At 71.3% G+C, this 54886-nt stretch carries 61 protein-coding genes (1 of these 61 cut by a window edge); 23 read left to right on the forward strand and 38 right to left on the reverse strand.

Annotation, left to right across the window (positions count from 1 at the left end):
• The 15 genes from BU204_RS22085 to BU204_RS22155 form a co-directional block, all read right to left on the reverse strand.
• Positions 1-623, reverse strand: a 623-nt coding sequence (locus BU204_RS22085; protein ID WP_075127637.1) for a hypothetical protein, incomplete at its 3' end; no start/stop codon positions are given.
• Between the two features lie 183 nt (positions 624-806).
• A complete protein-coding gene (locus BU204_RS22090; protein ID WP_075127638.1) occupies positions 807-1928 on the reverse strand; it encodes an amidohydrolase family protein in 1122 nt (373 codons plus the stop codon).
• A 13-nt stretch (positions 1929-1941) separates the two neighbouring features.
• Positions 1942-3246 (reverse strand): type I glutamate--ammonia ligase, encoded by a 1305-nt coding sequence (locus BU204_RS22095; protein ID WP_075127639.1) that lies wholly within the window; start codon positions 3244-3246, stop codon positions 1942-1944.
• Between the two features lie 21 nt (positions 3247-3267).
• The gene (locus BU204_RS22100) at positions 3268-3807 is read right to left on the reverse strand and encodes a hypothetical protein (RefSeq protein WP_143229648.1); all 540 of its coding nucleotides are present in this window, start codon (positions 3805-3807) and stop codon (positions 3268-3270) included.
• Positions 3804-4388: a DUF3558 family protein gene (locus BU204_RS22105; RefSeq protein ID WP_075127641.1), complete on the reverse strand. Its 585-nt coding sequence runs from the start codon at positions 4386-4388 to the stop codon at positions 3804-3806. The genes BU204_RS22100 and BU204_RS22105 overlap by 4 nt, the downstream gene beginning before the upstream one ends.
• Positions 4385-4777, reverse strand: coding sequence for an SRPBCC family protein (locus BU204_RS22110; protein ID WP_075127642.1), 393 nt, complete (start codon positions 4775-4777; stop codon positions 4385-4387). Before BU204_RS22110 ends, BU204_RS22105 begins: the two co-directional genes overlap by 4 nt.
• Positions 4778-4787: 10 nt before the next feature.
• Positions 4788-5915: a type VII secretion target gene (locus BU204_RS22115; protein ID WP_083661517.1), complete on the reverse strand. Its 1128-nt coding sequence runs from the start codon at positions 5913-5915 to the stop codon at positions 4788-4790.
• Positions 5916-6042: 127 nt separating this feature from the next.
• Positions 6043-6825, reverse strand: coding sequence for an ABC transporter ATP-binding protein (locus BU204_RS22120; RefSeq protein WP_075127644.1), 783 nt, complete (start codon positions 6823-6825; stop codon positions 6043-6045).
• Positions 6822-7847: a FecCD family ABC transporter permease gene (locus tag BU204_RS22125; protein WP_083661525.1), complete on the reverse strand. Its 1026-nt coding sequence runs from the start codon at positions 7845-7847 to the stop codon at positions 6822-6824. Before BU204_RS22125 ends, BU204_RS22120 begins: the two co-directional genes overlap by 4 nt.
• Positions 7848-7903: 56 nt before the next feature.
• Entirely contained in the window at positions 7904-8941 is a 1038-nt protein-coding gene (locus BU204_RS22130) for a FecCD family ABC transporter permease (protein ID WP_075127646.1), read from the reverse strand.
• Between the two features lie 6 nt (positions 8942-8947).
• Positions 8948-9934, reverse strand: coding sequence for an ABC transporter substrate-binding protein (locus BU204_RS22135; protein WP_143229650.1), 987 nt, complete (start codon positions 9932-9934; stop codon positions 8948-8950).
• 163 nt (positions 9935-10097) lie between these two features.
• On the reverse strand, positions 10098-10265 hold the full coding sequence (locus BU204_RS22140) for a DUF397 domain-containing protein (protein ID WP_075127648.1): 168 nt from the start codon (positions 10263-10265) through the stop codon (positions 10098-10100).
• Complete coding sequence (locus tag BU204_RS22145; RefSeq protein WP_075127649.1) at positions 10262-11068, reverse strand: helix-turn-helix domain-containing protein; 807 nt, start codon at positions 11066-11068, stop codon at positions 10262-10264. Before BU204_RS22145 ends, BU204_RS22140 begins: the two co-directional genes overlap by 4 nt.
• Before the next feature lie 326 nt (positions 11069-11394).
• Positions 11395-12171: an NAD-dependent epimerase/dehydratase family protein gene (locus tag BU204_RS22150; protein ID WP_075127650.1), complete on the reverse strand. Its 777-nt coding sequence runs from the start codon at positions 12169-12171 to the stop codon at positions 11395-11397.
• A gap of 10 nt (positions 12172-12181) precedes the next feature.
• Positions 12182-13348: a CynX/NimT family MFS transporter gene (locus tag BU204_RS22155; RefSeq protein WP_198942956.1), complete on the reverse strand. Its 1167-nt coding sequence runs from the start codon at positions 13346-13348 to the stop codon at positions 12182-12184.
• 121 nt (positions 13349-13469) lie between these two features.
• On the opposite strand from BU204_RS22155, the gene BU204_RS22160 reads away from it, so the two are divergent.
• A complete protein-coding gene (locus BU204_RS22160; RefSeq protein WP_075127652.1) occupies positions 13470-14243 on the forward strand; it encodes a tyrosine-protein phosphatase in 774 nt (257 codons plus the stop codon).
• A complete protein-coding gene (locus BU204_RS22165) occupies positions 14244-14933 on the forward strand; it encodes an SDR family NAD(P)-dependent oxidoreductase (RefSeq protein ID WP_075127653.1) in 690 nt (229 codons plus the stop codon).
• Between the two features lie 28 nt (positions 14934-14961).
• Here the strand turns inward: BU204_RS22165 and BU204_RS22170 are convergent, their stop codons facing one another.
• On the reverse strand, positions 14962-15828 hold the full coding sequence (locus BU204_RS22170) for an LLM class F420-dependent oxidoreductase (RefSeq protein WP_075127654.1): 867 nt from the start codon (positions 15826-15828) through the stop codon (positions 14962-14964).
• A 114-nt stretch (positions 15829-15942) separates the two neighbouring features.
• On the opposite strand from BU204_RS22170, the gene BU204_RS22175 reads away from it, so the two are divergent.
• Together BU204_RS22175 and BU204_RS22180 are read left to right on the forward strand one after the other, a co-directional pair.
• The gene (locus tag BU204_RS22175) at positions 15943-16566 is read left to right on the forward strand and encodes an acyl-CoA-like ligand-binding transcription factor (RefSeq protein WP_075127655.1); all 624 of its coding nucleotides are present in this window, start codon (positions 15943-15945) and stop codon (positions 16564-16566) included.
• 67 nt (positions 16567-16633) lie between these two features.
• Positions 16634-18154 (forward strand): FAD-dependent monooxygenase, encoded by a 1521-nt coding sequence (locus BU204_RS22180; protein WP_075127656.1) that lies wholly within the window; start codon positions 16634-16636, stop codon positions 18152-18154.
• Here BU204_RS22180 and BU204_RS22185 read toward each other — a convergent pair.
• Positions 18141-19013 carry a TIGR03560 family F420-dependent LLM class oxidoreductase gene (locus tag BU204_RS22185; RefSeq protein ID WP_075127657.1) on the reverse strand — a complete coding sequence of 291 codons (873 nt, stop codon included), beginning with the start codon at positions 19011-19013 and terminating at the stop codon, positions 18141-18143. The genes BU204_RS22180 and BU204_RS22185 overlap by 14 nt on opposite strands.
• Before the next feature lie 84 nt (positions 19014-19097).
• Here BU204_RS22185 and BU204_RS22190 point away from each other — a divergent pair, with 84 nt between their 5' ends.
• From BU204_RS22190 to BU204_RS22205, 4 genes are read left to right on the forward strand one after another with little or no spacing between them, the layout of a single operon-like run.
• A complete protein-coding gene (locus BU204_RS22190) occupies positions 19098-20027 on the forward strand; it encodes an ABC transporter ATP-binding protein (RefSeq protein WP_075127658.1) in 930 nt (309 codons plus the stop codon).
• A complete protein-coding gene (locus BU204_RS22195) occupies positions 20014-20880 on the forward strand; it encodes a hypothetical protein (RefSeq protein WP_075127659.1) in 867 nt (288 codons plus the stop codon). The genes BU204_RS22190 and BU204_RS22195 overlap by 14 nt, the downstream gene beginning before the upstream one ends.
• Complete coding sequence (locus BU204_RS22200) at positions 20877-21788, forward strand: ABC transporter ATP-binding protein (protein ID WP_075127660.1); 912 nt, start codon at positions 20877-20879, stop codon at positions 21786-21788. The genes BU204_RS22195 and BU204_RS22200 overlap by 4 nt, the downstream gene beginning before the upstream one ends.
• An 11-nt stretch (positions 21789-21799) precedes the next feature.
• Entirely contained in the window at positions 21800-22498 is a 699-nt protein-coding gene (locus BU204_RS22205; protein ID WP_198942958.1) for an ABC transporter permease, read from the forward strand.
• A 175-nt stretch (positions 22499-22673) separates the two neighbouring features.
• Here the strand turns inward: BU204_RS22205 and BU204_RS22210 are convergent, their stop codons facing one another.
• Positions 22674-23453 (reverse strand): hypothetical protein, encoded by a 780-nt coding sequence (locus BU204_RS22210; protein WP_143229651.1) that lies wholly within the window; start codon positions 23451-23453, stop codon positions 22674-22676.
• 314 nt (positions 23454-23767) lie between these two features.
• Positions 23768-24175, reverse strand: a complete 408-nt coding sequence (locus tag BU204_RS22215) for a DUF3626 domain-containing protein (protein ID WP_233160458.1) — start codon at positions 24173-24175, stop codon at positions 23768-23770.
• A gap of 240 nt (positions 24176-24415) precedes the next feature.
• On the opposite strand from BU204_RS22215, the gene BU204_RS22220 reads away from it, so the two are divergent.
• The 7 genes from BU204_RS22220 to BU204_RS22250 all read left to right on the forward strand — a co-directional run bounded on the left by BU204_RS22220 (position 24416) and on the right by BU204_RS22250 (position 30537).
• Positions 24416-24898, forward strand: coding sequence for a YbaB/EbfC family nucleoid-associated protein (locus BU204_RS22220; RefSeq protein WP_075127695.1), 483 nt, complete (start codon positions 24416-24418; stop codon positions 24896-24898).
• A 13-nt stretch (positions 24899-24911) separates the two neighbouring features.
• Entirely contained in the window at positions 24912-25244 is a 333-nt protein-coding gene (locus BU204_RS22225; RefSeq protein ID WP_075127663.1) for a hypothetical protein, read from the forward strand.
• Complete coding sequence (locus BU204_RS22230; RefSeq protein ID WP_075127664.1) at positions 25241-26377, forward strand: hypothetical protein; 1137 nt, start codon at positions 25241-25243, stop codon at positions 26375-26377. The genes BU204_RS22225 and BU204_RS22230 overlap by 4 nt, the downstream gene beginning before the upstream one ends.
• A gap of 86 nt (positions 26378-26463) precedes the next feature.
• On the forward strand, positions 26464-27069 hold the full coding sequence (locus BU204_RS22235; protein ID WP_143229653.1) for a hypothetical protein: 606 nt from the start codon (positions 26464-26466) through the stop codon (positions 27067-27069).
• A gap of 170 nt (positions 27070-27239) precedes the next feature.
• Positions 27240-27509 (forward strand): hypothetical protein, encoded by a 270-nt coding sequence (locus tag BU204_RS22240; RefSeq protein WP_075127665.1) that lies wholly within the window; start codon positions 27240-27242, stop codon positions 27507-27509.
• Entirely contained in the window at positions 27502-28122 is a 621-nt protein-coding gene (locus tag BU204_RS22245; RefSeq protein ID WP_075127666.1) for a DUF6879 family protein, read from the forward strand. The genes BU204_RS22240 and BU204_RS22245 overlap by 8 nt, the downstream gene beginning before the upstream one ends.
• A gap of 15 nt (positions 28123-28137) precedes the next feature.
• A complete protein-coding gene (locus tag BU204_RS22250) occupies positions 28138-30537 on the forward strand; it encodes an ATP-binding protein (protein WP_075127667.1) in 2400 nt (799 codons plus the stop codon).
• Between the two features lie 19 nt (positions 30538-30556).
• Here the strand turns inward: BU204_RS22250 and BU204_RS22255 are convergent, their stop codons facing one another.
• Positions 30557-32107, reverse strand: a complete 1551-nt coding sequence (locus BU204_RS22255; protein WP_075127668.1) for a tetratricopeptide repeat protein — start codon at positions 32105-32107, stop codon at positions 30557-30559.
• 102 nt (positions 32108-32209) lie between these two features.
• Between BU204_RS22255 and BU204_RS22260 the strand changes: the two genes are divergently transcribed.
• Together BU204_RS22260 and BU204_RS22265 are read left to right on the forward strand one after the other, a co-directional pair.
• Complete coding sequence (locus tag BU204_RS22260) at positions 32210-32974, forward strand: HpcH/HpaI aldolase family protein (protein ID WP_075127669.1); 765 nt, start codon at positions 32210-32212, stop codon at positions 32972-32974.
• The gene (locus tag BU204_RS22265; RefSeq protein ID WP_075127670.1) at positions 32971-33570 is read left to right on the forward strand and encodes a hypothetical protein; all 600 of its coding nucleotides are present in this window, start codon (positions 32971-32973) and stop codon (positions 33568-33570) included. The genes BU204_RS22260 and BU204_RS22265 overlap by 4 nt, the downstream gene beginning before the upstream one ends.
• Here BU204_RS22265 and BU204_RS22270 read toward each other — a convergent pair.
• From BU204_RS22270 to BU204_RS22285, 4 genes are all read right to left on the reverse strand, one after another.
• Complete coding sequence (locus BU204_RS22270) at positions 33537-34253, reverse strand: hypothetical protein (protein WP_075127671.1); 717 nt, start codon at positions 34251-34253, stop codon at positions 33537-33539. The genes BU204_RS22265 and BU204_RS22270 overlap by 34 nt on opposite strands.
• Complete coding sequence (locus BU204_RS22275; protein ID WP_233160459.1) at positions 34250-34591, reverse strand: PadR family transcriptional regulator; 342 nt, start codon at positions 34589-34591, stop codon at positions 34250-34252. Before BU204_RS22275 ends, BU204_RS22270 begins: the two co-directional genes overlap by 4 nt.
• A gap of 47 nt (positions 34592-34638) precedes the next feature.
• The gene (locus BU204_RS22280) at positions 34639-35769 is read right to left on the reverse strand and encodes an MBL fold metallo-hydrolase (protein ID WP_408608034.1); all 1131 of its coding nucleotides are present in this window, start codon (positions 35767-35769) and stop codon (positions 34639-34641) included.
• Between the two features lie 95 nt (positions 35770-35864).
• Positions 35865-36341, reverse strand: coding sequence for a DoxX family membrane protein (locus tag BU204_RS22285; RefSeq protein WP_075127673.1), 477 nt, complete (start codon positions 36339-36341; stop codon positions 35865-35867).
• A gap of 363 nt (positions 36342-36704) precedes the next feature.
• Here BU204_RS22285 and BU204_RS22290 point away from each other — a divergent pair, with 363 nt between their 5' ends.
• Complete coding sequence (locus BU204_RS22290; RefSeq protein ID WP_075127674.1) at positions 36705-38093, forward strand: hypothetical protein; 1389 nt, start codon at positions 36705-36707, stop codon at positions 38091-38093.
• A 14-nt stretch (positions 38094-38107) separates the two neighbouring features.
• Here the strand turns inward: BU204_RS22290 and BU204_RS22295 are convergent, their stop codons facing one another.
• Together BU204_RS22295 and BU204_RS22300 are read right to left on the reverse strand one after the other, a co-directional pair.
• The gene (locus BU204_RS22295) at positions 38108-39436 is read right to left on the reverse strand and encodes a carboxyl transferase domain-containing protein (RefSeq protein WP_075127675.1); all 1329 of its coding nucleotides are present in this window, start codon (positions 39434-39436) and stop codon (positions 38108-38110) included.
• Positions 39433-40860, reverse strand: a complete 1428-nt coding sequence (locus tag BU204_RS22300) for an acyl-CoA synthetase (protein ID WP_075127698.1) — start codon at positions 40858-40860, stop codon at positions 39433-39435. The genes BU204_RS22295 and BU204_RS22300 overlap by 4 nt, the downstream gene beginning before the upstream one ends.
• Before the next feature lie 119 nt (positions 40861-40979).
• Between BU204_RS22300 and BU204_RS22305 the strand changes: the two genes are divergently transcribed.
• From BU204_RS22305 to BU204_RS22315, 3 genes are read left to right on the forward strand one after another with little or no spacing between them, the layout of a single operon-like run.
• On the forward strand, positions 40980-41462 hold the full coding sequence (locus BU204_RS22305; protein ID WP_075127676.1) for a nuclear transport factor 2 family protein: 483 nt from the start codon (positions 40980-40982) through the stop codon (positions 41460-41462).
• A 37-nt stretch (positions 41463-41499) separates the two neighbouring features.
• Complete coding sequence (locus tag BU204_RS22310) at positions 41500-42000, forward strand: anthrone oxygenase family protein (RefSeq protein WP_075127677.1); 501 nt, start codon at positions 41500-41502, stop codon at positions 41998-42000.
• Positions 42001-42027: 27 nt separating this feature from the next.
• Positions 42028-43350, forward strand: a complete 1323-nt coding sequence (locus BU204_RS22315) for an ABC transporter substrate-binding protein (protein WP_233160460.1) — start codon at positions 42028-42030, stop codon at positions 43348-43350.
• A 160-nt stretch (positions 43351-43510) separates the two neighbouring features.
• On the opposite strand, the gene BU204_RS22320 is transcribed toward BU204_RS22315, so the two are convergent.
• Positions 43511-44134, reverse strand: a complete 624-nt coding sequence (locus BU204_RS22320) for a TetR/AcrR family transcriptional regulator (RefSeq protein WP_083661523.1) — start codon at positions 44132-44134, stop codon at positions 43511-43513.
• A 66-nt stretch (positions 44135-44200) separates the two neighbouring features.
• Here BU204_RS22320 and BU204_RS22325 point away from each other — a divergent pair, with 66 nt between their 5' ends.
• Positions 44201-44866, forward strand: a complete 666-nt coding sequence (locus tag BU204_RS22325) for a hypothetical protein (RefSeq protein WP_075127678.1) — start codon at positions 44201-44203, stop codon at positions 44864-44866.
• On the opposite strand, the gene BU204_RS22330 is transcribed toward BU204_RS22325, so the two are convergent.
• From BU204_RS22330 to BU204_RS22355, 6 genes are all read right to left on the reverse strand, one after another.
• Positions 44859-45653 carry a calcium-binding protein gene (locus BU204_RS22330; RefSeq protein WP_158073492.1) on the reverse strand — a complete coding sequence of 265 codons (795 nt, stop codon included), beginning with the start codon at positions 45651-45653 and terminating at the stop codon, positions 44859-44861. The two genes, BU204_RS22325 and BU204_RS22330, sit on opposite strands and share 8 nt — an antisense overlap.
• Positions 45654-45908: 255 nt before the next feature.
• Entirely contained in the window at positions 45909-46508 is a 600-nt protein-coding gene (locus BU204_RS22335; protein WP_075127680.1) for an ATP-binding protein, read from the reverse strand.
• Positions 46505-47587, reverse strand: coding sequence for a cytochrome P450 (locus tag BU204_RS22340; RefSeq protein WP_198942959.1), 1083 nt, complete (start codon positions 47585-47587; stop codon positions 46505-46507). The genes BU204_RS22335 and BU204_RS22340 overlap by 4 nt, the downstream gene beginning before the upstream one ends.
• Positions 47584-48426, reverse strand: coding sequence for an amidohydrolase family protein (locus BU204_RS22345; protein ID WP_198942961.1), 843 nt, complete (start codon positions 48424-48426; stop codon positions 47584-47586). The genes BU204_RS22340 and BU204_RS22345 overlap by 4 nt, the downstream gene beginning before the upstream one ends.
• Positions 48426-49391, reverse strand: coding sequence for an aldo/keto reductase (locus BU204_RS22350; protein ID WP_075127683.1), 966 nt, complete (start codon positions 49389-49391; stop codon positions 48426-48428). Before BU204_RS22350 ends, BU204_RS22345 begins: the two co-directional genes overlap by 1 nt.
• Positions 49388-49696: an L-rhamnose mutarotase gene (locus BU204_RS22355; protein ID WP_075127684.1), complete on the reverse strand. Its 309-nt coding sequence runs from the start codon at positions 49694-49696 to the stop codon at positions 49388-49390. Before BU204_RS22355 ends, BU204_RS22350 begins: the two co-directional genes overlap by 4 nt.
• Before the next feature lie 63 nt (positions 49697-49759).
• On the opposite strand from BU204_RS22355, the gene BU204_RS22360 reads away from it, so the two are divergent.
• On the forward strand, positions 49760-50470 hold the full coding sequence (locus BU204_RS22360) for a FadR/GntR family transcriptional regulator (protein WP_075127685.1): 711 nt from the start codon (positions 49760-49762) through the stop codon (positions 50468-50470).
• Positions 50471-50482: 12 nt separating this feature from the next.
• On the opposite strand, the gene BU204_RS22365 is transcribed toward BU204_RS22360, so the two are convergent.
• From BU204_RS22365 to BU204_RS22385, 5 genes are all read right to left on the reverse strand, one after another.
• On the reverse strand, positions 50483-51232 hold the full coding sequence (locus tag BU204_RS22365) for an SDR family NAD(P)-dependent oxidoreductase (protein WP_075127686.1): 750 nt from the start codon (positions 51230-51232) through the stop codon (positions 50483-50485).
• Complete coding sequence (locus BU204_RS22370) at positions 51229-52524, reverse strand: enolase C-terminal domain-like protein (protein WP_075127687.1); 1296 nt, start codon at positions 52522-52524, stop codon at positions 51229-51231. The genes BU204_RS22365 and BU204_RS22370 overlap by 4 nt, the downstream gene beginning before the upstream one ends.
• Positions 52525-52630: 106 nt before the next feature.
• Positions 52631-53251: a LutC/YkgG family protein gene (locus BU204_RS22375; protein ID WP_075127688.1), complete on the reverse strand. Its 621-nt coding sequence runs from the start codon at positions 53249-53251 to the stop codon at positions 52631-52633.
• Positions 53244-54686 carry a lactate utilization protein B gene (locus BU204_RS22380; RefSeq protein ID WP_075127689.1) on the reverse strand — a complete coding sequence of 481 codons (1443 nt, stop codon included), beginning with the start codon at positions 54684-54686 and terminating at the stop codon, positions 53244-53246. The genes BU204_RS22375 and BU204_RS22380 overlap by 8 nt, the downstream gene beginning before the upstream one ends.
• Positions 54668-54886, reverse strand: partial view of a (Fe-S)-binding protein gene (locus tag BU204_RS22385; RefSeq protein WP_075127701.1) — the 3' portion only. It continues 492 nt past the right edge of the window; 219 of the gene's 711 nt are visible here — the last part of the coding sequence; its start codon lies beyond the right edge, outside the window; the stop codon is at positions 54668-54670. Before BU204_RS22385 ends, BU204_RS22380 begins: the two co-directional genes overlap by 19 nt.

Here is a 54886-nt window from a genome sequence, read left to right on the forward strand (position 1 = left end):
CCGGCGGGCTTGGTGGTGAACCACTTGTGCACCTTGTTGTCGATCAGCACGTCGGAGGACAGCACGGTCTTGGAGCCGGTCCGGTAGTACACGCAGGTGTAGGCCAGGACACTGGCGGGCAGGGCGCCCCAGCTGGTGACGCTGACGTTGTCGTTGCCGGTGCAGGTGCCCTTCGGGGAGACCTGAGCCGCCTTCGTGCTGGTGCCGGCGTACACCCCGGTGGTCACCGTGGTGGTCGCCGTACCGCAGCGCGAACGGGCGGAGAACAGCGTGTTGGTCGCGGACTTGATCGCGGGCAGCGCGCTCGCCGCCACCGAGGCCGGCGCAGCCGCGGGGTTGTAGTACCAGGTGAAGGTGGCCGGCATCCGCCACGCGGCCAGGGCGTAGGGCTTGGCCTGGCAGCCCGGCGTGGCGGCCGCGGCGGTCCCCTCCGCGGCGGCGCCGATGGCGGCGGCCTGCTCGAACGGGGTGGAGGCCAGAATCGCCTCGGCAACCACGGTCACCCCGTCCTCGACCGGCGCGACATGGCGGTCGACGGCTCCGGTCGTGGCGACGGCGGAGACCGCCGCGGTCGCGGCGAGGACGAGAGCGGCGGTGAGGGTGGCGAGCCGGGGGCGAGTCATTGTCGGTGGGGTTCCTTCGGTGGTGCGAGCTGGACACCACTGACAATGCGGCCCCTGTGTTGTCAAACAGGCCCAGAAACGAGAGCCAAACGGGAGTAGCCCACGTATTCCCACACGCCAACCAACACGCTCCAACACAGCACCCGGATCGCACCCGTCCGGCGGCCCGGGAGGGAGCAGCCGTCAGCGGGCCGTCGGGCGGCCGAGCCGGGGGTGCAGGCGGGCCGCGTTCTCGGCGCCGACGCCGAAGGCGAGCCGTTCGGCGGTGTCGACGTCGAGAACGTCCTCGGCGAGCCAGGAGTCGAGCAGGCGGCCGAAGTGGTGTCGCCAGAGCACCGCACCCAGGTGGTGCAGCTCGGGCAGGACGTTGCCGTCGCTGGAGTAGAGCACCGAGTCGAACGGCGCCAGCTCGAGCGCCTCGCCGAGCACGTCGTCGGCGCGGACCCCGACGTACGGCAGAGTCAGTCCAATGTCGACCGAGACGTGGTCGAACACGTGGGCCAGGTAGGCGGCGTTGCGGTGGAACGGCCAGCAGTGCAGCAGCACCACGGCGGCGCCGCTGTCCCTGGTGCACCTGAGGAAGTCGGTCAGCAGCAGGGGGTCGACCTCGCGAAGATCGAGGTCGTCGTCGCCGAAGCCGGTGTGGAACTGCAGCGGCAGGCCGAGCTCGGCGCCGACCCTGATGGCCTCGTGGATGGTCCAGGCGTGCAGCACCGGGTCGGTCAGCCGGGTGCCGCCGGAGCGCAGCCAGGCCTGGGCGGCCTGCTCGGCGTCCCGGTCGGACGGGCACTCCCCCGGCACGTCGAGGCCGGACCGGTAGGCGACGACGGTCTTGAGCGCGACGGCGCCGGCCGCCCGGTCGCGCAGCTCGTCGCGGAAGGCGTCGAGCACGGCCGCGGGCGAGTCGGGCCGACCAGCGACGCCCTCCATCACCTGCTCGACCCGCACCACCTCGTGCCCGGCCCCGCACACCTCGCCCGGCTCGAGGCCGGGGCTCGGCGCGTACCCGGTGTCGACGAACCAGCGCTCGACACCGGTGGCCCGTAACAGGCGGTCGGTGACCTCGCGCCAGCCCAGCTCGGCCCGGCGGTCGAGGTAGTCCTCGGGTGCGGCGTGCGCCGGCAGGTCGAGCACCGGGGCGCACCACCGCCGTACGGCCAGCCCGAGCGACGAGTGCCAGCGGTCGCGGGTGCCGGCGGCCGCGGCCTCGGTGAGCCCGCCGGCGAACTCGTCACGGTCGGGGTCGCGGGCGAGCACCGCGTGGCAGTGCTGGTCGATCAGCGGCACCTCGTCGGTCACGGCCATGCGAGCCCCCTTGCTACCAGCGCCAGCGTACGGCCGCCGAAAGCTCCTTCGGGTGCAGTCCGGCGCAGCGGTCGGCCTCGGCGCGGCGGACGGTGACGATCGCGTCGTGCAGCTCCGGACCGAGGGCGTCGGCCAGCACCGTCGAGGCGGCCAGGGCGTCCGCGGCCTCGGACGCCGACGTGGGCAGCCGGCGGATGCCCGCCGCCTGGCGTCCCGCGTCGTCGAGCAGGGCGGGGTCACCGGTGACCGGCGGCGGCAGCCGGAGGTCGTCGGCCACCCCGGCGAGCCCCGCGGCGATCACGCAGCCGACCACGAGGTACGGGTTCGCGGTGGCGTCAAAGCACTTGAGCTCGACGTTGGCGGTCTGCTGGGAACCGGCGACCATCCGCAGAGCGGTCTCCCGGGTCTCGTGGCCCCAGCACTGCCAGATACCGGCCCAGCGGGAGGGCAGCAGCCGCAGGAAGCTCGCCGGGTGGCCGGCGCCGATCGCGAGCAACGCCGGCAGCTCCCGCAGCAGCCCGGCCAGGAACGCCTCGCCGGTCGGCCGCAGGTCGGCGAGGGTGTTGCCGGCGTCGTCGTGGACCGACAGGTGCAGGTGCCCGCCCGACCCGGCGCCGTCGGGGTCGACGCTGGGGGCGAACGAGGCCCGCCAGCCGTGGGCGAGGCTGCGTGAACGGACCGTGTGCCGCAACAGCACGGCGTCGTCCGCGGCGCCGACGGGGTCGTTCGGCGCGACCGACAGCTCGAGCTGGGCGAGGGCGTACTCCGGGTGGAACTGCTGGACGTCCAGCCCTTGCCGGGTCAGGTCCCCGACCAGCGCGGCCGCGTACGCGGCGACCTGCTCGAGCCGGACCTGCCCGTAGGCAGGCCCGTCGAACGCCGGTCGGAACTCCTCGGCGCCGGTGACACCCAACGCCCACTCGTGTTCGAAGGCCATCAGCAGGCTCAGCCCTCGCTCGGCCGCGGCGGCTGCCTGCCGCGCCGCGAACCCCCGCTGGCAGGCAAGGAAGGGCTGGCCGTCCTTGGTGAGCTTGTCGGCCGGTGCCCAGGCCCAGCCGGGCATCGCGGAGAGCGCGACGAGGCGGTCGAGGTCCGGGACCAGTCGGAGGTCCCCGTCCGGGCCACCGAGGTAGCGGCCGGCGACCATGACGTCGTCGGACCCGAACGCCTCGAAACAGGGCGAAGCGCCAACCCCGTCGAGCGCGGCGAGGCGGGACAACGGCACCGCCTTGACCCGCGTGATCCCCGCATTGTCCACGAACGACAGCTCGACCATGGTCACGCCGGCCGCGCGCAGCTCCTCCACCGTCGTCGGCATCGGCCCATCCTATTTGCGGCGTCAGTGCTCCCAGTACCGCCGGTCGCGCCCGGTCAGCTTGACGACGAGCCGCCCGAAGGGATGGGAAAGACTCGCGGCGAACGCGGTGAAGCGGGGGAAGAAGAAAAAGACACCCAGCCCTGCCACGAACAGCGGCACGGCGACCAGCGGGCCCCGGGTGATGCCCGCGGTGGTGAGGGCGCCGCCGGTGAGGACCTTGGCCCGGTACTCGCAGGTGATCGACGCCGGCCCGGTGAAGCGCGGCGAGATCCGCTCCCCCCACATGGCGTCGATCGTGTGCGGGTTCCCGTTCTCCGGGGTGACGGCGCAGGTCACGATGGTGGCCTCACCACCGGCCTGCTGCCGGCGCCCGAACTCTCGGCTGATCCCAATCTCCGTACCGGCGGGCCAGATCGCCTCCTGATCCGGACCGACGGACTGACCCGTCCCGACGGCGTAGGCGCCGATGCCCATCATGACCACCGCCACCCCCAGGCCGCCCAGCAGCATGCTCCACGCCGCGCGCCGAGCCGGCTTGCGTTTGCGGCCGGGCCGGTTCACCGGCCTTCCAAGGTGTTGATCACGAAGGCCGCTGTTCGGTCGGCGCGGTCGCAGCGCGGCCCGCCTTCGGTCTCCGTTCTCCCCGCGGTGGCGACGTCGCCGTCGGCTATCAAGATCGCCGTGTCGTCGGCTACTCCGAGGAACAGACGGCACAGTCCGTACGTCGACTCGAGGTCGCCGTTGGCACGGATCACCGGATACCCCTCGATCGTGTCGACACCCCAGAAGTCGCATTCGGCGCTGTTCGCACACTGCCGAGCGATACCGGCCAGGCCCGTGCTCGATTGGAACCTGATGGTCACGGTGTCGAGAGGGTCCTGGTCCGCGGGGCGCAGGACGCACGTGGGGCGGCCGGCGGAGCGTTCCTGGGCCGTCACAGGTAGGCCGAGTTCGCTCGCCTGCCGCGCGGAGAGGAGTTCGCAGGGTGCTTCTCGGAAGCGCTCCGCGTCGAGTGGCTCGGGCACGGGCGGAACGGACAACGAGGGTCCCGCGCCCGATTCGGGTCCTGGCGCGGGCTCATCCGAACAACCCGTGCTCATGGCCGCGGTCAGAACCATCGCGATGACGAGGAGCGGTCTCATCGCCGCTTGCGGCGTAGCCCTTGCCACAGATCCTCCCCGTCGTCATCCCGGCGGCTCTTGTTCTCACCCGACGGGCGTACGGGTTCTGGTTTGGTCGCCTCCAGGTCCTCGACGAGACCCCCGACGTCGAACTGGCGCACGGCGGCGAGGCTTCGATCGATGAAGTCAGCATAAGCGGAGGTCGTCGCGACGGTGGTCCAGGACATCCTGCCGCTTGCGAGACCTTCCCCGATCTCCCGGACCAGTGGGTCGTCGCTGTCCTTCATCGTGGCGAACAGCATCTTCCGCAGCGTGGTCTCGTCGCGGAGGGTGTCCGCGTGCGCGGAGCCCTCGACCAGTCTCAGGAACTCGCTCCGGTCGGCAGGGACCGGACGGGAACTGTGCGTCATGGTCTCGTCCTCACTTGGGCGGGTCGAGAGGTGCGGTCGGCAACGAAGGCAGACCGGTGCCGGCATGGTGCACGCTGCCGTAGTTCGTCTGCGCCGCCTCGACGACCTTGATAACCGTATCCATCTGTCCGATGAGTCCGAACATCTCCTTGATCCCGTCGACCACCCGGTAGACGTTGTACGCGCTGAGCGCCCCGGCGAAGACCGCGATGGGCGCCCCGACTCCCGTCGCTGCCGCTCCACCCGCCACCCAGGCGGACCCGGCGGCCTCGATCGCGGCGTCCCCCACCCCCTTGAGGATGTTGACGACGGCGTCGCGCATCCTGACCATCTCCTCGGACGCGAGCCGGTACTGGTCGACGATCTCGCGCAGCTGCTCGTGAGCTTGCTCGAACGGCGTGACGAGCCGCATCAGGTACACCGCCGCGCCGTCACCCGCATTGCCGCGCCAGACAGCCTGGCAGCCCTGGGACGCCCACTGGATGTTGATGCCGACGTCGTTGAGAGCCCACCGCACGTCGTTCAGCACGTCCGCCGCCGCGCGCAGGCCTGCCCAGTCCCCGACCCACGGCTTGACGATCTCGTCCCAGGGGTCGATCGGTCGGTCCAGTGCCTGCAGCCACACAGCCACATGACTGACGGCCTCGAGCGCCGCCCCTATCGCCGTCATCGGGCTGAAGGCATCCCACCAGTCGTAGTCGCCGTTCAGTTCCTCGCGGTAGTCCTTGATCTTGCTCAGGCGCCCCCGCGGCTCCTGGACGTCCTGGAACTCGGCCGGGGCTCCAGGTCCACTGATGTACCCGGTCTGCTTCCGCTGCTCGGCCGCGTCCGCCGCGGGGTACGCGGCGTCCAGTCGCTGGGCGGAGGTCTGGTCGGTGCGCTCGTAGTAGGCGGCGGAGTCACGGACCGCCTGCGCCACCGAACTCAACGTGGGGTGCGCGAGCTCACCGAGCCAGGAGTCGAGGGCATTGTAGACATCGCGGTGTCCGCCCGTGAGTCGACCGACAACTCCTTCACCACCCTGGAATTCCTGAATCTTCGCGAGGTGCGTCCTGGCCGCGACCACGTCCTCGCGGGCGCGGTCCACCTGGGCCGCGAGCTGCCGCAAAGCCCCTGGCTGCACGGAAAACGACGTCATCGACAACCCCCGAACCCACGCACCGAGCCTGCTTGCGGCGTAACGATACAGAGCCGACGGGGCGTCTCGGCGGGTTATGAGAAATCTCCCCAGCGCCCGGACGGCGCGAATTGTCGGGGAATTTCCCTCAGTTCTCGGCGGGGACGACCATCGGGGTGCCGGCCACCGGGTCCGGGACGACGACGCAGGGGAGGTTGAAGACCTTCTCGACCAGGGCGGGGGTCACGACCTCGGCGGGCGGGCCCTCGGTGACGACTCGGCCGTCGGCCATGGCTATGAGGTGGTGGACGTAGCGGCAGGCCAGGTTGAGGTCGTGCAGGACGACGACGATGGTCTTTCCGGTGTCGGCGTTGAGGTCGCGCAGCAGCCTGAGCAGGTCCACCTGGTGGGTGATGTCGAGGAACGTCGTCGGCTCGTCGAGGAGCAACAGCTCCGTGTCCTGCGCCAGCGCCATCGCCACCCAGACCCGTTGGCGTTGGCCGCCGGACAGCTGGTTGATGGGACGACCGACCAGGTCCTGGGTGCCGGTCGCGGTCAGGGCCTTGGCCACGGCTGCCTCGTCGGCGGCGTTCCAGCGGCGGAACCAGCCCTGGTGGGGGTGGCGGCCACGGGAGACGAGATCACCGACCGTGATGCCGTCTGGGGCGACGGGGGTCTGCGGGAGCATGCCGAGGACCTGCGCGACCTCGCGGGTGCCGACATCCTGCAGCGAGCGGTCGTCCAGCAGGACCCGGCCGGCTCTGGGCTTGAGCAGGCGGGCCAGACCGCGCAGCAAAGTGGACTTGCCGCAGGCGTTGGCGCCGACGATCGCGGTCAGCCTGCCGTCGAGGACGTCGAGGTCCAGGGCCTCGAGGACGTTCCTGTCGTCGTAGCCGAGGCTGAGCTGCTCCGCGCGCAGCCGACCGGTCATCCGCCGACTCCTTCCCGGTTGGCCGTGGCCAGCAGCCACAACAGGTAGGGCGCGCCGACCGCGCCGGTCACCACGCCGGTGGGCAGCTCGGTCGGCAGGACGTGCCGGGCCACCATGTCCGCCATCAGCAGCACGGCCGCACCGGTGAAGCCCGCGGCCAGCACCCCTCCCGGCGCGGGACGGAGCAGACGGGCGGCGACCGGACCGGCCACCAGCGCGACGAACTGGATCGGGCCGGCGACGGCGGTGGCGAGGCCGATCAGCACGACCGGCAGGGCGATCAGCGCGAACCGCGCCCACTCGACCCGCGTGCCCAACCCCCGCGCGAGGTCGTCGCCGAGCTCGAGGGCCCGCAGCTGGCGTTGCAGCAGCATGGCCACCGGGACGAGCGCCACCAGGACGACCATCAGCACCCGCAGCTCGGTCGGCCCCGCCTGGCCGACCGACCCGATCAGCCAGTGCATGGCCTGCCGCGCGTCGTGCAGATCCGCCCTGGTGAGCAGGTAGCCGACGACGCCGATCATGAACGCCGACACCCCGATGCCGACGAGGATGAACCGGTAGCCGCTCAGCCCGTCGCGGAAGGCGAGGACGTACATCAGCACGGCGGAGACCAGGGCGCCCACGACGGCCATCGCCGGGACCGCCAACCCACCCGCGCCGTACACCACGATGCCGGCCACCGCCGCGACGCTCGCCCCGGAGGAGACACCGACGAAGTCCGGCGCGGCAAGGGGGTTGCGCAGCAGCTGCTGGAACAGGGTCCCGGAGACGCCGAGCGCGAAGCCGACGGTGAGCGCGGAGGTCGCCTGCGGCAGCCGCAGGTCGAGCACGATGAAGTCGGTACCCCGGTCGACGGTCACCCGGAACAGCGAGCCGAGCACCTCACCGGCGCCGAGCCAGACGCTGCCCACCATCATGCTGAGCACGAACGCCGCGAAGGCCACGACGCCGAGCACCGCCGTGACCACCACCGACCGCCGAGCAAGTGCCGTCTTCCCGGATCTGACCGCGGTGGTCACCGTGGGCACGGAACGCTCAGCTCGGGCGCGAGTGGCGGTCGTGGAGGGGTCGTGTTTCACAGTTCTGCCATTCGGCCGTAGCGGACGAGGGCGACGAAACACGGGGCGCCCGCCACGCCCAGGACCACGCCGACCTGGAGTTCGCCGGGGCTGCCCAGAACGCGGCCGGCGATGTCGGCCAACAACAGTGCGATCGGGCTCAGCAGCAGTGAGTAGGGCAGGATCCAGCGGTAGTCCGGGCCGCACAGGACCCGGGCGATGTGCGGAACCACCAGGCCGACAAAGACGATCGGTCCACAGGCCGCGGTTGCCGCTCCACAGAGGACAGCCACAACGGCGAACAGCAGGAGCCGGGTCCGGGCCAGGTTGAGGCCCAGCGCCCGTGCGGTGTCCTCGCCCAGGGCGAGGCCGTTGAGCGAACGACCGCAGGCCAACGCGGCGACGAGGCCGAGCCCGAGGAACGGCGCCACGCCGAACAGGATCGGGGCGTACCGTCCGGCGAGCGAGCCGACCTGCCAGAACCGCAGCTCGTTGAGCGCGTCGACGTCGGTCATCACGATGCCGGTGGTGACCGAGGTCAGGCCCGCGGTCACCGCGACGCCGGCGAGTGCCAGCTTCACCGGCGTCGCTCCCTCCCGGCCCAGCGACGCCACGGCGTACACGAGCAGGGTCGCGACCGCCGCCCCCAGGAACGCGAACCAGATGTAGGCCGAGATCCCGCGCAGACCGAGCACGGTGATCGCGAGGACGACGAAGGCCGCCGCGCCCGCGTTGATGCCCATGATCCCAGGATCCGCCAGGGGGTTGCGGGTCACGCCCTGCAGGACCGCGCCGGACACCCCGAGCGCGGCACCGACCAGGATGCCCAACAGGGTCCGGGGAACCCGCATCTCGAGGGTGACGCTGCCGTCGGTGGAGGTCACGGTCATGTCCGACAACGCCCGCAGCACGTCGGCCAGCGAGATCGACCGGGAACCCAGGGACACGCTGAGGAACGCGACGGCGGCCAGTGCGACCAGCAGAACGGCGAGACCCGTGCCGAGGACCGGGGCTCGCCGTCGTACCGGGACCGAAACGGTGCCGGTCGTGCTCATCGGGGGTCAGTCGCCGATGTTCTCATCGGCCTTCTCGAGGTCGTCGGCGAGGATCTCCAGTGCTTGGGCGTAGTCGCCGTAGGTGTGCAGCCAGAACGCCGGCCACTGGATGATCGCGTCGGCCTTGGCCGCCCTGATGGTCTGCCAGGTCGGGTGCTTCTCGGCCTGCGCGAGCGTGCTGTCGAACTGCCGGCTGTCGATCATCAGCAGGTCCGGCTGGTACTTGTCGGCGTTCTCCCAGCTGAGGTTCTCCCAGTACGGGAAGCCCTTGTCGGGGCTGTCCGGGTTGATGACCTTCAGGCCCCACTCCTGGAAATCGAGCAGCTCCGGCGCGTACTCCGGGTTCGCGACGTACAGCAGGTCGTCCGACGGCGAGACCGCCAGCACGGTCAGCTCCGGCTTGCTCGCCACCACCTCCTTGAACCGGGACAGCGCCTCCTCGAAGGCGTTCTTGTCCGCCGCCAGCTCCGGGTCGTCCACATCGGCGCCGAGGCTCTCGGCCAGCTTCTCGTACCCCTGGGCGAGCGACAGGATCGACTCGCCCTGAGTGGCGCCGACCACCGGCGCGAGCTCGGCGAGCTTGAGGCTCTTCTCCTCGACACCCTCCTCGAACCCGCCGTGCGCCTTCTCCGCCGGCCACCAGTCCGCGACGATCAGGTCGGGGTCGAGCTCGGCCGCCTTCTCGACGTCGATGACGCCCCACTCCTCACCCAGGATCTCGATCCCGTCGAGATCGAGGTCCTTGAGGTTGGGGTCGGTCTTCACCGACTCGTCGCCGTAGATGCCGACCGGCCGGATCCCGAAGCTCATCAGCGCTGCCGCCTCGCCGGCGTGGGCGATGATGCGTTTCGGGATCTCGTCCAGCTTGACCGTCTCACCGGAACCGTCGACGAAGCTCCAGGGACCGGAGGAATCGCTACCGCTGTCCTCCGCGGCGGAACCGCAGGCGGACAGCACGAGCCCAGCACTCAGCATGATCAGTAGGCGACGCACAAACGGAGGTTAGCCTCGCCTAAGCACAGCGCGAAGGTGATTCACATCACTCGCGGAGGCCGAAGATGCTGGTGAGGGCTACAAGCAGATCCGCTTTGTCCTGTTTCGACATCGGCGACGCACGTGCGAACCGCGGATCGTCACGAGGCGCGGCAGTCCGAAGTCAACGATCGAACCTGCCGGACTTGACGGCACGCAGGAACGACCGCAACGAGCCGGCTGCCAGCGAGCCGCCGTCACGGTCCTTGCTGTCCCGCAGGGCTGCCAGGTCGTTCCGAACCTCCACGCAGTTTCCGGTGTTGGTTCTGGTCGACTTGCGCCAACTCGTCATGGTGCCTCCATCAGGTCGGAGATGAGTGTACGGCTTGCAGTCTGTGACAGCGCTATCTTATTCAGACGGTCGAGAGCCGTGGAGTAGGGCCGCACATCCTGGTCGTGCAGGAAGAACCCGCCCGCGGCCAGTTCGATATGCAGCACCGGACCTGTGTTGGGGAACCGCATCCACAACCACGAATGAAGCAGCAGGACCTGAGTCTGGTGGTCAGGAATAATCCGGACCGAAATTCCACGATCTTGTGCACATAGCAGATGTTCTAGTTGAACCTTCCGAGCTCGCTCTCCGCCATAGGGCAGCCGAAGGACATCCTGGGGAATGAAGGCCGTGTAGGACACCGACCCGAGGATCTGCTGGCGCCGGAGGCGGGCCATCCAGCGGGTCTCGATGTCCCGGCGAGCCGCACCGTCGGCCTGCATCACCCCCACCGCCGTCTCGTAGGTGTGCAGCAGCCCCGGGATGGCCGTGACCGAGACGTCCACGAGCGCCTCCGCATCCGCCTCGTAGCTGGCCAGGGCTCCCACCTCGGGCGGAACCCCCGGCAGAGCCCTGTCCCACCAGCCGGAGGAGGAACCGGCCCGCATCTCGGCCAGGATCTCCTCGCGGGCACTGACAGGTAGGCGGTAAGCCGTGAGCAGTACCGCCACCTCCTCCAGGGTTACCTGCCGTAGTCCGCGCTCGGTTCGGCTCAACCGTGAGGGTGACCACTGCGCCTCGGCAGCCGCCTGTTCGAGACTCAAAGTCGTTTTTTCATTCCTTATGGCTCGCAGACGTGCACCAATGATTCGATCTCGGGACACCGGCTTTGTGACCAACCCGAATCACTCCTTGCAATCGGAACCGCTCTGCCGCAAGAGACATTACTGTTCGACAGAGCCGAAAGCAGGAGGTGACCCCGTGAGTGCCGGATGGAACACAACACTGCTGATCATCGAGATCGGAATTCTGGGCGGCTGCCTTTTCGGACCGGTTGTCACCTGGCTGTTCGTGTGGACCGAGCACACGGTCAAACGGCACATCGCCCGGTGTCCGACCTGCCGTGACCGGCGGCATAACACCACCGAACTCTCAGCGGGCGCGACCTGTTCCCGACCTCCCGACACGGTCGCGCCCGCTGAGTCCCAGGTCAGCCAGCCGCGGCTGTGTTATCCCGCGGCTCCCATCCCAGCTCCCGCCGCGCCTTCGCCAGGCTCATCGTCCGCTCGTCCCCGTCCCCGCTGATCGCGTAGACGTCGAACCCGTGCCCCCGTCGCCGCAGCGCGGCGTCGATCGCCGCGGCGACGTCGCGGGCGGAGGTGGACATGGCGCGCTGCATCGCCGTGCCCACCCGCGGCCACTCGTCGTCGGCCGTCGGGAAGCACAGCCGCAGGCACACCGCGTCCATCCCCCACTCGGCCGTCGCGTTGCGACAGACCTCCTCGCCCAACCGCTTCGCCAGGCCGTAGAAGTCGCCCGCGTTCGGCGGCGTCGACTCGTCGGGGTAGCGACCGAGCTCGTCGCCCGCGTCCGGGTCCAGCTCGCCGGGTGCCGGGAAGTCGCCACCGAGCGGGTGGGGGTAGACCGACATGCTGCTGGTATAGACCATGTGCCGCACGCCGGCCAGGTGCACGCCGGTCAGCGCGGCGTACATGCCGACCACCGCCACCTCCAGGTGGGCCCGGGCGGTCTCGGGGGTGCCCCAGGGAGCGGCAGGTCCCATCGCCATGAACACCAGCGAGTCCACGCCCTCGGCGAGCCGCGCGACCAGCTCGACGTCGCGCAGGTCGCCCGTGTGGTAGTCCACGCCCGACACCGGCTCCCGCGGCGGGGCGAGGTCCAACACCCGAATCTCGTGCCCGGCGGCGAGGTGCGGCAGCACCATCGACCCAACCAGGCCACAACCACCCAGCACGAGCAGACGCATCACGGCCTCCTCAGACCCGCACGTGCGCGTCCCGGCCGGCGCGCAACCCGATCACAGTGTGCACAGCGGCCACGCCGACCAGCACAGCGAGCGGCACCCGCCAGCCGCCGGTCGCGTCGTGCAGCGCGCCGATCGCGACCGGCCCGACCGCGGCGAACAGGTACCCCAGCGACTGGCCCATCCCGGACAGCGAGGCCGAGGACCGCGGATCGGCCGCGCGCAGGCTGAAGAACGCGAGCGCGAGGAAGAACAGCACTCCCGCGCCGACACCGGTCACGACGGCCCACAGCATCGTCGGCCGGGGCGCCACCAGCAGCCCCAGGTAGCCCGCCAGGGCCAGCAGCGAGCCGGTCGCGGCGACCGCGCGCTGGTCGGGCAGGCGGGCGAGCACCGGCGGGACGGCGATGCTCATCACCACGCCGACGAGCTGGTACACGAACAGTGCCCAGCCGGCGTACTCCTCGCTCGCACCCGTGCTCTGCACGATCGACGGGAACCAGGCGAGCATCGTGTAGAAGCCGCAGGCCGACAGCGCCATGAACGCCGAGACCTCCCAGGCGAGCGGGGACCGCCACGGCGCCCGCGGCCGCAGCGCGGCCGGCTCCGGCTCCGGCCGTCGTCGGCCCAGCGGCGTCCACAGCGCGAAGGCCACCAGCGCGAACCCAGCCCAGCAGCCGAGCGAGGCCCGCCACCCGCCCGGCAGGACGCCGGCCAGCGGCACCGCGACGCCCGCCGCGATCGAGGCGACGACACCGATGACCGCGGTGTAGACACCGGTCACGGCGCCGATGTGGTCGGGGAAGTCGCGCTTGATCATGCTCGGCAGCAGGACGTTGCCGACCGAGATCGCCGCGCCGAGCAGCACGGTGCCCACCCAGAGCAACCCGGCCACCGGCAGCGACCGCAGGACGATCCCGATGACCAGCGTGAGCATCGCCACCCAGAGCATCGGGTCCACACCGAACCGGCGAGCGAGCCGAGGCACCTGCGGGGAGACCGCGGCGAAGGTCAGCAGCGGCACCGTCCCGATAAAACCGGCCTCGCCCGCGCTCAGCCCCACGTCGCGCCGGATCGTCTCCAGCAGCGGCCCGACGGAGGTCAGCGCGGCCCGCAGGTTGGCCGCGATCAGCAGGAACCCGACGACCAACAGGACGCGCCGGTCTTTAGCAGTCCTCACGGTCGTCACCCAGCCAAGGTGACACATGCGGGGCCCGCCCAGCAATTCGTACGAACAGGACGGCTGTGACGAAGCCCGGGGAGGCGTACCAGCCGCGGGCCCGATCTGGTGAGATGACCTCGTGGTGTGGATCGATCTCGAGAAGGCGGTAAACGTACGCGACGTCGGCGGCATGCCGACCGACAGCGGGGTACCGACCCGACCGGGACGACTCGTCCGCTCCGACAACCTCCAGGACCTCTCCCCCGCCGACGTCACGCGGCTGACCGAGGAGATCGGCGTCACCACGGTGATCGACCTGCGCAGCACGAGCGAGGTCCGGTCCGAGGGCCCCGGACCGCTCAGCCGGGTCCCCGCCGTGCGCCACGTCAACCTGTCGGTGCTCCCGGAGAGCCACGGCATGACCGACGTCGCCGCCGACGCCCTCGCGCTCAACCGGGAACGTGCCGCCGGACGTGGCCCCTCCGACCTGGCGCTCTCGTTCTACCTCGGCTACCTCGAGGACCGGCCGGACAACGTGGTGGCCGCGCTGCGCACGATCGCGGAGGCGCCGGGGGCCGCGCTCGTGCACTGCGCGGCCGGCAAGGACCGGACCGGGGTGGTCGTCGCGATGGCGCTGACCGTCGCCGGGGTTCCGCGCGAGGCGGTGGTCGCCGACTACACGGCCACCGCCGAGCGGATCGAGCGGGTCCTCGACCGGCTGCGGGCCTCGCCCACCTACGCCGAGGACATCGACAACCTGCCCGCCGAGGAGCACCGCCCCCGCGCGGCCTCGATGGAGCGCTTCCTCGCCCGGCTCGACGAGGACCACGGCGGCGTGCTCGGCTGGCTGGGCACGCACGGTTTCGACACGCAGGACGCGCGACGGCTGCGCGCCAAGCTCCTGGAGGTCTGAATGGCACGAACGGTGTTGGTCACCGGCGGCACCGGCGGGCTGGGTACCGCGGTGACCTCAGCGTTCCTCGACGCCGGCTGGCGGGTCGTCGTGCCGTGGGTGGTCGAGCGGGAGCTCGCGCGGATGCCCAAGCACCCCCGGCTCAAGCTGTTCCGCGCCGACCTGTTCGACGAGAAGTCCGCACTCGAGTGTGCCGGCACCGCGGCGTCTACTGTGGACGCTCCACTGCGGGCGGTGGTGAACCTGGTCGGCGGTTTCGCCTCCGGCGGGCTCGTGCACGAGACCCCGATCGACGAGTTCGAGAACCAGCTCCTGCTCAACCTGCGGGCCACCTACCTGACCTGCCACGCGACGCTGCCCTACCTGCTCAAGAGCGGCGGCGGCTCGATCGTGTGCATGTCCAGCCGGGCGGCCCGCCAGCCCTTCGCCGGCGCCGCCGGCTACGTCACGGCGAAGGCGGCCGTGCTCGCCCTGGTCGACGCGCTGCACGTCGAGTACGCCGACCAGGGGGTACGGGTGAACGCGGTGCTCCCGGGGGTGATCGACACGCCGGCCAACCGGAGCGCCATGCCGGACTCCGACCGCAAGGACTGGGTCGCCCCCGCCGACATCGCCCGGACGATCCTGTTCCTCTCCGGCTCCGACGCCTCCCCGATCAGCGGCGCGCACATCCCGGTCGACCGGGCTTAGGGCACGTCCGCGGGCGCGTCCGCGCCGCCTAACCGAGCTCGGCGAGGCGGGCCGCGACGGGCGTCCCGACGCGTTCGATCCACTCGGCCGGGGCGTCGCCGGGCGGGGCGACCATGACCGTGTCGAAGCCGAGCCGGGCGTAGTCCGCCATCTCCGTGGCGAAGGCGTCCACGTCGGTCGGGACCTCGGCCGCGGCGAGGGTCTTCTGGATGGTCGAGTAGTCCCGGCCGACGTCGTCGCAGTGCGCGCGCAGCACGTCGAGCTTGCGGCCGAGCTCGGCGGGTGTGGACGGGAACAGGTTGCACGCGTCGGCGTACTGGGCCACCAGCCGCAGCGTCCTGCGCTCCCCACCACCACCGATCAGCACCGGCGGTCCGCTGAGCGGCAGCGGCCGGCAGATCGTCTCGGCCAACTGGTAGTACCTGCCCTCGAACGGGCCCTCGTTGTCGGGGTCCCACATCTGCCGGCAGATCCGGAGGGTCTCCTCCAGCCGCTCGAAGCGCTCGACCACCGGCGGGAACGGCACGCCAAGGCCCCGGTGCTCGCGCTCGTACCAGGCAGCGCCGATACCGAGCTCCCCCCGGCCCTCGGACAGCACGTCCAGAGTGGACACGATCTTGGCGAGCAGGCCGGGGTGGCGGTAGCTGACACCGGTGACCAGCACGCCCAACCGGATCGTCGAGGTGTGTGCGGCGAGGAAGCCGAGGGTCGTGTAGGCCTCCAGCATGGGATCGGTCGCCGGATGCCACTGGTCCATCTGGAAGTAGTGGTCCATGACCGACAGGTGGGTCACCCCCGCGGCCTCGGCCGCCCGACCGATCTTGGCCAGCTCGGGAGCGATGGCGGGGGTGCCGCCGGGGACGGTGAAGGCCATGACGTGGATTCCCAGGCGCATTCTCGCAGCGTATGAGCTGGAGCGCGCTCCAGCTCAAGCCCTCACCGGATCGAGGCCAAAATTTGCGGGACGCGAATCTTTGCGTGATCCGCAACATTCGTCTACCGTGGTGTCATGGACGGCGAGGAGCGGCTCGGGCTGCGGGAGCGCAAGAAGCGGGAAACCCGCATCGCGTTGAGCTGGGCGGCGATCCGGCTCACCGTGGAGCGCGGTTTCCACAACGTCCGCGTCGAGGACATCGCGGCCGAGGCGGGGGTCTCACCCCGCACGTTCAACAACTACTTCTCCAGCAAAGGCGAGGCCATCGCCGCGCGGCACCTCGAGCGGGCCCGCGCCATCGCCGACGAGCTTCGGGCGCGGCCCGCGGACGAGCCGCTGTGGGAGGCCATCGAGAACGCCGCGATGGCGCGGTTCGCCCTGGGCGAGGACATCTCGGCCGGAGGTGAACGCGACCAGGAGTGGGCCGAGGGACTGAAGCTGATGATCGAGGAACCGGCGCTGCAGGCCGAGTTCATCCGCGCCAGGGCGATTGCCGAGGCCGAGCTCGCCGCCGCGGTCGCCGAGCGCACCGGTACCGACGCCACCCGCGACCTGTACCCGAAGCTGGTCGCCGGGGCCGTCGGCACCGCGATCAACGTCGCCACCGAACACTGGCTGCGGGGCGAGGAACCACGACCGATGGAGCGACTGCTGCGCGAGGCGCTGCACCAGCTCGCGGCGGGCCTGCCCACACCGTAACCCCGTCCTTTTCCGACAACCCGGCGCGTCGCCGGGTCGGTTCGTCATGCCTACGAGGAGGTTCCTCATGATCGACGTCGTGATAGCTGGCGCCGGCCCCAACGGGCTCATGCTGGCCTGCGAGCTCCGCCTGGCCGGGGTGACACCGGTGGTGCTCGAGCGCATGCCAGAGCGCGGTACCACGCAGCGGGCCAACGGCCTGGTCGGCCAGGTGGTGCGGATGCTCGACCGGCGCGGCCTGTACGAGACGCTGAGCGGCAGCGCCGATCCGCCGCAGCCGGCGCCGGGGTTCATGTTCGGCGCGCTGCCGCTCGAGCTGGGCGTCCTCGCCGATAACCCGCTGTACACGCTGGCGGTGCCGCAGCAGCGGATCGAGCAGGTGCTCGAGGAGCGCGCCGTCGAGCTCGGCGTCGAGATCCGTCGGGGTCACGCGCTGACCGGCCTGTCCCAGGACGCCGACGCGGTCACCGTCGAGGTCGACGGCCCGGACGGCCCCTACCGGCTGGCCGGCCGCTACCTCGTCGGTGCCGACGGCGGGCACAGCCCCACCCGCAAGCTGACCGGCATCGGCTTCCCCGGCGTCACGACGGACGACTCGGTCTCGCGAGTGGCCCATGTCAGCGTGCCGGCCGAACTCGTCGACCCGACGACCGGCGGGTTGAACGTGCCCGGCTACGGGGTCGTGCCGCCGTTCACGCACCACCGGACCGAGCACGGGTTGTTCGTGTGGGCGCCGTTCCCGTCCCGCCCGGCGCTGGTGTCCACCACCGAACGAGCGTCGGTCGACGACACCGCACCGATGACGCTCGAGGAGCTGGCGGCCAGCATCCGCCGAGTGCTCGGCGGCGACCTGCCGTTGGCCGCGCCCGAGGGCGCCGGACCGCACCTGCTGCGCCGGCTGGTCGGCGGCAACACCCGGATCGCCGAGCGGTTCCGTTCCGGACGGGTGCTGCTGGTCGGCGACGCGGCGCACGTGCACTCGGCGATGGGTGGGGCCGGGCTCAACCTCGGGCTACAGGACGCGGTCAACCTGGGGTGGAAGCTCGCCGCGACGGTGCGCGGCACGGCACCGGAAGGGCTGCTGGACACCTACGAGAGCGAGCGGCGGCCGGTCAGTCAGCGGGTCGTGATGCACACCCAGGCGCAGTCCGCGCTGGTCGCGCCGGGCGAAGAGGTCACCCAGCTGCGCGCGTTGTTCAGCGAACTGCTCCGCGACGAGGCGACCGTCCAGCGGATCGCCGACCTGCTCTCTGGCGCGGACATCCGCTACGACGTGGGGTTCCCGTCGGGCGGCCACTGGGCTCCCGACCTGGTACTCGACACCGGTCGGGGGCCGGTCCGGCTGGCCGAGCTGACCAGGGACGCGCACCCCCTGCTCATCGACCTCACCCCGAACGGCGCGCTCGCGGACCGCTTCGGCTCGCGCGTTCCCGTCGTGACCGGCCGCGCGGACTTCCCCACCACGGCGATGCTGCTGCGCCCCGACTGTTACGTGGCCTGGTCCTCGACCGATCCCAGCCCGGACACCGAAGGCCTCGACGCCGCCATCGGACGCTGGTTCGGCTCCCCGCGGCTCACCCCCGCCTGAGTCGCACCGCCTCGACAGCCGGACGGAGTGCCGACACCGACGCGGCGGTCCACGGACCGGTCGTGATCAGCACGACGTGGCCGATCCCCCAGTCCGCGTACGTCGCGCAGCGCGCGGTGAAGTCCTCGGTGCTCTCCTCGGGGACCCACCGCGTGCTCAACGTCTTCTCGATCTCCTCGTACGGCCGCCCGCGCTCGGCGCAGTGCCCCGCGAGCACCTCCAGCTTGCGGCGCACGGTCGCACCCCCGTCCGGGATGTCCGGCAGGTTGCAGGCATCCGCGAGCTCAGCGACCAGACGCAGCGTCCGCTTCTCCCCCATCCCGCCGACCAGCACCGGCGGATGCGGACGGGTCACCGGGGCCGGGTTGTTCACCGGGTGGCCCGCCCTGGTGTGCCGTCCCGCGAACGGGCTGTCGTCGCCAGCCCACATCCGTGACGCCAGGCGCAGGGTGTCCTCCAGCCGCTCGAACCGCTCGCGCCTCGCCACCGGCAGGTCCAGGCCGAAGTCCTCGGCCTCCTGCTCGTGGTACCCCGCGCCGATCCCGAGCCACGCGCGTCCGGCCGAGAGCACGTCGAGCGTGGTGACCGCCTTGACCAGCAACGCCGGCGCGCGGTAGGTCGCCGCGGTGACCATCGTGCCCAACCGCACGCGCGAGGTGCACGAGGCGAGGAAACCCAGAGTCGTGTACCCCTCGAGCATCTCCTGCTCCGGCGAGGCGGTCGGGTCGGCCTGCAGCAGGTGGTCGCCCACCCAGACGGTGTCGATTCCCGCCTCGTCCGCCGCCCGCGCGACCTCGGTGAGGTTCGCGCCGATCTCGCCCGGCCAGGAAAAGTTCGTGACGTTCAGGCTGATGCGCACCCCTCCACCCTGCCACCCCTAGGGGACGTTGTTCAGGGACCAGGCCGGATGCCGCTGTCGGGCCGTTCCCATAGTGTCTGCCGCGTGGCACTCATCGAGACGGACTCGCTCGAGAAGCGGTACGACACCGTCACCGCGCTCGCCGACCTCACCGTGACCATCGAACCCGGCGTCGTCGGTCTCGTCGGCGTGAACGGCGCCGGCAAAAGCACGCTGATCAAGCTGGCTCTCGGCCTGCTCGAACCCACCGGCGGGCGGATCACCGTGCTCGGCCTCGACCCGATCGCCGACGGGGAGACCGTCCGCGCCAGGGTCGGCTACATGCCCGAGCACGACTGCCTCCCACCGGACCAGATCGCGGCCGAGTTCGTCACCCACATGGCTCGAGTCAGCGGTCTGCCCGCGGCACGGGCCCGGGAGCGCGCCTCGGAGACGCTGCGCCACGTCGGGCTCTACGAGGAGCGGTACCGACGCATCGGCGGCTACTCGACCGGCATGAAGCAGCGGGTCAAGCTCGCCCAGGCGCTGGTGCACGACCCGGAGCTGCTGCTGCTGGACGAGCCGACGAACGGGCTGGACCCGGAGGGCCGGCGCGCCATGCTCGACCTGGTGCACCGGATCGGCTCCGAGTTCGGCATCTCGGTGGTGGTCTGCTCCCACCTGCTCGGCGAGATCGAGCGCATCTGCACCTCGCTGGTCGCGATCGACGCCGGCCGACTGCTGCGCTCGGCGACGCTGTCGGCCATGACCCAGCACAGCGACCTGCTGATGGTGGAGACCGACGAGGACCCGGCGGGCCTCGCCGAGCTGTTGACCGGCCAGGGGTTGCAGGTCCGCACCGAGAAGCGCGCGCTGATGGTGCGGATGGGCGAGAACCCCGACGAGACCTACGACCTGATCCGCGACGGCGTCGCCGACCTTGACCTGTCGCTGCACCGGCTGGAACGCCACCGCCACCAGGTCGCCGACCTGTTCCGGGACCTGCCGACGGAGGCCAGCCATGTCAACGCCTGAGCGGCCGACCGGTGTCATCCACGACATCGGCTACCAGCGCTACGAGGGACCCCGGCTGGGTCGCGGCTACGCGGCCCGCTCGCTGTTCGTGCACGGCGTCCGCAGCGCCTACGGCCTGGGCCGCAGCCCCTGGGCGAAGGTCCTGCCGATCGGGCTGCTCGGGGCGACCTCGATCGCCGCGCTGATCCTGGTCGTGCTGAACACCCAGCTCCCGGTGGAGGTGATCGACTACGTCGGCATCGCGACCACGTTCACCTACGCGGCGACGGTGTTCGTCGCGGTTGTCGCCCCGGAGCTGGTGTCGGTCGACCTGCGCAGCAACCTGCTCGCGCTCTACCTGGCCCGGCCGCTGCGTCGCGCCGACTACGCGCTGGCCAAGCTCGCCGCGCTGGCGTCGGCGACGTTCGTACTGCTCGGTGGGCCGATGCTGGTGCTCTTCCTCGGAATGGCGTTCAGCACCGACAACGGCGTCGCCGGGGTGTTCTCCGAGCTCGGCGGTCTGCTCCAGGGCCTGGCCGCCGCCGCGATCCACGCCGCCGTGCTGGCGGCGATCGCGCTGCCGTTCGCGTCGCTGACCGGCCGGCGGGTGTTCGCGACCGGCATGATCATCGGCGTGACGCTGCTGACCGCGCCGGTCAGCGGCGTGGTGCAGGCACTCGGCGACGGCGCGAGTCAACAGCTCGCCGGCCTGCTCGACCCGGTCAGCCTGCTCGGCGGCGTCGACCGCTGGCTGTTCGACGGCGGGCTCTTCGACATCGGTCCCTACGGCCCGGTCTACGGCCTGGCCGCGCTCCTGATCGTGGCCGCCGGCACGGCGTGCACGGTCTGGCGGTATCGGAAGGTGAACTCATGACGGCGGTCGAGCTGACCGAGGCGTCGCGTTGGTACGGCAACGTGGTCGCGGTCAACGACGTGACGCTGACGGTGGGTCCGGGCCTGACCGGCCTGCTCGGGCCCAACGGAGCGGGCAAGACGACAGTGCTGCACCTGATGGCCGGCCTGCTCTCGCCCTCGCAGGGCACGGTGACCATCGGCGGCAAGCCGGCCTGGCGCAACCCGGACGTGTACCGGACCCTCGGGCTGGTCACCGAGCGGGAGAGCGTGCCGGGCTTCCTGACCGCCTGGGAGTTCGTGCTCGCGTCGGCGAAGCTGCACAAGCTGCCCGACCCGGCGGCCGCGGCCCGCACGGCGCTGGGCATCGTCGAGATGGAGAGCGCGCAGGACCGGGCGATCTCCACGTACTCCAAGGGGATGCGCCAACGCACCCGGGTCGCCGCGGCGCTCGTGCACGACCCCGGGGTGCTGCTGCTGGACGAGCCTTTCAACGGCATGGACCCTCGGCAGCGGCTGCACATGATGGAGCTGCTGCACCGGATGGCCGAGGAGGGCAGGACGATCCTGTTCAGCTCGCACATCCTGGAGGAGGTCGAGCAGCTCTCCGGCACCGTGCAGGTGATCGTGGCCGGCCGCCTCGCCGCCTCCGGCGACTACCGCCACATCCGCCGCCTGATGACGAACCGCCCGCACGTGTTCACCATCGAGTCCTCCGACAACCGCCGGCTGGCGACTGTCCTGATCGGACAGGAGTCGGTGTCGGCGGTGACCCTGACCGACGGCACGCTGCAGGTGCACGCGAGCGACTACGGCACGTTCGCCAGGGCGCTGGCGAAGCTGGCCAAGGCGTCCGGCATCCGCCTGACCGGAATCCTCCCGGCCGACGAATCCCTCGAGAAGGTCTTCTCCTACCTGGTGGCGACATGAACACGACCGTGATGAGCCTGACCGCCCGCGCCCTGCTCGGCCGCCGCCGGGTGCTGATGCTGATTCCGATGCCCCTGGTGCTGATCGGCCTGACCCTGATCGGCATCATGACCGGCGAGGAGCCCGCGCACTGGGGCCCGGTGGTCTTCGGCAACCTGGGCCTGGGCGTGATCCTGCCCCTGACCGCCCTGATCGTCGGCAGCAGCGTCCTGGGCCTGGAGATCGACGACGGAACGATCACCCACCTGTTGACCAAGCCGTTGCCCCGCAGCGAGATAGTGCTGTCCAAGCTGTGCGTGGCCTGGCTGGTGACAACGGTGGCAACCGGCGTCCCGCTGGCAGTCGCGGGCCTGATCGCCGGCTCGGCAGCCCTGGCCGGCGGCCTCGTCTGCGGCGCACTGCTCGGTTCACTGGCCTACTGCTCCCTGTTCCTGGCCTTGAGCCTGCTGACCAAGCGCCCCGTCGCCGTGGGCCTCGTCTACATCATGTTGTGGGAGAACCTCCTGGTCAACTTTGTCGACGGCGTCCGCGTCTTCAGCGTCAAACAACATGCGACGACCTTCGCCAACGCCATAGCGCAGTCCGACATGCTCGACGACACCCTCTCGGTCACCACCGCCATGATCGTCGCCGCCATCTTCGTAGCTGTCGGCATCTACGGCGCCACGACCAAGCTCCGCTCCTTCGCCCTCACCGGCGAGGCCAACTGACTAGGGCGCGTCCTCACAGTCCCGGTCGATGGGCTTCGTGATCCAGGTCGTCGCTGGCAAGGCGGAGGGCAGGCCTCGTACCGGTCGTTCTCGGCCTGTCCCGACAACGCCGCCAGCGGCGGGCTGGGCGCGAAGACCGCGACCGCGGGCTGTGCGGACGTGCCCTCGGCCGTCCTCAGGTCCCGGAGACGGCAACGTCCGCGTCACACGTCATTTCCCGCATGTCCAGGTCACGCCAGTTGAGCGACCACACCTTCACGACACCGTTGACCCGGTGGCCCATCATGCAGTCCCTGCTCTCGACGCCGGTGCGGGCGAACAGCGCCACGCCGACGTCAGCACCCCTGACCCGGACGAAGACCTGCGGCGGGACGCCGGCAAGGCCGGTCTCAGGGTCCACGGGCGGGGCGGGCAGGCCAGCGGTGAGCGCGGCCCGCACGTCCGCCTCGCTGGGTGTGGCGGGCAGTGCGCCGAGGACGGCCGTCAGGGCCGGGGCGAACTCCTGCGGGATGTCCCGCCTCGGCACCGGTGGTGGCGTGATCGCGGTGGCGTTCTCCGGACACGGGATCCGGGTCGGACCGGAAGAGGCCCCGTAGTAGTTGAACTCGACCTCGTAACAGGCGTTGATCTCCGGGGTTTGCCCCCACTTGGAGTCGGACGCCGGGCGGTGGATTCGCCAGACCAGGCGCGCCATCGGGTCCTCGACGTCCCGGCGGTCCAGGTCCGTGGCCTCCAGCACGCTGAAACCACCGCTCCTGCCCAGCGTGGTACCCAGCGCGGCACGCGCGAACCCGAGCGCGTCCTCCTGCCGCGGGTAGCCGATCGCCACGGCCAGGGTCTCGGACTGCCGGTCGGTTTCCTCGTTACCGGCGCTGACGCCGCCACTGAGAAAACCGCACGAGACCAGCACCAAAGCGGCACAGCCCAGCGCGAAGAACCGGGATAAAGTGACCACGCCCACACGCTACCCACGCCTACGCCACCGCCGAATGAGTAGTTCCACCCGAACGCGTATGCGCAGAGCTGCCGGTGAATGACCGAGTGGCGTTGGCGGGATCGTGTTCCGTGCTCAAGACCGGGATCTCATGCTGTGAACTGCTGATCTCGCCATGACGTTGAGCGGCGGGAACCGGCACGACAGGACCCAGCTCATCCCACTGGTGGACGCAACACGGACATCATCAGTTGTAACGAACTAGGTGGCGACCGACACTGCAATGTGGAATATCTACCCTCCACCAGGCGGGAGGGAACCCGCGCGTCCCCGGCTCACGCCAACTCGGTCGTCCCGAACCGCGCCACGTAGTGCCAAACCCGTTTCAGAGCCTGCTCGTCGTACCGCCCCGTCCGAGAAGCGTCCCCGATCACCCCAGGATCAAGCCTTCCGGACCGCGCCAGCGAGACACCGAGCGCGACGAACTCCGCCCCGCGATACGACGGATGGCGCCTGAGCTCCGCCGTGGTCAGCGCGAAACCGCCATGCCACTCGATCGGGCACGCCAGTTCGCGAGCGGCACTCTCGATCGGGGTCGCCCGGTAACAGGGATCGAGCACCAGGGCCTCGACGTCGCGCGAGAAGTCGACCACGCCGTGCACGTGCGCCTCCACATAATCGTCGAGGGCGTCCTTGTCATCCGCGTCCGCGAGGGCGACCAGTGTCGACAGCCGCGACACCACCCCGAAGGCCTCGGGCGCCGAAGGATCGGCACTCCGGCCACCAGCCGATCGGGATGAAAGTGCAGCGTCACCCGCCAGGACGGATCCCCTGGCTCTCCGGTCGCCAATGTTCTGACATGGTCAACGGCCAGCCGCTGGGAACGGCGCACGGCGACAGTATCCACGATCATTCGAATCCGCGAACACCGTCGGCCTGACGTGCGATGATGGCCCGGTTCAGCCACGCACGGGGAGATGACCATGTCCAGCCACATGGACCAGATGATCGCCGAGTTCGAGAAGTTCGGCGCCAGGATCAGGCAGGCCGAGGCCCGCTTCGCGGGCGTGTCGGACATGGGAGAGCGCGTCGCGCAGGTCGAGAGCGTCGCGACGTCTCCCGACCGCAACGTGACAGTGGTCGCCGGTGCCGGCGGGATGGTCACCGACATCCGCCTCGCCCCCGGGGCGATGCGCCTCGGCCCGGCCGAGCTGTCGGCGACGATCATGACCGCGCTGCGCGAGGCGGTCGCCGGAGCCGCGCGGCAGCAGGCCGGGATCGTGGACGAGGTGTTCGGTGGCGCCTTTGGCGTCAACACCTCCGAGCAGGTCCGGCAGGCCCAGGCCGAGGCGTTCGGAACCCCGGAGGACCGCGCCGCGTCGCAGGACGAGACGTCCTCGTCCCGGCGGCGCCCGACGCCCTCCGATGACGACGACTTCGACCAGGACACCATCTACGGACGCTGACGGGAGGGGAGCCATGTCAGAGGGGACCCAGGTCGACATCGCCGCGCTCACGGCCTACGCCCGCCAGCTCGGCTACTACGAGGGCGAGGCCGACAAGTTCGGCAACCTGATCGACGCCGCCGACGTGACCAACGAGGCGTGGGGCATCATCGGCTCCTTCGCCAAGCAGGGCTACACCGACCGGTTGGCCGAGCTGCGCTCGCTGCTCGAGGACATGAAGAGCGGCGTCGACGCGCTCACCACCAAGATCGACCAGTCGGCGCAGATGTACCAGGGCATCGAGGACGCCGGCACTGTCCGGTTCGGCCAGTACGAGGCACAGATCGAAGCGTTGGAGGGCCCGTGACGGAGCCGAGGCCGAGCATCGCCGACGCGCTCGAGGTCGAGGCGTACGACGAGAGCACGGGTGCGAACATCGACCGGGCGGTCGGACACGTCCCGGTCGTCGGCACCGTGTACAAGTCCGGGAAGTCGATCGCCGAGCACGCGCAGCAGGCGGCTGAGGCGGACAACCCGCAGGAGCTCGCCTCCGCCGGCGCCGCGCTGGTCGGTGACGGGGCCGCGTTCGCGAGCGCAGCCGCCGCCGACGTCGTCACGTTCGCGATGGACCCGATCGGGTGGCTGGTCAGCCACGGGCTGAACATGCTGCTCGAGCTGGTGCAGCCGCTGCAGGACGCGCTGCACCAGGTCAGCGGGGACGGCCCGGCCATCGGACACGCGTCGGACAACTTCGTCACGATCGCCCAGGGCTTCGTCGCACTGGCGGACGACTTCGAGAAGACCGGCGACACCGCGCTCAAGGACTGGATCGACGACGCCGGCACCGCGGCGCGGGAGGCGCTGGGCGACTTCTCGGCCGGCATCCGCGGCGTCGGCTCGGCCGCCGGCTCGGTGGCCGAGGTGCTGCAGATGTGGTCGATGGTCATGGTGGTCATCGAGGAGGTGATCAAGGCCATCATCACCGAGCTGGTGTCCTGGCTGATCACCATCTGGCTGCCGGCGCTGGCCTCGTCGGTGATCAGCTTCGGCAGCTCGGTCGCGGCGGCCATGACCGCGTCGATCGCCAAGGCCGCCGCCATGTTCAAGAAGGTCACCGGGTACCTCGGCCGGTTCGGCAAGCTGCTCGACACGTTCATCGACTACCTCGCGAAGTACTCGACGAAGGTCATGCAGGCCACGAGGAAGTTCCGGATCGGCACCTACGCCGGCGAGTCGAAGTTCAGCCTGGACGTGCTGGAGAACACCGCGGGGGTCGCGCTCACGCCGAGCAACCGCGTGCTGACGACCATGTTCGGCACCTCGGTCGGCGTTCGGCCGTTCCTGAGCGGTGCGGGTGTCAAGGCCGGGATCGGGGCCGGCAAGGCCATCGAGAGCGAAGCCACCGAAGACGTCGGCCTCGGAGGAGAGCCGTGGTTCAACAAGAGCGCGATCGGCGGGGACCAGAGCGCGGAGGAGACCCGGAGGAACCTGGACATCTAGGATCCCTCGGCGACCAGGCCCGGGGCGAGGCCAGGCAGCGGGCCATCCGCGACCTGGCCGCGCGTGAGGAGCGCACGCAGGCCAGAGTGGACAAGGCCCTCGTGCGCCCCGGCCACCGCGAGCGCGTCGAGCAGCTCGTGCGGAGCCAGTGGCGCGAACCGGTGATCGTCCTGCGCCTCGACGAGAAGGTCGACCTCGGCTTCGCCGTACCCGGCCGGCGCCTTGACGGCACGGTGAAGGGGAAACGCCTGATTCGCCGGTTTTTCTGGAACGCCGCGCGCGGTGTGGGCGGCGCCGCCGTCACGGTCTTCTCGCTGTTCAACGCCGGCGGGGCGGGAAACCCGTTCACGCGGGACATCCACGTCACCGGACCGGCCGGTGCGCTGGCGCTCGGTCTGCTCGACAGCATGCGGTCGGCGTCGGGCCCGTGGCTGGCCTGCTCGCCGTCCCACCTGGCCGTGATCGACACGGGACCGACCTACGTGGAGGTGGCCGACGCCCCGGCACCGCGGATCCTGTGGCACGCCCAGCAGCCCGAGCGACCGGAGATCAGCTTCCGCACCCGGACGATCACCTGGCCGGACGGCTCGACGTTCACGTTCCCGCTGCACGGGCGCGGCGAGGTCCACCATCTCCGGAAATACCACGAGTTCCCGGACATCATCCACTGGAACGGCCGCCCGGCAACCTGACCGTGGGATCTAGCCGCCGAGAAGATCACTTATCTGACCGGGAGACGAAAACTCCCCGCCGCGACTCCTCGAATAGTCAATAGTGGTCCAAAAGAGTGAGGCCAGTGGACGCTACCAGCACATACTGGTAAATTTGCAAGAACACGTGACCTCATAAGACCCGAGGAATCATGACCAAAAAGTGGCGCGCGGATTTTTCGGCCTCCTTCTACCGCCGACTGGGAAAATCCGCACACGAACTCGGTGACACCTCCGGCGAAGCCAGCTGCCCCGACATCTGGGAGCTCGACAACGGCGACGTCGCAATCATCGGGCAAGACGGCACTTCCTCCTACTCCACACGACTTCCGGCAGGGGTGAGCATCGATCCGGACGAACGACTGGTAATAATTCCTCGCAACATGATGCTCGCCGCGAAGCCGGACATCCCCGATGCATGAACTGCTCCGCGGGGCCGATTTCGAGTGGTTGCCCCTGGACTCCTACCGGGAGGACTTCGAGCGCCACTTCTGGCACACCGGCAGTCCCGGGTTCTGGAAACTGGAGCGAGGACAGTACTTCCAGGAACCTGAGAACGACAGCTGGCAGGCGTTCGCCCGTGGCGACTGGGCCAAGTCGCTCGAGCTGATCGAGGCCCAGCTCCCGACGATGCGCGACTACTACGGCAGGATCGCCGACAGCGGTTTTGCCGCCAAACGGGTCCGAGTAGTAGAAGAGCCGGTCACCGATTATCTGCAGTGGGAGCTGCACGTACTGCGCGCACGGGACGCCAACGGCGGACTGGTCCGAGTCATAGGCGCGGAAATGGTCGGCGAATGGGAGACCAGCGGCCCTCTTCCTGAGATCTACACCCTGGGGACCGAACTGATGTACGAAGCAATCTACGACGAGACGGGGATACTCGACTCAGCACGAAAGTTCACCGCGCGCGAAGTGATCGAGCGTTGCCGACGCTTCATAGTAGATCTGTACACAAAAGGAGAACCATTGCAGTCCTACTTTGACCGCCGCGTCGTTACCCTGCCCGCACCTGGACGCGTGCCGGAGGCGTAGCCTTCGGCGCAGCAGATGCGCGACGAGAAACCGTCAGGCGCGGACGCACCGGAGCCCGTGGACAACCAGGTCGACGCCGCGGGCGATATCGGCGATTTCGTGCAGGCTCGGGACGTTCGCGGCGGCATCCACTTCCACTCTCGCCAGGAACCGTCCTTCACCGTAGTGCCGCAACAACTTCCGGCTCCCGACCGGGGCTTCGTCAACCGGCAGACCGAGCTCGCCCGGCTAGGCAAGATCGTCGAGGTGGGGGACGGCGGGCCGTTGGTTGTGGTGATTACCGGGACCGCCGGCGTTGGGAAGACGTCACTGGCGCTACGTTGGGCGCACAACCTCCGAGACCAGTACCCCCACGGTCAGCTCTACATGAACCTGCGCGGATACGATCCGAGCCTGCCCGTGGTCCCGGACAACGCCCTTGGTCGGTTCCTGCGGGATCTCGGCGTTCCACCCGGGGCGGTACCGCACGCTCTGGAGGATCGATCGGCATTGTTCCGCTCGGTCCTGGCCGACCGGCAAATGCTGATCGTTCTCGACAACGCGGCCACCGTCGCGCAGGTACGGCCGTTGCTTCCCGGTTCACGCGAGTGCCTGGTCATCGTCACCAGTCGAAGTCGACTCTCGGGCCTGGTCATCCGGGAGGGCGCTGCCAGGGTCGAGCTGGGCCTGCTGAGCGAGGAAGACGCCGTAGCCCTGCTGCGCACGGTGACTCAGGGATACCGAGGCCACGACGACCACAGCGAGATTCTGGAACTGGTTCGCTTGTGCGCGCGGTTGCCACTCGCGCTGAGGATCGCGGCCGAACGAGCGGCAGGACGCCCGCGCATGCAGCTGTCGGAACTGGTCGCCGATCTCCGCCACCAGTCGGGCAACCTCTGGGCCGCGCTGACCCCGGACGGAGACGAGGACGCCGAAGCGGTGCGAACCGTCTTCGCCTGGTCGTACCGGGCACTGCCACCGCACGCCGCCGAGACGTTCGGCCTGCTCGGACTGCATCCCGGCGAGGACTTCAGCCTTCCGGCCGCTGCCGCGCTGGCCGGGTTGGCCACTGGCGCGGCTCGCAGGAACCTCGACGCGTTGGTCGGTGCCCAGCTCATCGAGCACACTGGCCCAGGTCGGTACCAGTTCCATGATCTTCTGCGCGCCTACGCCGTCGACCAGTTGGCCCACTGGGACCGGGCCGAGATCAGCGCGGCGGTGGACCGCGTGTTGTCGTGGTACCTGCACACCGCCGACGCCGCGCAACGCCTCATAGCGCCGTTCGACAGCTACACGGTGGTGGGCGAGCCGGCCCCGGGGGTCGTCCCCCTCACGTTCGAGAGCTATGCCGACGCCCTCACCTGGTACCGAACGGAGTCGCGGAACATCGTGGCCGCCGTGCACGGCGCGCGTGAAAACCGGCGCAACAGCACCGCGTGGACGTTTGCCGCGGTCCTACGCGCGATCTACATGCACCAGAACCACTTCGACGACTGGATCGCCGTGGGCAGGATCGGTCTGGATGCGGCCGTCGAGCTCGACGACGACACCGCGCAGAGCGAGACACTGGACACTCTGGCGAAGGCGTTCTTCCAGGCTCGCATGTTCGATGAGGCGACAGTGCACCACTCCCGCCTGCTGGCCTTGCGGCAGCGCCGCGGCGACCGGTTCGGCGAAGCCAAGTCCATCAACGCGCTCGGCCTGTTGGCGCTGCGGCGCAGACAGCTCGATGTCGCGCGGGAGAACTTCACTGCCGGTTCCGACATGTTCGCCTCGCTCGGAGACCGCCGCATGTGGGCCCTGCTGCGGGCCAACCTCGCCGAGACGTTGACCGACTACGGCTCGCCCGTGCCCGCGATCGACATGGCACGTCGTGCGCTGGCGACGCTGCGTGATCTTGGGGACGGGTCCGGTGTGGGCAACGGACTGTTCATCCTCGCGAAGGCACTGCGGACGGCCGGTCGCCTTGCCGACGCCGAAACCGCCATCGCCGAAGCGCTCGACATCGCCGAGGAGCACGACAACGACGTGTGGCGTGGGCACTGGCTGACCGAACTGGCGAACATCCAACTCGCCGGCGGACGCGCGCCCGAAGCGTTGGCCAACTTCCACGACGCGGCCGTCCTGCACCGGCGGCTCGGAGATCGCAGCCGAGAGGCAACGGCCATCGACGGTTCCGGCCAGGCGTTCCAAGCGCTGGGCAACGACGAGGAGGCCGCCAAGTTTCACCGGCGCGCGGCACAGGTCCACGAGGAGCTCGGGGACACCTGGCAGTGGGCGGTCGCACTCAACCACCTGGCCACCGCGCTTCACCAGGACGGCGATGTCGATCAGGCACGCCAACACTGGCGACAGGCACTCGCGCTGCTGGCGGAGTTCGGCGACGACGTGGCGACGGCCACCCGGAACGGGATACTGACGCGGACCGACCGCTGACCGACGCGACCGCGGCTTCTCACCCGTAGCGGGCGGTCTCGAGGATCGCGGTGATCAGGGCGTTTCGGCTGGTGAGGGTCTCGGGGTGGGTGGGGCCGAGGACCTGGCGGCGGGCGTGGAGGACCTCGCGCAGCTCGGTGGCCGCCTCGCGGAAGCGGCCCATGTCCATCAGGACCGTGGCCAGGTTGTGGCGGCTGATCAGCGTGTCGGGGTGGTCGGCGCCCAGCACCCGGACGCAGGCCGTCAGCTCCGTGCGGTGCGCTTCGAGCGCCTCGTCCTGGCGGCCGAGGTTGTTCAGGACGGTGGCCACGTTGTCGCGGCTCGTCAGCGTCTCCGGGTGGTCCGCGCCGAACAGGCGGGCGCGCACCGACAGCACGTGCCGGTGCTCGGCCAGCGCGGCTTCGTGGCGGCCGAGGGCGTTGAGCGCGTTGGCCACGTTCGTGCTGCTCACGAGGGTGTCGGGGTGGTCGGGGCCCAGCAGGTGCGCACGCGCCTCCCGCACCGCCCGGTGTTCGGACAGGGCCTGCTCGTGGCGCCCCAGGTGCGCCAGCATCACCGCCACGCTGTTGCGGCGGGCCAGGTTCTGCACCGCGTCGGTCGAGCCGTTGAGGGTCGTCTGGTGCAGTTCCAGGGCCAGCTCGTAGCGGCCGGCCTGGCCGGCCACGTAACCCATCGATCGGGCGTCGGCGGGGCTCGCGTGGCGCAACGCCGTGCGCAGCACCTCGTCGGGTACGTGGTCGAACGGGTGCGTCCGCTGGGCGTGGTCCACGAGGTAGTCGAAGACCACCACGGTGTCGCCGTCGCGTTCCAGGAGGGCGTTGGGGCATCGCTCGGTCGCCCAGCGCCAGGCCCGCGGTGCGGACTCCCCGGCGTCGGCAGGGAGGTAGTGCGCGACCACCTCGTCCAGCAGTGCCACCGGGAGTGGGCTGAGGAACCCCGCTCGGCGGCAGTCGACCGCGGCCGAGACCAGGGCGCGGCCCCGGGGGTGCGCCTCGTCCTCGCGCCACCGCGCCAGCAGGGCCGGGGCACCGGCCAGCTGGGCCGGGGAGGCCGCCGCGCCCTGCTCGGTCGGCGAGAACTCGCTCGGGACGCGGACGTGTTCGGCCGCGGCCAGGACCCGGTGGCGGCCCTCGGCCAGGGTTCGGTCGGACTCGGCGGCCAGCAGGCCCAGCTCCTGCAGGCGCAGGGTCGCGACGATCACCCGGTGTCCCCGCGACAGGAGGGTGTCGACAGCGGCCGGGGTGAGCACGTCCAGGTAGCGCTCGAGGTCGTCCAGCCAGAGCACCGCCCGGCGGACCGTCGACATCTCCTCGAGCGTGCGGGCGAGCGTGGCGGGGGCGGGCGTGAACAGGGCGTGGCGGGGCAGGCGATCCCGGACCGCCTCCCAGGCCAGCCGCGTCTTGCCGGCGACGGAGTCGCCGACAACCAGGGCGAACCGGCCGGGGCGCAGCAGGGCCAGCAGCGTGTCGTGCTGGTCACGCCGGACGTAGGGCGGCATGCCGCCTTCCGCCCGGTGCACGCCGACCTCGACCGGGTCCCGCACCGACCGGACCTTCCGGTGCCGCCTCATCCCTCACCTCCCACCGCTGAGTCGCGAGTGGCGCGACCAGCGTGACATGGTCGGACACGAGAGGATGGAAGCGCCATCCCGAAATCAGGAGGTACCGCCGCCATGACCGCTGCCGAGTTCGCCGCCAGGCTTCGCGCCAGGGAGCCGGTGATCGGGTACTGGTCGGTGCTCGACGCGCCGCCGGCCGCCGAACGGCTCGGGCGGCTGGGCTATGACTACGTGTGCCTCGACGGGCAACACGGCATGATCGGCTACTCCGGGCTGCTGGCGTCGCTGATCGCGCTCGACGCGGCCGGGGGCGACACCGTCGGGCTGGTCCGGGTGGAGGCCAACGACATCACGCCGATCGGGCGGGCGCTGGACGCCGGTGCGGTCGGGGTGATCGTGCCGCTGGTCGACACGGCTGCCGACGCCGCCGACGCGGTGGCCTCGGTGCGGTACCCGCCGCTGGGGCGGCGCTCGTTCGCGCCGGGCCGGGCCGGGCAGAAGGTGGGCACCACGCCGGGCGAGGCAAACGCTGTCACCGTGGTGATCGCGATGATCGAGACCGCGGGCGCGCTGTCCCAGTTGGACGCGATCTGCGCGACACCGGGCCTGGACGGGGTGTATGTGGGCCCGTCCGACCTGAGCCTCGCGGTGGGCGGCGCGTTCCCGATGGACCCGGCGGTCGCCGACGAGTTCGAGGAGGCCGTCACCCGGGTGCGCGAGTCGGCCCGGCGGGCCGGGATCGCGGCCGGCATCCACACGCCCAACGGCGAGACGGCCGCCCGGCGCCTGGCCGAGGGCTTCACGTTCGCCTCGATCTCCTCGGACCTGTCCCACCTCGAGGCCGCGGCCCGGGCACACCTCGAGGCGGCCCGGTCGTGAGCCCCGCGGTGGAGAGCCCGACCAACGGAGCGGACATCAGCCCGCGGGGCTGGCTCACGGTCCTGTCGGGCACGGCCTGCCTGGTGGCCTTCGCGGTGTGGCTGTTCAGCACGGGCACCGCCGAGCTGGTGGCCGGGCTGCTCGGCGCGCTGGCCGGCCTGGTGCTGGTCGTGTTGTCGGTGATCGGCGCGGTCGTCGAGCACCGGCCGGACGTCGTGCTGGTGTCGCTGGCCTTCTTCGGGGTGGGCGCGGTGCTGACCGCGACCGTGTTCGGCTTGGCCTACTTCGGCGAGTCGCTCACCTACCTGCGGGGCGAACCGGCCACCGCCAAGGTCGTCCGGTGCGAGGACGGCGGCGAGCTCGACGACGACTGCGAGGCCAGCTGGCGGCTCGGCGGACGCGAGTACACCGGGGAGATCGAGCTGTCCTTCGCCCAGCAGCAGGGCGACACCCTGCCCATCCACGCCGAGGGCGACGAGGCCGTCCGGGCCGGCGGGCTCACCGTGCTGGTCGTCGCGTCCAGCGGGGTCGCGGTGCTCTCGCCGCTGCTGTTGCTCGCCGGCTACGTGTCGGTCCGCCGCTCACGCTCGGCGTGACCGTTGGCCTGGCGCAGCGAACGCCGCAGTACGAAGGCGTGGCGCAGCTGCCGCCAGGCGTAGAGGATCTGGCGCTTGCGCGAGGGGCGCAGGTCGTACAGCTCCGCGCGGAACTCCGTGCCGAAGCGCTCGCGGTGCTCGGCCGGCAGGACCGCCACCGACATCGACACCAGCATGCGGGACAGCGGGTTCAGGCGGATGACGAGCACGCGCATCGAGAAGTCCGCGCCGGACAGCGCGATCGCCCGCGCGATGTCGTGTGCGTCGGCCAGGGTGCGGACCAGGGCACCCGCCCCGGGGATCCCGCTGGCGATGTCCCGTACCCGCGCGATCGCGAAGGTCAGCTCCCAGGCGTCGTCCACGTCGGCTAGGCCCACCAGGCGGTCGCTGATCAGGTCGGCGTCGGCGATGTGGCGCAGCCGGTACCGACCCGTGCCCATGTGCCGTTCCATCGAGGCGGTCAGCTGGTGGGCGCGGATGTAGGAGTGGGCGAGGACCAGCGCCAGCGTGCGTGCCCGGCCGCGGATCTTCGGGTCCTCGACCGACTCGAACGAGCCGAGGCGGCCGATCGACCGGAAGGCGTCGGCATGCCGGTCGCCGTGGGGGAAGGCGCTGTACCGGACCAGCCCACTCAGGCGTAGCCCGAACCCGGACAGCGTGTAGCGGAGCCGAACACCGATCACTGGCCCTCCCCCGCGAGTCCCGGCCGGAGCCGCAGCCGGGCCACCGCCGCGTCCGCCCGCGCGAGCGCGGCCTGGACCGTGGCGATGCTGTTGGGGTCGAGCCGGTAGTAGCGCCGCCGCGGGCGCCCCTCGACGCGGGGGTCGATGCTCTCCCAGTGGCTGCGCACCCATCCGACGCCCTCGAGCCGGGCGAGGATCGGGTGGATCGTCCCGCTGGGGAGGCCGGCGGCGGCGCAGATCTCCAGCCCGTACATCTCCCGGGCCGGGTCGTCCAGCAGCGTACGCAGAACCCGCTGCGTCGGCAGCGTCATCCGCGGCGTCGAACTGGCCCCAGGCATCGTCTAACTCTACTTAGGGCCTCTACCGGCCGTGACCGGGGGCCTGATCAGGCGATCGAGCGCCACCACCCGTCCGGGTCGGGAGCGTCGGAAACCGTGAGCAACTCCCCCGGGCGCGGCACCGCCACCTGGACGTCCTCCCGTGCGGCGTCGGCCAGCACCCGTTCGACGGGCTCGGACCAGGAGTGCATGGCCAGGTTGAACGTGCCCCAGTGGACCGGGACGAGCAGTCCACCCCGGACGGCCTGGTGGGTCGCCACGCCCTCCTCGGGAGTCATGTGGATGTCCGGCCAGTGCGGCGAGTAGGCCCCGACCTGCACGAACGTCGCGTCGAACGGCCCGTACCGCTCGCCGATCTCCCGGTAGCCGTCGAAGTAGCCCGAGTCGCCGGTGTAGAACACGCGCTGGGTGGCGCCGGCGACGACCCAGGACGCCCAGAGCGTGTCGTTGCCGCCCGGCTTCAACCGGCCGGAGAAGTGCCGCGCCGCGGTCGCGGTGAGCTCGACATCGCCCACGGTGGCGGACTCGGCCCAGTCCAGCTCGTCGATGCGCGAGACCGGGATCCGCCAGCGCTCCAGGTGGGCGCCAACCCCCAGCGGCACGACGAACCGGGTCTCCGGCCAGAGCCGCGCGATCCGCCGGACCGTCACCATGTCCAGGTGGTCGTAGTGGTCGTGGGAGATCACCACGGCGTCGATCGGCGGCAGGTCGGCCAGCGGCACCGGCACCGGGTGCAGCCGCTTCGGGCCGACCAGCGGGGAGGGCGACACCCGGTCGCTCCACACCGGATCGAACAGGATCCGCCGGCCGTCGATCTCGACCAGCACGGTGGCGTGGCCGAGCCAGCTCACCCGCAGCCCGTCGGCCGCGGCGCCGAAGTCGGGGACGGCCAGCGGCACCGGACCGGTGGGCTTGCGGCGCTCCCGGCCCAGGACGAAGTCCCGCAGCACGCTGCCCGACGGTCCGGCGATGCTCGCGGGGACGGTGTTGTGGAACATGCCGTCCCGGTAGTTCGGGGACGCCTGCATCCGGGCCAGCCGCTCGCCCGAGGCCCGTCCGCCGAGGGCGGCGGGCACCTGCCAGCCGGCGCGCACCAGCGCCGCGCCCGCGCCAACCGGCACCAGCAGTGCCGAACGTCGTACCAGGTCGCTGATCAACGACACGTTGTCCTCCCGCAGTCGGTCCACTTCCGATGGTGCACCGGTTTCGCTGAGGACGGACTGAGAGAAACGCCGCACACCCGCGAGCGGGTGTGCGGCGTCCGGCGTCGGGGTCAGCGGCGGGCGCGGGCTCCGTAGAGCACGAGGACCGCGCTGAGCAGGATCAGGTTCTTGATCACGAACTCCCCCTCGGTCGTGAGCATCAGCACGTTGCCGCCCTGGAAGGTGACCTCGGGCTGGGTGACCAGCGCGAGGAAGGTGCCGCCCAGGTGGGCGAACAGCAGCGGGAGCACGATCCGCAGGCCGCGGCCGAGCAGCAACGCCGCGCCGAGCAGGACCTCGACCACGCCGAGGAACGGGACGAACCAGCCGCCGTCGAGCAGCGGGACCCAGCTGACCGTGTCCCGCACGAAGTCGGCGACCGGGGTGTCGTTGGTTATCTTCAGGGCGCCGAACCAGAGAAACGTGAGGGCGAGGGTCAACCGCAGGGCGGGTAAACCGATACGGCCGGCGAGGGCGGTCAGTGCGGCTTCGGGCCGGCTGGTGGCCTGGGGCGTGGGGGGCGCGGGGCGCTCCTGGGTGGTGGTCATCTGTGGCTCCTCTCTCCGCAGACAAGCCTGACGGTGGGAAGGCAGCCGCCGCGTCCGATCAACGGCGGCATTGCCGCTGCTCGGTGGGGGTGCGTGGAGTACGGCGAGGTACGGCCGGGGGCGGCGCGGTGACGGGTCCGGCAGGCGTAGGCCGGGGCCTCGGCGTACGCCGGGAGGGGCAGGGGCCGTCCCAGTCCTGCCGGGACACGCGCTGGCCGGGCAGCGCCGACGGCGTGTCGGTGGCGCGGCCGGGCGGCTACCCCGGATGGCGGCCGAGAGAGGGGCGGGTCGGTCCATCGGCGTAGGTGTGGGGGGCGTCGGGCCGGCGTAGGCTGCCCTCAGCCAGGTCGTTGTGGGGGCACCATGGTCAAGCGCGCGGCACGGGCGGTGCTGGTCGGTGTGCTGGTCCTGGCCGGGTGCACGGTCGAGCAAGCCGGACTGCCCCTGGCCGGGCGCCCCGCCGCGGCCGAACGGGACGAACGGGCGGTGCTGGCCGCACTGCGGCGGACCGACGCGTGCGCACTGCTCACCCCCGCCGACGGACCTGTGCGACCGCTCGGGCCGCACCGGTGCGAGGTGACCACGGCGGGCGGTGTCCGCGTGTCCGTCCGTCTCGGCATGGCGCTGACCGACCGGGACCGGCTGGACGACTACTACCCGCGCGCGTTGGGTGAGGCGAAGGCATACGTCGAGCGCTGGGCCAACGAGCCGCGGACGATGTGCTTCCTGCACCTGCCGGTGAGCCACGAGCTGTCGATCCGCTTCGCGGCGTTCGGCGGTGCGGAGAACCTGTGCGCGGTGGCGGCGTCGTTCGCCGAGGGCGCGGCGGAGCGGCTGACCAAGCCCGAGACGCCGCGGGCCGGCGCGCCGATGGCGAGCTGGGACCCGTGCGCGATGTTGTCGGCGGTACTCGACCGCCGCGTCGCCCACGACGCCACCGGCGACCACGGCATCGACGCCTGCGCCGACGAACGGGTGCGCCTCAGCCTCGCCTACGGCCGCCTGACCGGCGGCGAGCCAAGCCAGGTCGCGGGACGACGGGCGGTGGTGAGCCGCGGACGGGGCCGCTGCACGGTGCGGTGGAGCAACGGACCGGCCGGCGACGCGGGAGAGCAGCTCAGCGAGCTGTCCGCACCGGACTGTGCCCTCGCCCGACGACTGGCCGCGGCGGTGGCGACGGCCCCGACCGCCGGCGAGGCGGTGCGTCCGGCACGCCAGCTCCTCTACCGGCCGGAGGAGCCGGACCTGCCGGTGGCCGGGGTGTGCGGCTACTACACGGCGGATCCGGTGCGCTGCCGGCCGCACGTGCCGGTGCCGGCTCCGCGGGGCGCCGCCGCCGTGTTCCGCGCCGCGTCGGCCGACGCGAACGTCACGTGCGCCATCGCGGGCGACATCGTGCGTGCGCATGCCGGCACGGACGTGCACGCGGTGATCGACGACGTCGCCGGTTGCATGTTCGTCGAGGCCACCCGAACGGTCCGGGTGGCCGTACGGATCACCGACGGGCCGGTGATCGTCGACGAGAGCGCGCACCGCACGAGCCTGGGTGGGACGTCGGCGTGGGTCAGCGAGCGCACGAGACCGCCGACGGCCGAGCGCGGGATCGACGTCGTCCTGGCCGAGGGCACGCTGTCGGTCAGCGTGCACGCGCTCGCCGAGGTCGGCTCCACCCGGGACCAGCCGCCCGACCAGGCCCACCTCGACATCGCCAACACTGTCGCGCGGGACATTCTGGCCAAGCACCTGACCTGACCCGTGGGTCGGCCTCACCCCGTCGCGATGCCGTGGACCACGCCCAGCTCCAGCAGGTCCTCGGGGCGTAGGCGGAGCCGGCCGGCGAGCTCGGGGACCTCGGACGGGTCGAGTTTGAGGATCTGGGCGGCCAGTTCCGGGGCTATCACCGAGAAGTAGGCGTCCGGTGTGATCCAGAGGCGGTCCTGGGAGCACAGCGCCAGCGCACCGCCGGAGCCGCCTTCGCCGACTACCAGCGTGGTCACCGGGACGCGGGCCTCGGCGATCGTGGCGAAGAGGGTGGCTATGGCCGGGCCGGTGCCGCCTCGTTCGGCTTCGGGGTCGGCGGCGGCGCCGGGGGTGTCGACGAGGGTCAGGACCGGGAGGCCGAGGCGGTCGGCCAGGCGGATCAGGCGGGCCGCCGTGCGGAAGCCGGCGGGGGTGGTCGCGGTGCCGGTCTGGGCGGCGTAGGCGATGGAGTGCCCGCGGCGGCGGCCCATGCCGCAGAGCATGCCCTCGTCGACGCCGCCGGTGCGGTCGCCGCGGATGAGGACGCGGCTGTCGAAGTAGTCGTCGAGATAGGCGGCGGCGCGGGGGCGGTGAGGGGATCTCGCCTGCTGGACCGCGTGCCAGGCGTCGCGGGCCCGGGGTGTCTGGTCGCCGAGGGGGCGGGGAATGTCGATGGAGCCCGGCGCGGGCTGTCCGAGGTGGACGAGCCAGTCGGCCAGGCGGGTGGGGAGCTGGTCCGGGGCGACCAGCTCGTCGACGTGGCCGGCGGCGTACTGGTGCTCGGCGGTGAACGCGGGGTCGTCGGCGTAGCGGGGTGGGCGGACCCGGCGGCCGGCGAAGGCGACCTGGGCGCCGGGGAGAGCGAGGATCACGTCCGCGCCGGCTCCCAGCGACGCCCAGACGCCACCGGTGGTCGGGTCCTGGAGAACGGCGACGTGCGGCAGGCCGGACTCGCGCAGGCGGGCAGCCGCTCGGGCGACGAGCTGCAGCTGGCGCAGGGAGAGCATCCCCTCCTGCATGCGGGTGCCGCCGGTCGCGATCAGGGACACCAGGGGCAGGCCCGACACCCGGGCGCGGTCGAAGGCGTGGACTATGCGCGCGCCCGTCCCGGTACCCACCGAGCCACCCAGGTAGCGGAAGTCGAACGACACCAGCACGACCTCGGCCGCGCCAACCCTCGCCCGGCCGCACACGACGGACTCCGCCGTGTCGGTGAGCCGCGCGGCGCTCTCGCGTTGCGTGGCGTAGCCCGGCCAGTCGAGCGGACCGTCGGGACCGTACCGGCCGTCGTCCACATCGAACTCGGTGAAGTCGGTCGAGACCGCCCTGATCGCGTCGCGCGCACCGGGCTTCACCGCAGGGACCGCTTCATGACCTTGCCCATCTCGTTGCGGGGCAGCGACTCCAGAAAGCGGACCACCCGCGGGCGCTTGTGCGGGGCGAGCAGGCGGGCGACGTGGTCGGCCAGCTCCTGCTCGATGGGCGGCTCGCCCGCCGGCACCACCCAGGCGACGATCCGCTCCCCCAGGTCCTCGTCCGGCTCGCCGGTGACGGCGACCTCGGCGACGCCGGGGTGCTCGAGCAGCGCGTTCTCGATCTCGCCCGCGCCGATCTTGTAGCCGCCGCTCTTGATGAGGTCGGTCGCCCGGCGGCCCACGATGCGCACGTAGCCGTCCGGCTCGCGGACCGCCATGTCGCCGGTGCGGAACCAGCCCTCCCGGACCGCCTCCGCCGTGGCATCCGGCCGGTTGAGGTAGCCCAGGAACAGGTTCGGGCCACGGACCTCGATCTCGCCGACGGTCTCGGGGTCCGGGTCCGAAAGCTCGGCGCCGTCGTCGTCGACCAGGCGGAGCGAGACGCCGGACAGCGGGAGACCGACGGTGCCGGGGCGGCGGTCGCCGTCCGCGCGGACGGAGGTGTTCATCAGCGTCTCGGTCATCCCGTAGCGCTCCACCACGCGCTGGCCGGTCGCGGCGGCGATCCGCTCGTGGTCGGTCGCGGGCAGCGCGGCGGAGCCGGAGACCAGCAGCCGGGCCCGGGACACGGAGGCGGCCAGGCCGGCGTCGGCAGCGCAGTCCGCGGCCAGGCGGTGGTACATCGTGGGTACGCCGAACATCATCGTGCCGCCGCCGTCGAGTGCCGCCGCGACGGCGGCGGTGGAGAAGCGGCCGACGTGGTGGAGGGTGCCGCCGCGGCGGAGCGGACCGACCACGCCAAGGATCAGCCCGTGCACGTGGAACAGCGGCAGGCCGTGCACCAGCACGTCGTCGGCGGTCCAGGACCAGGCGTCGGCCAGGGCGTCGAGGTTGGCCGCCACGGCGCGCCTGGGGAGCACGACCCCCTTGGGGGGACCGGTCGTGCCCGAGGTGTAGACGACGAACGCCGGTCGCTCGTCGTCCGGCTCGGGGTGGGCGGGCGGCGACGGCAGGTCCGCCGCGTCGAGCGTGACCGGCGCCGCGGGCAGGGCGGCGAGCGCGGCCGGCAGCTCCGTGCCGGGCGCGGCGAGCACCAGGTCCGGCTCGCTGTCCCCGACGATGTGGGTCAGCTCCCGTTCGCCGATCTTCGGGTTCAGCGGCACCACCGGCACCCCGGCGGCCAGCGCGCCGACCACCGCGACACAGGTCTCGATCGTCGGGGTCGCCCAGACGGCGATCCGCCGCCGCCCGGCCAGCTCACCGGCGAGCCGCCCGGTGAGGCGGGCGAGGTCGCGGTAGCTCAGCTCGGCCTCGGGGAAGCGCAGCGCCGTGCGGTCACCGGCCGGCGGATCGGGGAACAGCATCGGACTCCTCACCCAGTAGGGAACGACGTCCACATTCTTCGGGTTGGCGGGCACCGGCGCACCCACCGGACTGACCGCTCCTCGAGCGGCCGTTGCTCACGACCGCCCAGGCTGTCCCCATGACGCTGGACGACCGCGCGACCATCACCGACACCGTTGTCCGGATGGGCTGGTACCTGGACCGGCGCGACTGGGACGGCCTGCGGGGCCTGTTCACCGAGCACGTGTTCACCGACTACACGGACCTCTGGGGCGGGCAGCCGCGCGAGGGCACGGTCGACCAGCTGCTGAGCACCACCGCGCAGGGCTCGTGGCGCCGCACGATGGACGGTCTGGAAGCGACCCAGCACCTGATCACCAACGTGCTGGTCGACGTGGACGGCGACCAGGCGCGGGCCACCGCCAACGTGCTCGGCGTGCACCGGCTGACCAATCCCCACGGCTCTCCACTGTGGACTGTCGGCGGCACCTACGACTTCGGACTGAACCGCACCGGGGCCGGCTGGCGCATCCAGGCGATCACCTACCGGATCAGCTGGGTCGACGGCAACCAGCAGGTGCTGTTCCGCGCCGCCATGGCCGCCGCGGCCGAGGCCGCCTGACCTGGATACTGTCCCCACCGAGGTGGGGAGGCCAGGCATGGACGTACTGACGGCGGTCGCGGCGACGGTCGCGCTCGTGCTGACCGGCGCGGTGGCCGGGGTGTTCTTCGCGTTCTCCACCTCGGTTTTGCCGGGCCTTGACGCGATCCGCCCCGGTCCCGCCGTCGCCGCGATGACCAGCATGAACCGGGCGATCCTCAACCCGCTGTTCCTGACCTCGTTCGTCGGGCCGCCGCTGGTCGCGGCGCTGACCGGGGTGCTGCTGTTCACCAGGGACGCCACGGCGGCGGCGCTGCTGTTCCTCGCCGCGGCCGCGGTGTACGTCCTCGGCGCGATCGCCCCCACCGCCGCGGTCAACGTGCCGCTCAACAACGCGCTGTTGGCCGCCCCGGAGCCGACCGACGACGCCCAGGCCGCCAGGGTCTGGTCGGCCTACTCCCCGCGCTGGACCAGATGGAACCACTGGCGTGCGGTGGCGAGCCTGGCCGCGTTGGCGCTGGAGGGCGTCGGCCTGATGATCTGGAATCCGGCCACCTGACGCGGGCTCGGCGGCTACGCTGCCGGCGTGCGAGGACAGCGACGACGGACGGTGGCCATCCTCACCCTGGTCTGGGTGGTCGGTATGGCGACGGCATGCAGCAAGGTCACCGCGGGTGTCCCGGTCGCCGACCCCGACGCGAGCGTGCGCCCCGAGGTGTCGAACGAGCCGGTCGAGCTGACCGTCTCCAGCTTCGGGGAGTTCGGGTTCGACGCGCTGCTGGAGGAGTACCAGCGCCAGCACGAGAACGTGACCATCAGGCACGACAGGACCACCGACAGCGCGAGCTACCTCCCCAAGCTGCAGGCCAGCCTGGCCGCGGGCACGGCCTCCGACGTCGTCGCCATCGACGACTTCGGCATGGCGGCGTTGCTCGACCAGCCCGACCTCTTCGCCGACCTCGCCGAGGTCGGGCCCGACGACGTCAGCGCGGAGCGCTGGCTGGACTGGGTCCACAAGGGCGGTATCGCGCCGGAGGGCACCTGGGTGGGCTATGGCGTCGACATCGGACCGACGGCCATGGCCTACCGCACCGACCTGTTCGCCGCGGCCGGCCTGCCCACCGAGCCGAGCGAGGTCGCCGCGCTGTTCGAGAGCTGGGACTCCTACTTCTCCGCCGGCGACCGATACGTCCAGGCAACCGGAAAGCCCTGGTTCGACTCGAGTGCGCAGGTCTTCACGGTGATGCACAACCAACTCGAGACCGGCTACTTCGACGAGGACGGCGCGCTGGTCATCGAGAGCAACCAGCGGATCAAGGCGAACTGGGACCAGGTCACCGCCGCGGCCGGGCGCGGCCAGTCGGCCAAGCTGCCCGCGTTCATGCCGGAGTGGATCAGCGGCCTGGGGAAGCCGTCCTTCGCGACGATGCCGGCGCCGTACTGGATGCTCGGCCTGATCGAGGCGCACGGAGGTCCGTCGAACGCCGGGAAGTGGGCCGTGGCGCCCGCGTTCCCCGGCGGCAGCGCCAACTGGGGCGGCTCCTACCTGGCCGTGCCGGCGCAGGGCGAGCACCCCGAGGAGGCGGCGGCCCTGGCCGCCTGGCTCACCGCGCCCGAACAGCAGCTCACCGCGTTCGAGACGGCCAGCGTGTTCCCGGGCCAGGTCGAGGCGCTGGAGTCGTCGACGCTGCGGGGGGCCACAAAGGACTACTTCACCGGCGAGAAGACCGCGGGGGTGTACGCCGAGCTGGCGACGAAGGTTCCGGTGCCGCGCCAGCCCGGCGCGAGGAGCGGCGAGGTCCAGCAGCAGGCGGTCGTGCCCGCACTCCAGGCCGTGGACACCGGCCTGCCGCCGGACCAGGGTTGGCAGCAGGCGGTGACCCAGGCCAAGCAGGTCGCCGGGCGTTAGGGCACGTCCGCACAGCCCTCGATCGCGGTCTCCGCGCCCAGCCCGCCGCTGGCCGCGTTGTCGGACAGACCGAGTACAACCCGGTACGAGGCCCGCCCTCCGCCTTGCCAGCGACGACCTGGATCACCAAGCCCATCGACCGGGACTGTGCGGACGCGCCCTAGCGGAAGGTCCTGGCGAACGTCTCCACGTGCCGGAGGATGTCCGCGCGGGCCGTGGCGCGCTCCTCGCCGGTGGCGCCCGCGTGCAGGTACAGGATGCGGGTCAGGCCGATGGGGGCGGTGAACGCCAGGGCGAGGTCGCGGGCCGAGCCGCGGTCGGGCGGTAGCCGACCGGTGGCGATCCAGCGTTCCAGCAATCCGGCGACCGAGGTCCGCATGGCCTCGACGGCCTCGCGCAGGGCTGGGGTGTGCAGCAGGCCGTCGCGGGCCAGCAGGCTGATCAGCAGCCGGGCGTCGGGGGTGTCCCACTCGTCCAGGAACGCGTGCACAAGCTCGCGGAGGTAACGCGGCGGGTCGGCGTCGGCCTCGGTGGGGTTCGCCGGCGCGGGTGGACCCGAGGGCCCGAACTCGGCCAGGACGGCGTCGAAGATCGCCTGCTTGCTGGCGAAGTGGGCGTACAGCACGCTCTCGCTGAGGCCGACCTCGCGGGCGATCGCCCGGATCGAGGTTCCGGCGTAGCCGTTGCGCGCGAACAGGCGCAGCGCGGCGCGCCGCAGGACAGCCTTCGTGTCGCCCGCGTCCGCCTTGCGTGGACGGCCTGGGCGTCTCCTGGTCTCCGCCATGCGGTAGAAACTAATCGATCGATCGATTATTTGCTACCGTCGGTCCCACACACCGAAGGAGCCGCGATGTCCCCGTTCACAACCCCCGCACCGCACGGCTATCTCTACGTCGGGATCCGAGTGGATCCGCCGCGACGGGTGCCGCTCGTGCCCAGCAGCACGAGGCGGGCCGAGCGGCTCCGGGCCTGCGCGGACACCGCGCGCCGGCTGACCGAACTGGCCGAGGTCGTCGACGTCGCGGTCTACGAGGCCGTGCTGATCCCTCCGGCGGCGGAGCACCCGCGGTTCGACGTGATGGTGCTGGTGCGGACGACGTCGCCCGAGACGATCGCGGCTGTCGAGGACACCGCCGTCTTCCGCGAGCTGGCCGCCGACTTCGTGATGCCGGCGCGCAACGGACGGCGGATCGGCGACATCGATCGTTCGAAGGCCGGGGCGTTCCTGTTCAACCACTTCACGGCGGCGGAGCCGGAGCGTGCGTTGCGGACGTGGGAGGAGATCGCCGGGTGGTTCACAGACAGGGCGGGCGTGCGGGACTCGGCGCTCCTGCAGCCGGTGAGGAACGGTCCGTACGTGTTCGTGAACCACGTCCGCCTGCCGGGCAGCGCGTTCGGGTTCTTCCCGCGCCTGCTCCGGCCGAGCTTCCGCAGGTCGGTGTCGCGCAGGCTCCGGGAGAACGGGATCGGCTTCGCCGCCGTGGCCTGCCGACCGGTTCCGGTCGGTTCTAGGTGACCTGGACCGTGTGGATGGTCTCGCAGTAGTACACGACGTCACGGTAGGCCGGGTTGTAGGCGTAGACGTCGATGCGGCAGGTGTCTGTGCCGTCACCGCCGTTGGCCAGGTCGTTGTTGGTGAAGCCGTCGTGGGTGTCGAGGTAGTCAGCGCCACCGTTCCCGAAGAGGTTGTCGCTTCCCGGTCCTCCCCAGAGAGCGTCTCCACCGCCGAGACCGTAGATGGTGTCGTTCCCGGCTTCACCGTTCGCACTCAACCGGCCGTAGTCGGCGGACCAGATGGTGTCGCTTCCGGCACCGCCGTAGGCGGTGTCCGACCCGGTGTCCTGAACCGGATCACAGCATCCGCCGAGCCCACCGTCCAACAGATCGTTCCCCTGGCCGCCACTGACCAGGTCGTTGCCCCCACCGCCACCGATCACGTCGTTGCCCGGCAGCCCGTAGATCTGGTCGTCCCCAGTACCCCCGTTCGCGATCAACCGCCCGTAGTCGGAGGACCAGATCACGTCGTGACCGTCGTCGCCGTTGATCGTGTCCGTACCGGTGTCCAGAACGGGGTCGCAGCAGCCACCGCGGCCGCCGTCGAGGTGATCGGAGCCCGCACCACCAGAGATGGCGTCGTCGCCGCTGTACCCCTCGATGATGTCGGCCCCGTCTCCGCCGCACAGCCTGTCGTTCCCGCCGTTACCGATGATGAGGTCGTTGCCTCCGCCACCGTCGATGACGTCGGCACCGCTGCCGCCCAGAAGCGTGTCGTTGCCCGGCGTTCCGTTGATGGTCGAACTCACGCCGAAGCAACTGGCCGCAGCGGCAGGAGCCGCGGCTACGGCGCTGATCCCGGCACTCCCCAAGATGACGATCGTCAGCCTTACCAGCACACCGAGGTAGCGATTCCCGGCGAGTTTCATGTTGGACGCCCTTCGCGCTCGTTGATCGGAACAATGGGATTCCGATGGGGACGCTGTCGCGGCGACGCTGTCGGTGACATCGATTTCGAGCGTGAAACGTGAACACCGTTATCCCAGGTTCACCCGCTCAGGCGGCTACCTGCCCGCGCGGAGCTCGATCTCCAGCTGAGGACCGAAGGTGGCGGGGATGGCGGCGGGCTCGACGCGAGCCAGCGCCGGGTCCGGGAGGAAGTGGACGGTGGTCCCGGTGCGCGTCGGCGGGGACGGGATCGGTACCAGGTCGGTGACGGGGATGCCGCGTTCGTAGCGCTGGGTCCAGGAGCCGTTGCCGCGGTGGTTGGTGTGGACGAGCCACTCGCTCAGGGCGGCGACGACCGACAGACCGCGGCGGAGGTGGCCGTCGGGGAGGTGCGGCGGGGCGGGGTGGTCGAAGAAGCGCAGATCCGTGGTGGCCATCACCGGTTTCCTGACCGTGCGGCCTTCGGCGTCAACGCGGGTGTCGGTGCCTCGGCCGTCGTCGGCTATGGAGAGGGAGCCGTCGGGGTGCAGCGTCACGACGGCGCGGCCATGACCGGGGATGGCGGCCTCGTCGGCGGCCTGGGCCAGCACCTCGAGCACCAGGTGCAGGGCACCGCTGGGGGCGAACTCCGTTGGCATGCGGCGGATCCGCTCGAGGTGGTCCACGTCCACTTCGCGTAACCAGTCGTGCGTGGTGTTGTGCCACGGGGAGGTCACGTGGGCATTGTAGTGCGGACGTGGAGGGCCGTGGGTTTGCGGAAGACCAGGCCGTGGGGGGTGTGGGGGTGATCGGGGGCCAGCCGGAGGTTCGGGAAGGTCTCGAACAGGGTGCGGGCGGCGATCTCGGTCTCGACCCGGGCGAGGCGGGCACCGATGCAGAAGTGGGGGCCCCGCGCGAAGGACAGGTTCATCGAGGCGTTGGGGCGGTGGGGGTCGAAGGTGTCCGGGTCGGGAAACACGGCGGGGTCGCGGTTGGCGCCGGCCAGGGAGACGACCACCAGGTCGCCGGCGGGGACGGGCACGCCGGCCAGGGCGGTGTCGCGGGTGGCGTAGCGGTCGACCACGGCGGCGGCCGGTTCCAGGCGGACGGACTCCTCCACGGCGGCGGAGGTGACCGGGGCGGGATGGAGGAGCAGGTGGCGAACCAGGTTGGTGATCATGCCTTCGGTCGTGTCGATGCCGCCGAACATGAGCACGGCGGCGTTCGCCACCACCTCGGCCTCGGTGAGCGTGTGGGTCTGGAAGTGGAGTCCGCGCGAGACCGCTTCGTGGAGGTCGCGGTAGGCGGTCGCGCCCTCGGGGGTGGGGTCGGCGCCGGCGGTGACGGCGGAGACCGAGTCGACCATGGCGGCGTACCAGGAACGGACCGTCGCCGCGTCGACGCCGGGGAGGCCGAGTGCGTCGACCACCACCGCGACCGCGAGAGGGCCGGCGAACGCGGAACGCAGCTCGACCTCGTCGGGTGGGAAGGCCGCGATGAGGTCGGCGGCCGTCGCGGCGATGAACGGGGCGAAGTGGTCGCGCACCGCCGCCGGGCGGAACGGGGCCAGAAACGGAGTGCGGTGCCGGGCGTGTTCCGCGCCGTCGCGGGAGAGCATGCTGGGGCCGATCACCCGCGCCGTGGAGAAGCGGGGGTCGTCGACGGTGAACGTGTCCGCGTCCCGCAGGACGGCCAGGGCCAGGTCGTACCTGGTCACGAGCCAACCCTGCAACGCCGGCACCCACGCGACCGGCTCGCTCTCGCGCAGCCGGGCCAGCAGGGGGTGCGGGTCGTCGGCCAGCTCCTCGAGTGTCACCGGAGCCGCAGGCCGTAGCAGCGGACGGCGGTGCCGGCGAACACCTCGGCCCGCTGTGCCTCCGACAGGGACGCGAGGAGGGCCCCGGCGGACTCGGTGACCTGCTGGTAGCTCGCGGCCAGCTCGCAGACCGGCCAGTCCGAACCGAACATGACCCGCTCGGGACCGAACGCGGCAAGCACGTGCTCGGCGACCGGGCGCAGCTGGTCCACCCGCCAGGAGTGCCAGTCGGCCTCCGTCACCAGGCCGGAGAGCTTGCAGAACACGTTGGGGTGCTCGGCCAGCCGGGTCACCAGGCCGGCCCAGCCGTCGAGGGCGCCGGAGGCGACCGGGGGCTTACCGGCGTGGTCGAGCACGAACCGGACCGAGGGCAGCAGGCCGACCAGCTCCACCGCGGCCGGCAGCTGGGGCTCGCGCACCAGCACGTCGTAGACGAGGCCGGCCTCGGCCAGCGCGGCGATGCCGCGCAGCACGTCCGGCCGAACCAGCCAACGCGGGTCGGGCTCGTCCTCGGCCTGGTGCCGGACGCCGACCAGCAGGTCACCGCCCGGGAGCGACCGCAGCCGTGCCACGTGGTCGGCCACGTCGGGAGCCAGCAGGTCCACCCAGCCGACCACGCCGAGGACCAGACCGTCCGCGGCAGCGGCCGTGGCCAGGAACTCCTCGGTCTCCTCGGTGGACGCCACGGTCTGCACGAGCACGGTCCCGGACACCCCCGCCGCCACCGCACGCAGGTCCTCGAGCGTGTACGCGTGCCGGATCGGGTCGAGCGCGGCGGCGGCCATCCACGGGTAGTCCCGGGTCGCCGGATCCCACAGGTGGTGGTGCGAATCGATGATCATGCCTCGGTCTCCTCCGGTACCGGCGTGTCCGCCCGCAGCAGGCCCTCGGCGACCAGCTCGGCCCACAGCGCGGGCGGCACCCGGACCGCGGCGCGGTCGGCGTTCGACTCAACCTGCGCCGGCGAGCTCGCCCCGAGCACCACGCTGGCCACCGCGGGATGAGCGCCCGGCAGGGCGATCGCGGCCTCGGGCAGCGTGACCCCGTGGCGGGCGCACACGTCCGCGATCCGCGCCGCCCGCGCCACCAGCTCGGCCGGCGCCGACTCGTAGTTGTAGGTGGCGCCGGGTCGCGGCGAGGCGAGGATGCCGGAGTTGAACACCCCGGCGGCGACCACGCGCACGTCCCGCTCCACGCACAGCGGCAGCAGCTCGTCCTGGGCCGGCTGCTCGAGCAGCGTGTACCGGCCGGCGATCATCACGATGTCGACGTCGGCCCGCCGGACGAACTCGGCCAGCACCGAGTCGAAGTTCATGCCGAGGCCGATGCCGCGCAGCACGCCCTGCTCACGCAGCTCGACCAGCGCCGGCAGCGCCCCGGCCAGCGCCTCCTCGACGAAGTCCTCCGGGTCGTGCACGAAGGCGATGTCGATCCGGTCCACGCCGAGGCGCCCCAGGCTCGACTCGAGCGAGCGCAGCACGCCGTCCCGGCTGTAGTCGCGGCGGCGGGTGAGGCTCGCCGGCACGTCGAAGCCCTCGGTGTCCCGCTCCCCCGCCCAGTCCGGGTTGTCCACGAGCAGCCGGCCGACCTTGGTCGACAACACGTACTCGGCCCGCGGCCGCCCGGCCAGCGCCGCGCCCAACCGCTTCTCGGAGAGCCCCAGCCCGTAGTGCGGCGCGGTGTCGAAGTAGCGGATCCCCCTGTCCCACGCCGTGTCGACGATCGCGGTCGCCGTCTCGTCGGACATCGCGCGGTAGAGGTTGCCCAGCTGCGCGCAGCCGAGGCCGAGCGGGGTCAGGTTCACGGCAGCTCCCAGACGAGGTCCAGTCCGGTGTCGGTGCCCGAGTAGTCGTCCGGCACGTCGAGCAGCTCGGCCATCCTGGACTGCCACCGCACGTTCGCGGGGTCCTCGCGCAGCGCGGCGCGCATAGCCGCGTAGTCCTCGACCTCCACGACGTGGAACAGGTCGAGACCGTCACGCCAGATGCGCCATGAGGAGACACCCGCGCGCCGCAGCACGACATCCAGCTCGGGCGGGATCACCGCGTGCACCCGCTCGTACTCCGCCTCCTTGCCCGGCTTGAGCCGGGTGTGCAGAGCAACACGCATCGGGCCTCCATTCATGGCACTCTGGCGGGAGAAACATCCGAGGTCTGTGGGGAGGGTCGTGTCATGCCGGTCACGGACGAGGCGATCGACAAGATAAAGGGCATGATCATCTCTGGCGAGCTGGCGCCGGGTGACCGGCTGCCCAAGGAGGCCGACCTGGCCGGGCGGCTCGGCCTGTCCCGCAGCTCGCTGCGCGAGGCGGTCAAGGCGCTGTGCCTGATCCGCGTGCTCGACGTGCGCCAGGGCGACGGCACGTACGTGACGAGCCTGGAGCCGAAGCTGCTGCTGGACGCGATGACGTTCGTCGTCGACTTCCACCGCGACGACACCGTCCTGGACTTCCTGGCGGTGCGGCGCATTCTGGAGCCCGCGGCCACCGCGATGGCCGCGCTGCGCATGACCGAGGCGGACATCGCGGAGCTAGCCACCCTCCTCGACGACCTGGACGAGTCGCCGACGGTCGAGGCGCTCGTGGCCAACGACCTCGAGTTCCACCGCCGGATCGCGCTCGGTTCGGGCAATCCCGTGCTCTGCTCGCTGATCGACAGCCTGTCCGGCCCGACGACGAGGGCACGCATCTGGCGTGCGGTCACCCAGGAGGGCGCGGTGGCCAAGACCCGCGAGCAACACCGGGCGATCTACGAGGCGATCGCCGCCAAGGAGCCCGAGCTGGCCCGCTCCTGGGCAACGGTGCACGTCGCCGGGGTGGAGCAGTGGCTGCGCATCGCCCTCGGCGGCGCGAACGGCGAGGCCGACCCGGCGGCCGTCGGCTGACCGGGACACGCCTCAGGTCCTGGGCCGGGGGCGCAGCCCGTACATGCCGCCGTCCACGGCCAGCGCGGTCCCGGTGGTCGAGCTGGACAGCGGGCTCGCCAGGTAGGCGATCGCGTTCGCGACCTCGTCCGCGGTGACCAGCCGGCCCATCGGCTGGCGGGCGGCCAGCGCTGCGCGCTCGGCGGCCGGGTCGGCGGCTGCGTCGAGCAGCCGCCCCACCCAGGGCGTGTCGGCCGTGCCCGGGCAGACGCAGTTGACCCGGATGTCGTCGTCGAGGTGGTCGGTGGCCATCGCGAGGGTCATGGCCAGCACCGCGCCCTTGCTCGCCGAGTAGAGCACCCGGTTGGGCAGGCCCTGCCAGGCCGCGATCGAACAGGTGTTGACCACGGCCGCGGCCGAGGAGCGACGCAGGTGCGGCAGGGCGGCTCTGGTCACCCGGGCCATGCCGACCACGTTGACGTCCAGCACGCGGTGCCATTCGTCGTCGCCGTTGGCGGTCACGTCGCCCTGGGCGCCGATGCCGGCGTTGTTCACCAGGACGTCGATGCCGCCCAGGCGCTCGGCTGCGGCGCCGACCGCCTCGTCGACCTCGGCGCCGACCGAGACGTCACAGCGGAAGCCCACCAGCGGCGCGGCCACCTCGGGGTTGAGGTCGAGCACGGCGACCTGGGCGCCGCGCGCGGCGAGCAGCCCGGCCGTCGCCAGGCCGATGCCGGACGCTCCGCCGGTGACCAGGGCGCGCAGGCCCTCGAAGTCGGTCATGCGTCTCTCCACTCTGGACCGTTGGGATAGGTGTACCGTGCCAGGCTCTCATCACGGATGCGCGCGGAGAAGCCCGGCCTGGTCGGTGCGAGGTAGCGCCCGCCGCGCACGACGGCGGGGTCGGTGAAGTGTTCGTGCAGGTGGTCGACCCACTCGATGGCCCGGTCGGCGTCGGTGCCGGAGACCGCGACGAAGTCGAACATCGACAGGTGCCGGACCAGCTCGCAGAGCCCGACACCGCCGGCATGCGGGCAGACCGGCACGCCGAACTTGGCGGCCAGCAACAGGATCGCCACGTTCTCGTTCACCCCGCCGACCCGGGCCGCGTCGAGCTGGAGCACGTCGATCGCGCCGGCCTGCAGGAGCTGCTTGAACACCACTCGGTTCTGCACGTGCTCGCCGGTGGCCACCCGGATCGGTCGGACGGCGTCGGCCACCGCACGGTGGCCGAGGACGTCGTCTGGCGAGGTCGGCTCCTCGATCCAGTACGGGTCGTAGGGGGCGAGCGCCCGCATCCAGGTGATCGCCGGCGCGACGTCCCAGCGCTGGTTGGCGTCGACCGCGATCCGCACGTCCGGACCGACCGCGGCCCTGGCCAGCCGCAGCCGACGGACGTCGTCCTCGACCGAGGCGCCGACCTTGAGCTTGATCATGTCGAAGCCGTCGGCGACGGCCTGCGTGGCCAGGTGAACCAGCTTGTCGTCGCTGTAGCCGAGCCAGCCCGGGCTGGTGCTGTACGCCCGGTAGCCGCTGGCCCGGATCCGCGCCGCCCGCTCCGCGCGCCCGGGTTCGGCGTCCCGCAGGATGTCCAGCGCCTCCTGCTCGGTGAGCGCGTCGGACAGGTAGCGGAAGTCCACCAGGCCGACGATGTCCTCGGGCGTCATCGCCGCCAGTAAGGTCCAGAGTGGACAATTAGCTCGACGGGACGCCAGGTCCCAGGCCGCGTTCACCACGGCGCCGATGGCCATGTGCGCGACACCCTTCTCCGGGCCGAGCCAGCGCAGCTGGGAGTCCCCCACGAGGTCGGCCGACAGCGCGGCCAGCGCTGCCGGAGTGTCCGGAGTGGACCGACCGACGACCAGGGGCTCGAGTGCGCGGATGGCCGCGGCCTGCACGTCGTTGCCGCGCCCGATGGTGAACGCGAGCCCGTACCCGTCCGGACCGTCGTCGGTACGCAGTACGACGTAGGCGGCCGAGTAGTCCGGGTCGGGGTTCATCGCGTCCGAGCCGTCCAGCTCCCGTGAGGTCGGGAAGCGGATGTCGAGCACGTCCATGCCGGCAATGCGCGCCATAGAGCCGCGTTCCCTTCCGTCACCGTCGAGCAGACATCCGATGTATACCCCATCGGACACGCGGAATCCAGCGGGCACCGACAACGGTGCAAGCATTGGTCGGATCTCAGCCGGCGATGAGGACCTCGAGGTGGCGGGGGCCGTGGACACCCTCGACCCGGTCCAGCTCAATGTCGCTGGTAGCCGAGGGGCCGCTGATGAACGTGAGTGGCCTGGTCGGCTCCAGGCTGGCGAGCGCCTCCGGCACCGTGCCGACGACCTGGTCCTCGCGCACCACGCACAGGTGGTAGTCCGGAACCAGGGTCACCACGCGCCGGCCCTGGGCCTCGCCGGCGTCGAGCACGATCGTGCCCGTCTCCGCGATCGCCACGGCACAGGCGGTCAGCACCCCGTCGGAGCGATCCAGCGTCCGGACCGGAAGCGGGTAGGCCGGTGCGTCCAGCGACCACACCACGCCCGGTACCCGCCAGACCGCGGGCAGGTCGGCCGGTGCGACGAGCCTGGTCGCCCCCCGTGCCCGCAGGGAGGACTCGATCTCGGCCGGCAGGTCGTCCCAACGCACGCGCCGGACCAGCGCGCGGTAGTCCGCGGCCCGCTCGGCGAACAGGCCGATCACGTCCCCCAGCGCGCGGGTCTGGTCGTAGTCCCTGGGCACCTCCGGCGCAGTGGGCCGGTCGGACAGCGCCGCCCGGATCCGCCCGAGCACGACCTCTCGTGAGCTAGCCACGGTTCCTCCGCCACCACGCCGAGAACGTCTCCCGCGGCGGAGCCGGCACGTCCCGCGAGTCGGTCCACAACGACGCGGGCCAGGGCAGCCGGCGCACCCGCCCCCGCCTGGCCAACAGCCGCAACGGACCGAGCAGGCGCTGGGCGAAGCGGAATCGGCGCGGGGAGACCATCACCCAGGACGCCGCCGCCATCGCCACCGCCTCCGGCGCGTAGGCGGGCTTCTCGGCCACCACCCGCCCCCGCAGGTGCACGAGCACCTCCGGGATGTCGATCCGCACCGGGCACACCTCGTAGCAGGCTCCGCACAGCGACGAGGCGAAGGGCAGCGAGCGCAGCAGCGAGGCGGTCCCCGGGTCGTCGGTCCCCGCGCCCAGCTGCGGGGTGAGAATCGCCCCGATGGGCCCGGGGTACACCGAGCCGTAGGCCTGCCCGCCGGTCCGCTCGTAGACCGGGCACACGTTCAGGCAGGCCGAGCAGCGGATGCAGCGCAGTGCCTGGCGGCCGACCCGGTCGGCGAGCGTGGCCGTCCGACCGTTGTCCAGCAGCACGAGGTGGAACTCGCGCGGACCGTCGCCGGGCGTCACCCCGGACCAGACCGAGGTGTAGGGGTTCATCCGCTCCGCGGTCGAGGAGCGGGGCAGCAACTGGAGGAACACCTCGAGGTCGCGCCAGGACGGCACGACCTTCTCCAGGCCCATCACCGTGATCAGCGTCCGGGGCAGGGTCAGGCACATGCGCCCGTTGCCCTCGGACTCGACGACGACGACCGAGCCGGTGTCGGCGACGGCGAAGTTGGCGCCGGAGATCGCGACCTGCGCGGAGAGGAACTTCCGCCGCAGGTGCGCCCTGGCCGCCTCGGCCAGCTCGGCCGGCCGGTCGGACAGCGACGGCGACGCCCCGGGCATGGTGGCCCGGAAGATGTCGCGGATCTCCGAGCGGTTGCGGTGGATCGCCGGCACCAGGATGTGCGACGGGCGGTCCTCACCGAGCTGGACGATGAGCTCGGCGAGGTCGGTCTCGATGGCCGAGACCCCGCCGGCCTCCAGCGCCTCGTTGAGCCCGATCTCCGCGGTGGCCATCGACTTGACCTTGACCACCTCGGTCGCGCCGGCCGCGCGAACCAGGCCGAGCACGATCTCGTTGGCCTCGGCGGCGTCCCGGGCCCAGTGCACCACGCCGCCGCGGGCGGTGACCGCGGCCTCCAACCGGGTCAGGTAGACGTCCAGGTTGGACAGGACGTCGTCCTTGATCGCCTCGCCGGCGCGGCGCAGCCGCTCCCAGTCCGGCAGCTCGCCGACCGCCGCCTCGCGCTTGGTGCGGATGGTGCCGGTGGCGTGGGCCAGGTTCCCCCGCAGCTGGACGTCGGCGAGCGCGGTTCGGGCGGCGGTCGGGAACGTCGGGCTGCCCAGCCAGGTCACGGGGTTGCGACCCACGGCTCCTCCTCGGTGCTCGCCAGGATCTCCGCCAGGTGCAGCGTCCGCACGCCCGTGTTGAGGCGGGTGAGCCCGCCGCCGATGTGCATGAGGCACGAGTTGTCGCCCGCGGTGAGCACCCGGGCGCCGGTGTCGAGCACGTTGCGCATCTTGTCCGCGAGCATGGCTGTCGAGGTGTCCGCGTTCTTCAGCGCGAAGGT

This window comes from Actinophytocola xanthii, from assembly GCF_001921205.1.
Taxonomy (GTDB): Bacteria; Actinomycetota; Actinomycetes; order Mycobacteriales; family Pseudonocardiaceae; genus Actinophytocola; species Actinophytocola xanthii.

Excerpts from the sequence above, each read along its gene's own strand:
- BU204_RS22205 (WP_198942958.1), top strand. The coding sequence starts at position 21,800 with ATGAGCCTGACCGCCCGCGCCCTGCTCGGCCGCCGCCGGGTGCTGATG.
- BU204_RS22140 (WP_075127648.1), bottom strand. The coding sequence starts at position 10,265 with ATGACGAGTTGGCGCAAGTCGACCAGAACCAACACCGGAAACTGCGTG.
- BU204_RS22260 (WP_075127669.1), top strand. The coding sequence starts at position 32,210 with ATGACCGCTGCCGAGTTCGCCGCCAGGCTTCGCGCCAGGGAGCCGGTG.
- BU204_RS22255 (WP_075127668.1), bottom strand. The coding sequence starts at position 32,107 with ATGAGGCGGCACCGGAAGGTCCGGTCGGTGCGGGACCCGGTCGAGGTC.
- BU204_RS22110 (WP_075127642.1), bottom strand. The coding sequence starts at position 4,777 with ATGACGCACAGTTCCCGTCCGGTCCCTGCCGACCGGAGCGAGTTCCTG.
- BU204_RS22325 (WP_075127678.1), top strand. The coding sequence starts at position 44,201 with ATGTCCCCGTTCACAACCCCCGCACCGCACGGCTATCTCTACGTCGGG.
- BU204_RS22355 (WP_075127684.1), bottom strand. The coding sequence starts at position 49,696 with ATGCGTGTTGCTCTGCACACCCGGCTCAAGCCGGGCAAGGAGGCGGAG.
- BU204_RS22225 (WP_075127663.1), top strand. The coding sequence starts at position 24,912 with ATGTCAGAGGGGACCCAGGTCGACATCGCCGCGCTCACGGCCTACGCC.
- BU204_RS22305 (WP_075127676.1), top strand. The coding sequence starts at position 40,980 with ATGACGCTGGACGACCGCGCGACCATCACCGACACCGTTGTCCGGATG.
- BU204_RS22200 (WP_075127660.1), top strand. The coding sequence starts at position 20,877 with ATGACGGCGGTCGAGCTGACCGAGGCGTCGCGTTGGTACGGCAACGTG.
- BU204_RS22195 (WP_075127659.1), top strand. The coding sequence starts at position 20,014 with ATGTCAACGCCTGAGCGGCCGACCGGTGTCATCCACGACATCGGCTAC.
- BU204_RS22320 (WP_083661523.1), bottom strand. The coding sequence starts at position 44,134 with ATGGCGGAGACCAGGAGACGCCCAGGCCGTCCACGCAAGGCGGACGCG.
- BU204_RS22250 (WP_075127667.1), top strand. The coding sequence starts at position 28,138 with ATGCGCGACGAGAAACCGTCAGGCGCGGACGCACCGGAGCCCGTGGAC.
- BU204_RS22170 (WP_075127654.1), bottom strand. The coding sequence starts at position 15,828 with ATGCGCCTGGGAATCCACGTCATGGCCTTCACCGTCCCCGGCGGCACC.
- BU204_RS22290 (WP_075127674.1), top strand. The coding sequence starts at position 36,705 with ATGGTCAAGCGCGCGGCACGGGCGGTGCTGGTCGGTGTGCTGGTCCTG.
- BU204_RS22300 (WP_075127698.1), bottom strand. The coding sequence starts at position 40,860 with ATGCTGTTCCCCGATCCGCCGGCCGGTGACCGCACGGCGCTGCGCTTC.
- BU204_RS22220 (WP_075127695.1), top strand. The coding sequence starts at position 24,416 with ATGTCCAGCCACATGGACCAGATGATCGCCGAGTTCGAGAAGTTCGGC.
- BU204_RS22370 (WP_075127687.1), bottom strand. The coding sequence starts at position 52,524 with ATGGCGCGCATTGCCGGCATGGACGTGCTCGACATCCGCTTCCCGACC.
- BU204_RS22130 (WP_075127646.1), bottom strand. The coding sequence starts at position 8,941 with ATGAGCACGACCGGCACCGTTTCGGTCCCGGTACGACGGCGAGCCCCG.
- BU204_RS22285 (WP_075127673.1), bottom strand. The coding sequence starts at position 36,341 with ATGACCACCACCCAGGAGCGCCCCGCGCCCCCCACGCCCCAGGCCACC.
- BU204_RS22175 (WP_075127655.1), top strand. The coding sequence starts at position 15,943 with ATGGACGGCGAGGAGCGGCTCGGGCTGCGGGAGCGCAAGAAGCGGGAA.
- BU204_RS22365 (WP_075127686.1), bottom strand. The coding sequence starts at position 51,232 with ATGACCGACTTCGAGGGCCTGCGCGCCCTGGTCACCGGCGGAGCGTCC.
- BU204_RS22310 (WP_075127677.1), top strand. The coding sequence starts at position 41,500 with ATGGACGTACTGACGGCGGTCGCGGCGACGGTCGCGCTCGTGCTGACC.
- BU204_RS22180 (WP_075127656.1), top strand. The coding sequence starts at position 16,634 with ATGATCGACGTCGTGATAGCTGGCGCCGGCCCCAACGGGCTCATGCTG.
- BU204_RS22090 (WP_075127638.1), bottom strand. The coding sequence starts at position 1,928 with ATGGCCGTGACCGACGAGGTGCCGCTGATCGACCAGCACTGCCACGCG.
- BU204_RS22275 (WP_233160459.1), bottom strand. The coding sequence starts at position 34,591 with ATGCCTGGGGCCAGTTCGACGCCGCGGATGACGCTGCCGACGCAGCGG.
- BU204_RS22245 (WP_075127666.1), top strand. The coding sequence starts at position 27,502 with ATGCATGAACTGCTCCGCGGGGCCGATTTCGAGTGGTTGCCCCTGGAC.
- BU204_RS22165 (WP_075127653.1), top strand. The coding sequence starts at position 14,244 with ATGGCACGAACGGTGTTGGTCACCGGCGGCACCGGCGGGCTGGGTACC.
- BU204_RS22150 (WP_075127650.1), bottom strand. The coding sequence starts at position 12,171 with ATGCGTCTGCTCGTGCTGGGTGGTTGTGGCCTGGTTGGGTCGATGGTG.
- BU204_RS22360 (WP_075127685.1), top strand. The coding sequence starts at position 49,760 with ATGCCGGTCACGGACGAGGCGATCGACAAGATAAAGGGCATGATCATC.
- BU204_RS22120 (WP_075127644.1), bottom strand. The coding sequence starts at position 6,825 with ATGACCGGTCGGCTGCGCGCGGAGCAGCTCAGCCTCGGCTACGACGAC.
- BU204_RS22240 (WP_075127665.1), top strand. The coding sequence starts at position 27,240 with ATGACCAAAAAGTGGCGCGCGGATTTTTCGGCCTCCTTCTACCGCCGA.
- BU204_RS22095 (WP_075127639.1), bottom strand. The coding sequence starts at position 3,246 with ATGCCGACGACGGTGGAGGAGCTGCGCGCGGCCGGCGTGACCATGGTC.
- BU204_RS22105 (WP_075127641.1), bottom strand. The coding sequence starts at position 4,388 with ATGAGACCGCTCCTCGTCATCGCGATGGTTCTGACCGCGGCCATGAGC.
- BU204_RS22115 (WP_083661517.1), bottom strand. The coding sequence starts at position 5,915 with ATGACGTCGTTTTCCGTGCAGCCAGGGGCTTTGCGGCAGCTCGCGGCC.